60 protein-coding genes, 1 other RNA gene and 1 pseudogene (2 of these 62 cut by a window edge) are annotated in these 54,708 nt (G+C 66.4%); 27 read left to right on the top strand and 35 right to left on the bottom strand.

What is annotated here, in order from left to right; translation table 11 throughout:
- Nucleotides 1-390, top strand: partial view of an N-formylglutamate amidohydrolase gene (locus PD284_RS05165; RefSeq protein ID WP_274627148.1) — the 3' portion only. It extends 420 nt beyond the left edge of the window; the window shows 390 of its 810 coding nt (coding positions 421-810); its start codon lies off the left edge, out of view; the stop codon is at nucleotides 388-390.
- An 11-nt stretch (nucleotides 391-401) separates the two neighbouring features.
- Nucleotides 402-710: a DUF1244 domain-containing protein gene (locus PD284_RS05170; protein WP_274627149.1), complete on the top strand. Its 309-nt coding sequence runs from the start codon at nucleotides 402-404 to the stop codon at nucleotides 708-710.
- A gap of 69 nt (nucleotides 711-779) precedes the next feature.
- Here PD284_RS05170 and PD284_RS05175 read toward each other — a convergent pair whose 3' ends face one another.
- The 9 genes from PD284_RS05175 to PD284_RS05215 all read right to left on the bottom strand — a co-directional run bounded on the left by PD284_RS05175 (nucleotide 780) and on the right by PD284_RS05215 (nucleotide 9,415).
- On the bottom strand, nucleotides 780-2,144 hold the full coding sequence (locus PD284_RS05175) for a dicarboxylate/amino acid:cation symporter (protein ID WP_274627150.1): 1,365 nt from the start codon (nucleotides 2,142-2,144) through the stop codon (nucleotides 780-782).
- 157 nt (nucleotides 2,145-2,301) lie between these two features.
- Nucleotides 2,302-2,841, bottom strand: coding sequence for a GNAT family N-acetyltransferase (locus PD284_RS05180; protein ID WP_274627151.1), 540 nt, complete (start codon nucleotides 2,839-2,841; stop codon nucleotides 2,302-2,304).
- Nucleotides 2,842-2,960: 119 nt separating this feature from the next.
- On the bottom strand, nucleotides 2,961-3,497 hold the full coding sequence (gene rplS, locus PD284_RS05185; RefSeq protein ID WP_274627152.1) for a 50S ribosomal protein L19: 537 nt from the start codon (nucleotides 3,495-3,497) through the stop codon (nucleotides 2,961-2,963).
- 248 nt (nucleotides 3,498-3,745) lie between these two features.
- Nucleotides 3,746-4,360 carry a pyridoxamine 5'-phosphate oxidase family protein gene (locus tag PD284_RS05190; RefSeq protein ID WP_274627153.1) on the bottom strand — a complete coding sequence of 205 codons (615 nt, stop codon included), beginning with the start codon at nucleotides 4,358-4,360 and terminating at the stop codon, nucleotides 3,746-3,748.
- A gap of 22 nt (nucleotides 4,361-4,382) precedes the next feature.
- Entirely contained in the window at nucleotides 4,383-5,030 is a 648-nt protein-coding gene (locus PD284_RS05195; RefSeq protein WP_274627154.1) for a septation protein A, read from the bottom strand.
- 79 nt (nucleotides 5,031-5,109) lie between these two features.
- A complete protein-coding gene (ftsY, locus tag PD284_RS05200) occupies nucleotides 5,110-6,987 on the bottom strand; it encodes a signal recognition particle-docking protein FtsY (RefSeq protein ID WP_274627155.1) in 1,878 nt (625 codons plus the stop codon).
- A gap of 15 nt (nucleotides 6,988-7,002) precedes the next feature.
- Nucleotides 7,003-8,301: a tRNA (N(6)-L-threonylcarbamoyladenosine(37)-C(2))-methylthiotransferase MtaB gene (mtaB, locus tag PD284_RS05205; protein ID WP_274627156.1), complete on the bottom strand. Its 1,299-nt coding sequence runs from the start codon at nucleotides 8,299-8,301 to the stop codon at nucleotides 7,003-7,005.
- Complete coding sequence (gene dapF, locus PD284_RS05210) at nucleotides 8,301-9,182, bottom strand: diaminopimelate epimerase (protein ID WP_274627157.1); 882 nt, start codon at nucleotides 9,180-9,182, stop codon at nucleotides 8,301-8,303. The genes mtaB and dapF overlap by 1 nt, the downstream gene beginning before the upstream one ends.
- A gap of 71 nt (nucleotides 9,183-9,253) precedes the next feature.
- Nucleotides 9,254-9,415: a DUF1328 family protein gene (locus tag PD284_RS05215; protein ID WP_274627158.1), complete on the bottom strand. Its 162-nt coding sequence runs from the start codon at nucleotides 9,413-9,415 to the stop codon at nucleotides 9,254-9,256.
- 261 nt (nucleotides 9,416-9,676) lie between these two features.
- On the opposite strand from PD284_RS05215, the gene PD284_RS05220 reads away from it, so the two are divergent.
- From PD284_RS05220 to PD284_RS05230, 3 genes are all read left to right on the top strand, one after another.
- Nucleotides 9,677-10,192, top strand: coding sequence for an AprI/Inh family metalloprotease inhibitor (locus PD284_RS05220; RefSeq protein ID WP_274627159.1), 516 nt, complete (start codon nucleotides 9,677-9,679; stop codon nucleotides 10,190-10,192).
- A gap of 34 nt (nucleotides 10,193-10,226) precedes the next feature.
- Nucleotides 10,227-11,411: a cell division protein ZapE gene (gene zapE, locus PD284_RS05225; RefSeq protein ID WP_274627160.1), complete on the top strand. Its 1,185-nt coding sequence runs from the start codon at nucleotides 10,227-10,229 to the stop codon at nucleotides 11,409-11,411.
- A 169-nt stretch (nucleotides 11,412-11,580) separates the two neighbouring features.
- Nucleotides 11,581-11,748: a hypothetical protein gene (locus tag PD284_RS05230; protein ID WP_274627161.1), complete on the top strand. Its 168-nt coding sequence runs from the start codon at nucleotides 11,581-11,583 to the stop codon at nucleotides 11,746-11,748.
- Nucleotides 11,749-11,830: 82 nt separating this feature from the next.
- On the opposite strand, the gene PD284_RS05235 is transcribed toward PD284_RS05230, so the two are convergent.
- The 6 genes from PD284_RS05235 to ccmA form a co-directional block, all read right to left on the bottom strand.
- The gene (locus tag PD284_RS05235; RefSeq protein WP_274627162.1) at nucleotides 11,831-12,424 is read right to left on the bottom strand and encodes a DsbE family thiol:disulfide interchange protein; all 594 of its coding nucleotides are present in this window, start codon (nucleotides 12,422-12,424) and stop codon (nucleotides 11,831-11,833) included.
- Nucleotides 12,421-12,585 (bottom strand): heme exporter protein CcmD, encoded by a 165-nt coding sequence (gene ccmD, locus PD284_RS05240; protein ID WP_274627163.1) that lies wholly within the window; start codon nucleotides 12,583-12,585, stop codon nucleotides 12,421-12,423. The genes PD284_RS05235 and ccmD overlap by 4 nt, the downstream gene beginning before the upstream one ends.
- The gene (locus tag PD284_RS05245) at nucleotides 12,582-13,352 is read right to left on the bottom strand and encodes a heme ABC transporter permease (protein WP_274627164.1); all 771 of its coding nucleotides are present in this window, start codon (nucleotides 13,350-13,352) and stop codon (nucleotides 12,582-12,584) included. The genes ccmD and PD284_RS05245 overlap by 4 nt, the downstream gene beginning before the upstream one ends.
- 95 nt (nucleotides 13,353-13,447) lie before the next feature.
- Complete coding sequence (locus tag PD284_RS05250; protein ID WP_274627165.1) at nucleotides 13,448-13,669, bottom strand: toxin-antitoxin system YwqK family antitoxin; 222 nt, start codon at nucleotides 13,667-13,669, stop codon at nucleotides 13,448-13,450.
- A 15-nt stretch (nucleotides 13,670-13,684) separates the two neighbouring features.
- Complete coding sequence (ccmB, locus tag PD284_RS05255) at nucleotides 13,685-14,350, bottom strand: heme exporter protein CcmB (protein WP_274627166.1); 666 nt, start codon at nucleotides 14,348-14,350, stop codon at nucleotides 13,685-13,687.
- A gap of 169 nt (nucleotides 14,351-14,519) precedes the next feature.
- Nucleotides 14,520-15,128 (bottom strand): heme ABC exporter ATP-binding protein CcmA, encoded by a 609-nt coding sequence (gene ccmA, locus PD284_RS05260; protein WP_274627167.1) that lies wholly within the window; start codon nucleotides 15,126-15,128, stop codon nucleotides 14,520-14,522.
- A 266-nt stretch (nucleotides 15,129-15,394) separates the two neighbouring features.
- Between ccmA and acnA the strand changes: the two genes are divergently transcribed.
- Complete coding sequence (acnA, locus tag PD284_RS05265) at nucleotides 15,395-18,097, top strand: aconitate hydratase AcnA (RefSeq protein ID WP_274627168.1); 2,703 nt, start codon at nucleotides 15,395-15,397, stop codon at nucleotides 18,095-18,097.
- Nucleotides 18,098-18,197: 100 nt separating this feature from the next.
- Here acnA and PD284_RS05270 read toward each other — a convergent pair whose 3' ends face one another.
- The 5 genes from PD284_RS05270 to PD284_RS05290 form a co-directional block, all read right to left on the bottom strand.
- Nucleotides 18,198-18,638 (bottom strand): DUF1801 domain-containing protein, encoded by a 441-nt coding sequence (locus PD284_RS05270; protein WP_274627169.1) that lies wholly within the window; start codon nucleotides 18,636-18,638, stop codon nucleotides 18,198-18,200.
- A 52-nt stretch (nucleotides 18,639-18,690) separates the two neighbouring features.
- Nucleotides 18,691-19,176, bottom strand: a complete 486-nt coding sequence (locus PD284_RS05275; protein ID WP_274627170.1) for a DUF1801 domain-containing protein — start codon at nucleotides 19,174-19,176, stop codon at nucleotides 18,691-18,693.
- Nucleotides 19,177-19,186: 10 nt separating this feature from the next.
- Nucleotides 19,187-19,396: a hypothetical protein gene (locus PD284_RS05280; protein WP_274627171.1), complete on the bottom strand. Its 210-nt coding sequence runs from the start codon at nucleotides 19,394-19,396 to the stop codon at nucleotides 19,187-19,189.
- A gap of 75 nt (nucleotides 19,397-19,471) precedes the next feature.
- Complete coding sequence (locus PD284_RS05285; RefSeq protein ID WP_274627172.1) at nucleotides 19,472-19,882, bottom strand: SRPBCC family protein; 411 nt, start codon at nucleotides 19,880-19,882, stop codon at nucleotides 19,472-19,474.
- The gene (locus PD284_RS05290; RefSeq protein WP_274627173.1) at nucleotides 19,879-20,202 is read right to left on the bottom strand and encodes an ArsR/SmtB family transcription factor; all 324 of its coding nucleotides are present in this window, start codon (nucleotides 20,200-20,202) and stop codon (nucleotides 19,879-19,881) included. The genes PD284_RS05285 and PD284_RS05290 overlap by 4 nt, the downstream gene beginning before the upstream one ends.
- Nucleotides 20,203-20,493: 291 nt before the next feature.
- Between PD284_RS05290 and PD284_RS05295 the strand changes: the two genes are divergently transcribed.
- Both PD284_RS05295 and PD284_RS05300 read left to right on the top strand, forming a co-directional pair.
- On the top strand, nucleotides 20,494-21,198 hold the full coding sequence (locus tag PD284_RS05295; RefSeq protein ID WP_274627174.1) for a DUF1223 domain-containing protein: 705 nt from the start codon (nucleotides 20,494-20,496) through the stop codon (nucleotides 21,196-21,198).
- 359 nt (nucleotides 21,199-21,557) lie between these two features.
- Nucleotides 21,558-21,944, top strand: a complete 387-nt coding sequence (locus PD284_RS05300) for a DUF2794 domain-containing protein (RefSeq protein WP_274627175.1) — start codon at nucleotides 21,558-21,560, stop codon at nucleotides 21,942-21,944.
- A 58-nt stretch (nucleotides 21,945-22,002) separates the two neighbouring features.
- Here the strand turns inward: PD284_RS05300 and ssrS are convergent.
- Nucleotides 22,003-22,159: non-coding RNA, 6S RNA (ssrS, locus tag PD284_RS05305), on the bottom strand.
- Between the two features lie 141 nt (nucleotides 22,160-22,300).
- On the opposite strand from ssrS, the gene PD284_RS05310 reads away from it, so the two are divergent.
- Nucleotides 22,301-23,140, top strand: a complete 840-nt coding sequence (locus PD284_RS05310; RefSeq protein WP_274627176.1) for an AAA family ATPase — start codon at nucleotides 22,301-22,303, stop codon at nucleotides 23,138-23,140.
- 183 nt (nucleotides 23,141-23,323) lie between these two features.
- Here PD284_RS05310 and phaR read toward each other — a convergent pair whose 3' ends face one another.
- A complete protein-coding gene (phaR, locus tag PD284_RS05315) occupies nucleotides 23,324-23,929 on the bottom strand; it encodes a polyhydroxyalkanoate synthesis repressor PhaR (protein ID WP_274627177.1) in 606 nt (201 codons plus the stop codon).
- A gap of 297 nt (nucleotides 23,930-24,226) precedes the next feature.
- Between phaR and PD284_RS05320 the strand changes: the two genes are divergently transcribed.
- Nucleotides 24,227-25,414, top strand: a complete 1,188-nt coding sequence (locus PD284_RS05320; protein WP_274627178.1) for an acetyl-CoA C-acetyltransferase — start codon at nucleotides 24,227-24,229, stop codon at nucleotides 25,412-25,414.
- 120 nt (nucleotides 25,415-25,534) lie between these two features.
- Nucleotides 25,535-26,257 carry a beta-ketoacyl-ACP reductase gene (gene phbB, locus PD284_RS05325; protein WP_274627179.1) on the top strand — a complete coding sequence of 241 codons (723 nt, stop codon included), beginning with the start codon at nucleotides 25,535-25,537 and terminating at the stop codon, nucleotides 26,255-26,257.
- A 78-nt stretch (nucleotides 26,258-26,335) separates the two neighbouring features.
- Here phbB and PD284_RS05330 read toward each other — a convergent pair whose 3' ends face one another.
- The 3 genes from PD284_RS05330 to PD284_RS05340 form a co-directional block, all read right to left on the bottom strand.
- Nucleotides 26,336-26,824, bottom strand: coding sequence for a hypothetical protein (locus PD284_RS05330; RefSeq protein WP_274627180.1), 489 nt, complete (start codon nucleotides 26,822-26,824; stop codon nucleotides 26,336-26,338).
- Between the two features lie 170 nt (nucleotides 26,825-26,994).
- Nucleotides 26,995-28,065 (bottom strand): TraB/GumN family protein, encoded by a 1,071-nt coding sequence (locus PD284_RS05335; RefSeq protein WP_274627181.1) that lies wholly within the window; start codon nucleotides 28,063-28,065, stop codon nucleotides 26,995-26,997.
- A gap of 64 nt (nucleotides 28,066-28,129) precedes the next feature.
- The gene (locus PD284_RS05340; RefSeq protein ID WP_274627182.1) at nucleotides 28,130-29,068 is read right to left on the bottom strand and encodes a tyrosine recombinase XerC; all 939 of its coding nucleotides are present in this window, start codon (nucleotides 29,066-29,068) and stop codon (nucleotides 28,130-28,132) included.
- Between the two features lie 119 nt (nucleotides 29,069-29,187).
- On the opposite strand from PD284_RS05340, the gene rimM reads away from it, so the two are divergent.
- On the top strand, nucleotides 29,188-29,811 hold the full coding sequence (rimM, locus tag PD284_RS05345) for a ribosome maturation factor RimM (protein ID WP_274627183.1): 624 nt from the start codon (nucleotides 29,188-29,190) through the stop codon (nucleotides 29,809-29,811).
- Nucleotides 29,812-29,849: 38 nt separating this feature from the next.
- Entirely contained in the window at nucleotides 29,850-30,587 is a 738-nt protein-coding gene (gene trmD / locus PD284_RS05350; protein ID WP_274627184.1) for a tRNA (guanosine(37)-N1)-methyltransferase TrmD, read from the top strand.
- Here the strand turns inward: trmD and PD284_RS05355 are convergent.
- From PD284_RS05355 to PD284_RS05375, 5 genes are all read right to left on the bottom strand, one after another.
- The gene (locus PD284_RS05355) at nucleotides 30,569-31,321 is read right to left on the bottom strand and encodes a sulfite exporter TauE/SafE family protein (protein WP_274627185.1); all 753 of its coding nucleotides are present in this window, start codon (nucleotides 31,319-31,321) and stop codon (nucleotides 30,569-30,571) included. The two genes, trmD and PD284_RS05355, sit on opposite strands and share 19 nt — an antisense overlap.
- Nucleotides 31,322-31,431: 110 nt before the next feature.
- On the bottom strand, nucleotides 31,432-32,004 hold the full coding sequence (locus PD284_RS05360) for a GNAT family N-acetyltransferase (RefSeq protein WP_274627186.1): 573 nt from the start codon (nucleotides 32,002-32,004) through the stop codon (nucleotides 31,432-31,434).
- Nucleotides 32,005-32,114: 110 nt separating this feature from the next.
- The gene (locus PD284_RS05365) at nucleotides 32,115-32,894 is read right to left on the bottom strand and encodes a Bax inhibitor-1/YccA family protein (RefSeq protein WP_274627187.1); all 780 of its coding nucleotides are present in this window, start codon (nucleotides 32,892-32,894) and stop codon (nucleotides 32,115-32,117) included.
- Between the two features lie 260 nt (nucleotides 32,895-33,154).
- Entirely contained in the window at nucleotides 33,155-35,653 is a 2,499-nt protein-coding gene (locus PD284_RS05370) for an ABC transporter permease (RefSeq protein WP_274630546.1), read from the bottom strand.
- Nucleotides 35,654-35,763: 110 nt separating this feature from the next.
- Nucleotides 35,764-36,501, bottom strand: coding sequence for an ABC transporter ATP-binding protein (locus PD284_RS05375; RefSeq protein ID WP_274627188.1), 738 nt, complete (start codon nucleotides 36,499-36,501; stop codon nucleotides 35,764-35,766).
- Nucleotides 36,502-36,567: 66 nt separating this feature from the next.
- Between PD284_RS05375 and PD284_RS05380 the strand changes: the two genes are divergently transcribed.
- Nucleotides 36,568-37,212 (top strand): arylesterase, encoded by a 645-nt coding sequence (locus tag PD284_RS05380; RefSeq protein ID WP_274627189.1) that lies wholly within the window; start codon nucleotides 36,568-36,570, stop codon nucleotides 37,210-37,212.
- A 127-nt stretch (nucleotides 37,213-37,339) separates the two neighbouring features.
- Nucleotides 37,340-37,936 carry an RNA 2',3'-cyclic phosphodiesterase gene (gene thpR, locus PD284_RS05385; protein ID WP_274627190.1) on the top strand — a complete coding sequence of 199 codons (597 nt, stop codon included), beginning with the start codon at nucleotides 37,340-37,342 and terminating at the stop codon, nucleotides 37,934-37,936.
- Nucleotides 37,937-37,983: 47 nt separating this feature from the next.
- On the opposite strand, the gene PD284_RS05390 is transcribed toward thpR, so the two are convergent.
- The 5 genes and pseudogenes from PD284_RS05390 to PD284_RS05410 form a co-directional block, all read right to left on the bottom strand.
- Nucleotides 37,984-38,256 (bottom strand): usg protein, encoded by a 273-nt coding sequence (locus PD284_RS05390; RefSeq protein ID WP_274627191.1) that lies wholly within the window; start codon nucleotides 38,254-38,256, stop codon nucleotides 37,984-37,986.
- Between the two features lie 146 nt (nucleotides 38,257-38,402).
- Nucleotides 38,403-38,537, bottom strand: a pseudogene (locus tag PD284_RS05395) (6-aminohexanoate hydrolase); the annotation flags it as partial.
- A gap of 158 nt (nucleotides 38,538-38,695) precedes the next feature.
- The gene (locus PD284_RS05400) at nucleotides 38,696-39,712 is read right to left on the bottom strand and encodes a serine hydrolase domain-containing protein (RefSeq protein WP_274627192.1); all 1,017 of its coding nucleotides are present in this window, start codon (nucleotides 39,710-39,712) and stop codon (nucleotides 38,696-38,698) included.
- A 95-nt stretch (nucleotides 39,713-39,807) separates the two neighbouring features.
- Nucleotides 39,808-41,037 carry an adenylate/guanylate cyclase domain-containing protein gene (locus PD284_RS05405; protein ID WP_274627193.1) on the bottom strand — a complete coding sequence of 410 codons (1,230 nt, stop codon included), beginning with the start codon at nucleotides 41,035-41,037 and terminating at the stop codon, nucleotides 39,808-39,810.
- 62 nt (nucleotides 41,038-41,099) lie between these two features.
- Complete coding sequence (locus PD284_RS05410; RefSeq protein WP_274627194.1) at nucleotides 41,100-41,930, bottom strand: alpha/beta hydrolase; 831 nt, start codon at nucleotides 41,928-41,930, stop codon at nucleotides 41,100-41,102.
- Nucleotides 41,931-42,084: 154 nt separating this feature from the next.
- Between PD284_RS05410 and PD284_RS05415 the strand changes: the two genes are divergently transcribed.
- From PD284_RS05415 to PD284_RS05470, 12 genes are all read left to right on the top strand, one after another.
- Complete coding sequence (locus tag PD284_RS05415) at nucleotides 42,085-44,373, top strand: bifunctional salicylyl-CoA 5-hydroxylase/oxidoreductase (protein WP_274627195.1); 2,289 nt, start codon at nucleotides 42,085-42,087, stop codon at nucleotides 44,371-44,373.
- A gap of 175 nt (nucleotides 44,374-44,548) precedes the next feature.
- Complete coding sequence (locus tag PD284_RS05420) at nucleotides 44,549-45,298, top strand: SDR family NAD(P)-dependent oxidoreductase (RefSeq protein ID WP_274627196.1); 750 nt, start codon at nucleotides 44,549-44,551, stop codon at nucleotides 45,296-45,298.
- A complete protein-coding gene (locus PD284_RS05425) occupies nucleotides 45,292-45,759 on the top strand; it encodes a MarR family winged helix-turn-helix transcriptional regulator (protein WP_274627197.1) in 468 nt (155 codons plus the stop codon). Before PD284_RS05420 ends, PD284_RS05425 begins: the two co-directional genes overlap by 7 nt.
- A gap of 11 nt (nucleotides 45,760-45,770) precedes the next feature.
- A complete protein-coding gene (locus PD284_RS05430; protein ID WP_274630547.1) occupies nucleotides 45,771-46,574 on the top strand; it encodes an enoyl-CoA hydratase family protein in 804 nt (267 codons plus the stop codon).
- 165 nt (nucleotides 46,575-46,739) lie between these two features.
- Nucleotides 46,740-47,882, top strand: a complete 1,143-nt coding sequence (locus PD284_RS05435; RefSeq protein ID WP_274627198.1) for an acyl-CoA dehydrogenase family protein — start codon at nucleotides 46,740-46,742, stop codon at nucleotides 47,880-47,882.
- A gap of 28 nt (nucleotides 47,883-47,910) precedes the next feature.
- Nucleotides 47,911-48,363 carry a cupin domain-containing protein gene (locus tag PD284_RS05440; protein ID WP_274627199.1) on the top strand — a complete coding sequence of 151 codons (453 nt, stop codon included), beginning with the start codon at nucleotides 47,911-47,913 and terminating at the stop codon, nucleotides 48,361-48,363.
- Between the two features lies 1 nt (nucleotide 48,364).
- Nucleotides 48,365-49,987, top strand: coding sequence for an AMP-binding protein (locus PD284_RS05445; protein ID WP_274627200.1), 1,623 nt, complete (start codon nucleotides 48,365-48,367; stop codon nucleotides 49,985-49,987).
- Nucleotides 49,988-50,222: 235 nt separating this feature from the next.
- Nucleotides 50,223-51,416: a kynureninase gene (kynU, locus tag PD284_RS05450; protein WP_274627201.1), complete on the top strand. Its 1,194-nt coding sequence runs from the start codon at nucleotides 50,223-50,225 to the stop codon at nucleotides 51,414-51,416.
- Nucleotides 51,413-52,249, top strand: a complete 837-nt coding sequence (gene kynA / locus PD284_RS05455; protein WP_274627202.1) for a tryptophan 2,3-dioxygenase — start codon at nucleotides 51,413-51,415, stop codon at nucleotides 52,247-52,249. Before kynU ends, kynA begins: the two co-directional genes overlap by 4 nt.
- A gap of 100 nt (nucleotides 52,250-52,349) precedes the next feature.
- Complete coding sequence (locus PD284_RS05460; RefSeq protein WP_274627203.1) at nucleotides 52,350-53,492, top strand: ABC transporter substrate-binding protein; 1,143 nt, start codon at nucleotides 52,350-52,352, stop codon at nucleotides 53,490-53,492.
- Between the two features lie 165 nt (nucleotides 53,493-53,657).
- Complete coding sequence (locus PD284_RS05465; RefSeq protein WP_274627204.1) at nucleotides 53,658-54,578, top strand: branched-chain amino acid ABC transporter permease; 921 nt, start codon at nucleotides 53,658-53,660, stop codon at nucleotides 54,576-54,578.
- Nucleotides 54,578-54,708: the 5' portion of a branched-chain amino acid ABC transporter permease gene (locus PD284_RS05470; protein ID WP_274630548.1), read on the top strand. The gene runs 850 nt beyond the window's last position; 131 of the gene's 981 nt are visible here — the first part of the coding sequence; it begins with the start codon at nucleotides 54,578-54,580; its stop codon lies beyond the right edge, outside the window. Before PD284_RS05465 ends, PD284_RS05470 begins: the two co-directional genes overlap by 1 nt.

Consider the following 54,708-nt stretch of genomic DNA (forward strand, 5'->3'; position numbering starts at 1 on the left):
CGCTCGCCGTTCATCTTCTCCATCCACTCCTTCACGCCGGTCATGCAGGGGCGCGAACGCCCCTGGCACGTCGGCGTGCTGTGGGACCTGGACGACCGCGCGCCGAAGGCGCTGATCGACGCATTGTCGGAGGACCCGACCCTGGTGGTCGGTGACAACGAGCCCTATGACGGCGCGCTGCGCGGCGACACGATGTACCGACACGCGATCGTCAACGGTTTCGCCCATGCGCTCATCGAAATCCGCCAGGACCTGATCGCGGACGATAGTGGCGCAGACGAATGGGCCGCACGGCTGGCGCCTATCGTTGACGCCGTCAATGCGCGACCCGAGATACATGAGAGACAGAAGTTCGGCTCGCGCACCGGGCCGATCGAACACAAGACCTGACGGAGGGCCGAATGACCGAGCTCAGCAAGGAACAGCAGCGCGACTTCGAGGCAGCCGCGTTCCGCCGGCTGGTGGAGCATCTGCGCGAGCGCAGCGATGTCCAGAACATCGACATGATGAATCTCGCCGGCTTCTGCCGCAACTGCCTTTCCAACTGGTACCGCGACGCGGCCAACGCCGCCGGGCTGGATCTCAGCAAGGAGCAATCGCGCGAAATCGTCTACGGCATGCCCTATGCCGAGTGGCAGGCGAAGTATCAGACGGAGGCTTCCGACGCCAAGAAGGCGGCGTTCGAGGCGAACCGACCGAAGGAGCATTGAGCCGCCCCCTCTACCAGCATGTGGGAGAGGGAGCGGAGGACAATGTGCGGTCGGGTGGCGCTTGGCGGCCTAGGCTGCGTGCGGCTGCGCGGCGCTCACGTCGAGTTCCTCGACGCCGACCGCGTTGTCATAGGCATCCTGATCCAGGATGCCCTGCCGCTTCGACACGATGGTCGGCACCAGCGCCTGGCCGGCCACGTTGACCGCCGTCCGGCCCATGTCGAGGATCGGGTCGATGGCGAGCAGCAGGCCGACGCCGGCGAGCGGCAGGCCGAGCGTGGACAGGGTCAGCGTCAGCATGACTGTCGCGCCGGTGAGGCCGGCAGTGGCGGCCGAGCCGATGACCGACACGAAGACGATCAGGAAATACTCCTGGATGCCCAGCGGAAGCCCGTAGAACTGGGCGACGAAGATCGCCGAGATGGCCGGGTAGATCGCCGCGCATCCGTCCATCTTTGTGGTCGCGCCGAGCGGTACGGCAAAGGCGGCGTATTCACGCGGCACTCCGAGATTGCGCTCCGTAACCGCCTCGGTCACCGGCATGGTGCCGACCGACGAGCGGGAGACGAAGGCGAGCTGGATCGCGGGCCACGCGCTGGCGAAGAAGCGGGCCGGCGACAGGCCGTGGAAAATGAGCAGCGCCGGATAGACCACGAACAGCACGATGGCGAGGCCGATATAGATGGCGGTGGCGTACCAGCCGAGCTGGGTCAGCGTCTGCCAGCCGTACTGCGCGACCGCGTTGCCCAGCAGGCCGACGGTGCCGAGCGGAGTCAACCGGATCACCCACCAGAGCACCTTGCGGACGATGGCGAGCAGCGCGCGGTTGAACTCGAGGAACGGCTCGGCCTTGTCGCCGACGCGCAGCGCCGCGACGCCGATGACGATCGAGACCACCAGGATCTGCAGGACGTTGAAGTTGAGCGAGGTCGAGGCAGAGCCGTCGCCCAGCTTGGTCGAGGCCTGGAGGCCGAGCACGTTGGCCGGCACCAGCCCCTTGAGGAAGTCGAGCCATGAGCCGGTGGTGGACGGCTCCTTGGCGGCCTCCGCGAGCACGCCCGAGTGCAGGCCCGGCTGGATGATCAGGCCGAGCGCGATTCCGATCAGCACGGCGATCAGCGCGGTGATGGCGAACCAGATCAGCGTCTGCCAGACGAGGGCGGCCGCATTGGAGAGCTGGCGCAGGTTGCTGATCGAGGCGACGATGGCCGTGAAGATCAGCGGAGGCACGAGCGCGCGCAGCAGCTGGACGAAGATCGAGCCTATGGTCGAGAGCGTGGTGGCGAGCCAGTTGGGATCGCCGGCGGCGGTCGGACCCATCTCGCGGGCGACAAGGCCCAGCGCGAGGCCGATGACCATGGCCGCCAGCACCTGGAAGCCGAACGAGCTGTAGAACGGCTTCGGTGAGGCCGTTGTGGTTATGGATTGCGACATGTCACTTCTCTTGGAAACGAACGCGGCCGATGGGCTATAACGCCGTGGCCGCACTTAGTTTCCAATTTACGCCGGCTGCGCCTCGGAGAAGAGGAAGCTTGTTCGAGGGAATCCGGCGGGCGAGGAATAGAATTCCCGTAAACGGGCGGAACTCCGGTCAGGTTTCTTCCCGGCGCCGGATGCCTTGGCGAAGGTCGAGGGCGAGCAGTTCATCATCATGATACGCGCCGTCGATGAGGACCGCGTCGCGCTCGAGGCCGTAGGGCACGAAGCCCAGCTCGTGATAGAGGCGGCGGGCCGGCGCATTACCTGCGCGGACCGAGCACCGCAGGATCACGCGCTGCGTCGCGGCATGGTCGATCACCGCCTCGACGAGCCGCCTGCCGAGCTTCGCCTTGCGCCACTCCGGCGCGACATAGACCGCGACCATCGTGGCGTTGTGGCGGGTTTTTGGGCGCTTGTTGGCGATGTAGCCGGCCATGCCGACCAGCTCCTTCCCGGCAAATGCGCCGAACACCACGCCGGGAAGCTCGGGCACGGCGCGTGCGCCCATCTCCGCCTCGCTCAGCGCCTGCTCATCCTCTACGCTTGCCGTGAAGGCGTCGGGGGAGGCGGCGAGCGCCGACAGCCGAAGCGCGCGAAAAGCCGGAACGTCCGCATGAGTCAGGGGGCGGATGGTGACATGTGGGATGGTCATGCGGCGTCTCCCGGCTCCGAAACTAGCCGGTGAGTGTGACGGATACTCGGAATGCCGTCAGCCGGAAACGACAAAGGCGGCCGAAGCCGCCTTTGAAAGTTCTGGAAGTGCGAAGAAGCCTATTCGGCGGCCTTCTCAGCAGCAGCGGCGGCCTCGGCTGCGGCCTTCGCTTCTGCTGCCTCGGCAGCGGCCTTCTCAGCGGCCAGCGCCTGAGCGGCGGCGACCTTCTCGGCCTCGATCCGCGCCTTCTCGGCGTTCAGCGCCTCGCGCTCGGATTCGTTCAGCTTGCGGGCGCGTACGCCGGTGTTTTCGACGATACGGGCCGACTTGCCGCGACGATCGCGCAGGTAATAAAGCTTCGCGCGACGCACCTTGCCGCGGCGCACGATCTCGACGCCCTCGACCAGCGGCGAGTAGACCGGGAACACGCGCTCCACGCCTTCGCCGTAGGAAATCTTGCGGACGGTGAAATTCTCCTGGAAGCCCGAACCCGAACGGGCGATGACGACGCCCTCATAGGCCTGCACGCGGGTACGCGAACCTTCGGTCACGCGAACCTGGACGCGGACGGTGTCGCCGGCCTGGAACTCGGGGAGCTTGCGCTTTGCTTCGATCTTGGCGGCCTGCTCGGCCTCGAGCTGACGGATGATGTCCATCTCGAAAGTCCTCTTCTTGCTTCTCGACAGCCAGAGCGCCATCTCTCGCCGCACAGTTCAATGACCGCTTCGGCTATGCCTTGCGGATCTTCGATCCGGTTCGGCAGGGGCGATTGCACCGTCATTCGTTGACGGGACCGGAGGCTTCTTTCTCCGCCGGTGTGGGCGCGCTCATACACATTTGCCACGCGTTTGTCACGCCCGATCGGCAGAATTCCTTGACGCAGGCGGTCGCAGCCTTCGCCGGATTACCACATGGTCTCGCGGTAGGCATCGGCGAGCCGCCGATCCGTCGCTTCCGCCGTTTCGGCGAAGGCGATCTGGTCCTTCAGGATCTGGCCGAGCGTCGGCATCGCCGCGCGCGGCTGCCAGGTTTCCGGCTGCCAGAGCCGGGAGCGCATGAAGGCCTTGGCGCAGTGCATGTAGACGGCCTTCGCCTTCACCACGATGACGCCGAGCGGACGCTTGCCCTCGACCGCAAAGCGCTGGCGCAGCCCGTCGTCTATCGTGACGCGCGCCTCGCCATTGATGCGCAGCGTCTCGTCCATGCCGGGGATCAGGAAGAGCAGCCCCACCGCCGGGTTGACCAGGATGTTCTCGATCGTATCCAGCCGGTTGTTGCCTGGCCGGTCGGGAATCGCCACCGTGAAATCGTCGAGCACGGCCACGAAGCCGGGCTTGTCGCCCTTGGGCGTGACGTCGGCATTGCCGTTCTCGTCGGAGGAGCCGATCAGGACGAACGGGCAGTTGGCGATGAAGTTGCGGCTGTGGTGGTCGAGGCGGCGCATCTCCTTGCGCAGCGACCCCTCCGATGCCGGCTTGTAGTGCGCCCGCAGCTCTTCCCGCGACGTGATGAACTCCACAATCCCCCCTTGGGCTCCCGCCCTATTTTCCGGTCTTCTCCTCGAGCGAGTGGCGCATGATCATCGGCATCTGGCTCATCGTGAAGATCAGCGTGATCGGCATGATGCCCCAGACCTTGAACGCCACCCAGGTATCGGTCGAAAAATTCCGCCAGACGACTTCGTTGGCGAGGGCCAGGAACAGGAAAAACAGACCCCAGCGAAAGGTGAGCTTGCGCCAGCCCTCGGCGTCCAGCTTGAAGGCGGAATCGAAGACGTAGCCGAGCAGCGCCTTGCCGAAGAAAAGACCGCCGAGCAGCACCGCTCCGAACAGCGTGTTCACGATGGTCGGCTTCATCTTGATGAAGACGTCGTCCTGCAGATAGAGCGTCAGCGCGCCGAACACGAACACCACGACGCCGGACACCAGCGGCATGATCGGCAGAGAGCGCACCAGTATCCAGGATACCGTGAGCGCGATCGCCGTTGCGATCATGAACAGGCCGGTGGCCAGGAAGATCGGCCCGCCGAAGGCCCCGAGCGCCGGGAACTTTTCGATCAACCACTCGCCGCGCGTGTTGGCGAAGAAGAAGACGAGCAGCGGCCCGAGCTCCAGCGCCAGCTTGAGCAGCGGGTTCATCTCTTTCTTCTTCGGGTCGGACGGGTCGCGTTCGAGAATGGGGGGATTCATGATGGTGCCTTGCAAGAGGTGGCACGACGCATCGCCGAACCGGGCTTGGGAATACAAGTGGAGGCTGAACAAACCACTTTCACTGCACCCCCGCGATTGCCTTGGCGAAATCGGTAGCCGAGAACGGTTCGAGGTCGTCCACCTGCTCGCCGACGCCGATGAAATAGACCGGCAGCTTGTACTTGGCGGCGATGCCGACGAGGATGCCGCCGCGTGCGGTGCCGTCGAGCTTGGTCATGACGAGCCCGTTGACGCCTGCCACGTTGCGGAAGATTTCGACCTGGTTGAGGGCGTTCTGGCCCGTGGTCGCGTCAACCGTCTGCAGCACGGTGTGCGGGGCATCGGGATCGAGCTTGCCCAGCACCCGCACGATCTTCTCCAGTTCCGCCATCAGTTCGGTCTTGTTCTGGAGACGGCCGGCGGTGTCGATGATCAGCACGTCGGCGCCGGCCTCTTTCGCCTTCTCGAACGCATCATATGCCAGGCCCGCGGCATCGGCGCCGAGCTTTGACGACACCACCGGCGATTTCGTGCGCTCGCCCCAGATCTTGAGCTGCTCGATGGCCGCCGCGCGGAACGTGTCGCCCGCGGCGAGCATGACCGACAGTCCGCCCTCGGTGAGTTTTGCGGCCAGCTTGCCGATGGTCGTCGTCTTGCCCGTGCCATTGACGCCGACGACCAGCACCACGTGCGGCTTGTGCGACAGGTCGAGCTCCAGCGGCATCGCCACCGGCGTCAGCACCTTGCCGATCTCCTCGGCCATGACGGCGCGCACTTCCTCGTCCGACACGTTCTTGCCGTAGCGTCCGGCGGACAGCGCATCGGTGATGCGCAGCGCCGTCTCCACGCCGAGATCGGCGCGGATCAGCACGTCTTCCAGATCCTGCAGGGTGTCTTCGTCGAGCCGCCGCTTGGTGAAGACGCCGGCGATGTTGCCGGTGAGCTCCTTCGACGAGCGCGACAGGCCCTGCCGCAGGCGCTGGAACCAGGATGGCCGGGGCGCTTCTGGCGCGGCCGCGGGCTGCAGCTCCGCCTTCTGCTCGACCTTTTTCGAGACGGTGACCTTGCCTGCTTGCTGGCGGGACGCGACATCCTCTCCCCCCTTGAGGGGGAGATGCTCCGCCGCAGGCGGAGCAGAGGGGGTTGCCTCGGCAGCGCTCGGCGCAGCTTCCTGCTCGGGCGGCGCAATGGTCTCGGCGCTCGACGATCCGGCAACCCCACCCCGGTCCGCTTCGCCGACCGACCTTCCGCTCAAGGGGGAGGGGTGCGTCGCCGTTGGCGGCACCTCAGCCGGAGCTGGCTCAGGCACGACAGGCGTCGCAGGTTCGTGCGGGATCTCTACGGGACGTGCAGGCTCAGGAGCCGGCACTTCCTGCGGTGCGGGTTCGGGAGGTGCGGGAGCGGGCTCCGGCGCGGGCTCGTGCGGGATCTCGACAGGCCGGGCAGGCTCGGCCGGGGGAACCTCCTGGGGCGCAGGTGCGGGCACAGGCGGCGCCGGTTGGGGCTCGACCTCGGGCGCAGGCGGCGGAGTTTCCGGCGCAGGCGCGGGAACGGCGGGAGCGGGCGCCGGTTCTATCTCGGGGGTTGGCGCCGGCTCCGGGGCGACCGGAACAGGCTCGGGCTGGGCAGGCGCGGAGCCTGCGGCTTCCTGTGCCTCGATGGGCGTGGTCCGCAGCACCGGAGCGGAGGCCTCGGGTGCGATAACCTCATCCCGCTCGGCTTCGCGCACAGCCGCTTCCTCGAGCGGAAGCTGGGCATCAGGGCTTGGCCGCTCGGCGGGCTGAGGAATCTCGGCTGCCGGTACGTCCTTCTCGACAGGCGTCGCCGGTTCGGGCTGCCGCTTGAAAGCCTCCAGCGCCTCGAAATTGATCGGCGCGAGCTTTTCCTCGGCGACCGGCTCCTCGACGACCTCCTTCTTGCCGAACGAGAAGACCTTCTTGATGAAGTTGAAAGCCATTGCGGGTGCGGTGCCTCAGGCGGCCTGCGCGTCAGGCGGACGGGTAATCACGCGCTGGCCGTCGTGGCCGGAAATGACGGCCTCGACGATGTCTCCGGGGGTTCCGAAGTCGGCCGAGGCGAGGGTGAAACCTTCGGTGCGGCCGATGCCCTCGCGCTCGATGAGCAGGGACTGGGCAGTGCCGACGAGTGACGCGAGATGGCGGGCGTAGGCCGCGTCACCGGCGGCGCGCAGGCGCGCGGCGCGTTCCTTGACCACGCCGCGGTCCACCTGGGGCATCTTCGCCGCAGGCGTTCCCTCGCGCGGGCTGAACGGGAAGACGTGGAGATGCGTCAGGCCGCATTCCTCGACGAGCTTCAGCGAATTGGCGAACATCGCCTCCGTCTCCGTCGGGAAACCGGCGATGATGTCGGCGCCGAAGACGATGTCGGGGCGCAGCCTGCGGACGTCCTCGCAGAAGCGGATGGAATCGTCGCGCAGATGCCGCCGCTTCATGCGCTTCAGGATCATGTCGTCGCCGGCCTGCAGCGAGAGGTGCAGGTGCGGCATCAGCCGTTTTTCGGTGGCGATGCAGTCGAGCAGGTCGTCGTCCGCCTCGATGGAATCGATGGAGGAGAGGCGCAGCCGCTTCACGTCGGGAACCTGGCGCAGGATGGTGCGCACCAGCCGCCCGAGCTTCGGCGCGCCGGGCAGGTCGGCGCCGTAGCTGGTCATGTCGACCCCGGTCAGCACCACCTCCGCATAGCCGTTGCCGGCCAGCCGCTTCACCTGCTCCACCACAGCGCCCATCGGCACCGAGCGGGAGTTTCCGCGGCCGTAGGGGATGATGCAGAAGGTGCAGCGGTGGTCGCAGCCGTTCTGCACCTGCACGAAGGCCCGCGCGCGGCCCTCAATGGCGTCGACCATGTGCGACGCGGTCTCGCGCACGGAAAAGATGTCGTTGACGCGCGCCTTCTCGGTGTCGTTGACGCCGAAGTCCGGCAACGCGCGGTAGGAATTGGCCTTGAGCTTTTCCTCGTTGCCGAGCACGAGGTCGACCTCGTCCATCTCGACGAAGGCGGCAGGATCGGTCTGGGCGGCGCAACCGGTCACGATGATGCGCGCCTGGGGGTTTTCGCGGCGCGCCTTGCGGATCGACTGCTTGGCCTGCCGCACCGCCTCTGCCGTGACGGCACAGGTGTTGAAGATGACGGCGCCGTCCTTGAGCGTGGCGAGGCCGGCGGCCTCCGCCTCGCGCCGCATCACCTCCGACTCGTAGGTGTTGAGCCGGCAGCCGAAGGTGACGATGTCGATGCCCTTGCCTTGCGCGGACATCACGCGGCGCTCTCCGTCTCGCGCGCCCAGGTTCCGGTCGCGGGATCGAACGTGCCCGAAAACTCCCATTCGGCCGGGCCGGTCAGGACAACGTGGTCGTCGGCGCGCCATTCGACGGTCAGCTCTCCGCCTGGAGCGGTGGGCCGGACGGTGCGGCTCGTGCGGCCCGTCCGCGCGCCGGCGACTGCGGCAGCGCAGGCGGCGGAGCCGCAGGCCCTGGTGAGGCCGGCCCCACGCTCCCACGTGCGGATGACCATGCTGTCGGGCGACGTCACCTGCGCGATGGTGATGTTGGCGCGTTCGGGGAAGATCGGATGGTTTTCCAGCAGCGGCCCGAACTTGTCGAGATCGTAGGACCAGACGTCCTCGTCGACCCAGAAGATGGCGTGCGGATTGCCCATCGAGACGACCGACGGCGAATGCAGCACGGGCGCGTCGATCGGGCCGATCTGCAGTTCGATGGCGCGCGTGTCGCGGAATTCCTCTGCCAGCGGGATGTCCTGCCAGCCGAAGCGCGGCTTGCCGAGGTCGACGGAGATCGTGCCGTCCGCATGTTCCTCGGCATTGAGGATGCCCGCGACAGTCTCGAAGGTGAACACCTTCTGGCCGGTGTCCGCGGCCAGCGCCTGAACCACGCAGCGCATGCCGTTGCCGCAGGCCTGCGCACTGGAGCCGTCCGAGTTCAGGATCTCGACGAAATAGGCCGTTCCAGGCGTCTTCGGATCGTGGATCGCCATGATCTGGTCGAAATTCGTGGCCGGATCGGCGTTGAGCGCGATCGCCGCCGCGGGCGCGACGCGATCCGCACGGCCCCGCATGTCGGCAACGATGATCTCATTGCCGAGCCCGTTCATCTTGGCGAATTGGGCGCGCGCCACCATTGCCGCGAGGCTCTCCGTTGTATTTTCGGCCTATATGGCGGAAACGACCGCGAATTACCAGTGCGGGGCGGCTAGGCGACGGCGATCAGGCCGAGCACGACCAGCAGGAAAAGAATGAGCACGATCGCAATCAGCAGCTTCGCGCCGGTTGCGGCGACGCCGGCCAGCTGGTGGAAGCCGAGCAGGCTGAGCACGGCGGCTGCAATCAGGAGTATGAGTATCCATTTGATCATCGATACGGGGTTCCAGGCGCTTGTCGTCGCGGTGGAACGCCCTCGGGCTCTGCAGGGTTCCAGCCTCCGCCGGCGAGGGGCTGCCCGTCCGCCGGAAGGCGAAAAGGACGCGCAGGACACCGAAAAATTGCAGCAAATATGCAACAGACGCGCGGGACTAACCGTATTTTAATCATATGGAGTTGCAATTTTGCCAAGTTCAACGCCTTGACTGCGCGTGATGATCCCGCGCGAACCGATACCCTGCCGACGGAGGACTTGATGTTGATTTCGAGAACCGCAGTGATTGCGGTCGCACTCGCTGCGCTGGCCGTGAGCGGCTGCACGAGCTCGCGCTTCGGGTCGGAGAACACGCAGCCGGCTCCTCTGCCTGCGGCTCCCTCCGGACAAGTCACCAGCCAGCAGCTGCCGCCGCCCGCCGCGCCGCAGCCGGGCGGCTTCCCCGCTGCGCCCGAAACGCAGGTGGCCGCGCTTCCGCAGCCCGACGCGAATGCGCCGGACCTGACGGCCGGCAGCGTCGCCGGCGTCTGGAACGCCTCGGTTTCGGGCCAGACCTGCAAGGTGGCGACGCCGCAGACCAAGTTCGGCCAGGGTTTCCGCGCCGGTCCATTGCGCTGTCCGGCACCGATCGACGGGGTGAAGTCGTGGAACGTCGCCGGCAAGCAGCTGACCCTCTTCGACGAGAGCGGCGGCACGCTGGCGCGCCTCTACTCCTCCGGCCCGGAGAAGTTCGACGGCCAGACCTCCAGCGGCGTGCCGATCTCGCTCAGCCGCTAAGCCCTCCGTCCGCCAACCCTTCGGAGCCCCTCCGATGCATATTCGCGACGGGCTTCAGCCGCACGCCACCATCGCACAGCGCTACCAGCATCTCGTCGAGACCGGCGAGATCGGCAGCGACCCGGCGCAGCTCGCCGTCGTCGCTGCGCTCGACCGCCTGATCGACGAGATCATCTCGAAGCGCCTGGCACAGAAGTCCAGCGCGCTCGGCTGGCTGTTCGCCAAGCGGCGTGAGCGGAAGGCGCCGGTGAGGGGACTCTACATCCACGGCGGCGTGGGGCGCGGCAAGACCATGCTGATGGACATGTTCTTCGACATGGTCCCGGCGCGTCGCAAGCGCAGGGCGCATTTCAACGACTTCATGGCCGACGCCCACGATCGCATCCAGAAGCACCGGCAGGCGCGCAAGGAGGGCAAGGTCAAGGAGGACGACCCGATCCCGCCGGTGGCGCGCGAACTCGCGGAGCAGGCCTGGGTGCTCTGCTTCGACGAATTCACGGTCACCGATATCGCCGACGCGATGATCCTGTCGCGGCTGTTCTCCGCGCTGTTTGCCGAAGGCGTGGTGCTCATTGCAACCTCGAACGTCGCCCCGGAAAACCTCTACAGGGACGGACTGAACAGGCAGCTGTTCCTGCCCTTCATCGCCACGCTCGAGCGCAATGTCGACGTCCTGGCGCTCAACTCCGACACCGACTACAGGCTGGAGAAGCTCAGCCATCTGCCGGTCTACCTGACGCCGCTGGACGCGGACGCCGACCGCCGCATGGACGACATTTGGCGGACGGTCACGCACGGCCGAAAGACGGTCTCCGAAGAGGTAACGGTAAAGGGCAGGCATGTCGCCGTCCCTGCCGCCGCGGGCGACGCCGCGCGTTTCGGCTTCGCCGATCTCTGCGCAAAGCCGCTCGGCGCGCGCGACTACCTGGCGATCGCGGGACGCTATCGGACGATCATGATCGATCACGTGCCGGTGCTTGGCGACGGGCATCGAAACGAAGCCAAGCGCTTCATCCTCCTCATCGACGCCCTCTACGACCACGGTACTCGGCTGGTGGTCAGCGCGGCCGCGCCGGCAGACCAGCTCTATGTCGGAAGGACGGGAACCGAGGCGTTCGAATTCGCCCGCACCGCGTCGCGGCTGACCGAGATGCAGAGCACGGACTGGCTCGACGCCTGGGCCGAACGGCAGTCGTCGGCGGCCGCCGCGGCCCATTAGCCGGAGTCGAAATCCGCGTCGCAACACTTCCTTAACCAGCCATGCATGCACGGCAATGCTGCATTGCAGCAAGAATGGTTGCACTGCACCATAGAGATGCCCATCTTACGGAGCGTGGGAGGACCCACCCGGCCGTCCATCGACGGCTCAACAAAGGGGATCGCATCCGATGTTTGCTTCGCTGATAAAAAACGTTCGCGAGCGCTCCGAAAAGCGCCGTCGCTACAATCGCCTCACCGCCGAGATCATGGGCATGTCCGAGCGTGATCTGGCCGACATTCGCGGCAACCGCGTCGACATGCTTCGCGGTGTCTACAAGGAAGTCTACGGCGGCTGATCGCCGTCCGATAGCCGACGCCGATGTGCGGCGGACGCCCTGCGTCCGCCGCTTTTGCGTTCGGGACGGGATGAGCGCGGCCCTATTTCGCCGCCAGCGCCTTCTCGATTTCAGGCATCAGGCGGGATGACGCGGCCTGCGGCGTGATCGGCCCGACATGCCGGTAGAGAATCGTGCCATTGCGGTCGACCACATAGGTCTCCGGCACGCCGTAGACGCCCCAGTCGATTGCCGTACGGCCGCTCTGGTCCACCCCGATCGCGTCATAGGGATTGCCGAGGTCGCCGATGAAGCGGCGCGCGTTTTCCGGCTTGTCCTTGTAGTTCATGCCGGCGACCGCGAAGCGTTTGTCCTGCGAGAGCGCCATCAGCACCGGGTGCTCCTCGCGACAGGGCGCGCACCACGACGCCCACACGTTGACCAGGGTCACCTTGCCCTTGAACGCGTCGGACTCGAGACCGGGCAGGCCGCTGCCCTCGAGAGGCGGCAGTTTCGTCTGGGGAGCCGGTTGGCCGATCAGGGCCGATGGGACCGTCGAGATATCGCGTCCCGAAAGCAGCTGCGCCAGGAACACCGTCGCCAGCGCGCCGAAGATCAGCAGCGGGAGGACGACGAAAAGCGAGCGGCGCGGCTTCGGGCGGCCGTCCTCGGCCGGCTGTCCAGCGTCGGCGCTCATGGCTTTTCGCGGTCCGAACGGCGTCGCACGCCCTGCGCCTCGAGCTCGGTGAACTCGCGCCGTCGCGCCTGCTGGTCCAGCACGATCCAGCCGATGGTCGCGGCGAGCGCCAGCGCCGAGATGCCGTAGGCGGCGGCGACATAGTAGTCGTGCGGGCTCATGCGGATCTGCCCTGGTCTACCTTGCGCGCGGCGACGCGTTGCATGGCCGCGATGCGGCGACGCCAGATCTCGGTGCGCATGGCGGCGAGATGCATCGCGAAGAACAGCAGCGTGAAGCCCGCCGCCATGACCAGCAGCGGCCAAAGCAGGCTTGTATGGATGGTCGGGCCGTCGAGCCGGATCACCGACGCCGGCTGGTGCAGCGTGTTCCACCACTCGACCGAGAATTTTATGATCGGGATATTGATGAAGCCGACCAACGTCAGCACGGCGGCTGCGCGCGCCGATCGCGCCGGGTCGTCGAGCGCGCGCGTCAGCGCAATCAGACCGAGATACATCAGGAACAGGATGAATACGGAGGTGAGGCGGGCGTCCCACACCCACCAAGTCCCCCACATCGGCTTGCCCCAGATCGAGCCGGTCACCAGCGCCAGCGCCGTGAACACGGCGCCGATCGGCGCGGCGGCCTTGAGGGAGACGTCGGCCAGCGGATGCCGCCAGACCAGGGTGCCGAGCGCTGCAAGCGCCATCACGGCGTAACACATCATCGACAGCCAGGCGAACGGCACATGGATATACATGATGCGGACGGTGACGCCCTGCTGGTAGTCTTCCGGCGCGGCGAAGGACATGTAGAGGCCCACCGCCAGAACCAGTGCGCTCAGCGCGCCCAGCAGCGGAATCGCGCGATCCGCCAATCCGACGAATCGCGTCGGGTTGGCCAGGTCGGCCAACCAGTTCCCCGAGGCTGCAGCGGTTTCGCTCATCGCCGGTTAGATAGAGCGCAGCATTGCGGCGCGCAATTGGCGGCAATGCCGCGGACTGCCGCGCCCACCCGGTCGCGAAGGTCTCGTCAAACGCCTCATGCCTTCATCCTGGTGACCTTATAGACTTGGCCCGCCTTGTCGTAGGTCGTCCACTCGCCGGACTGCTTGCCCGCCGAGAAATGACCCGAGCGCAGCTTGGTGCCGTCCTTGCGGAACCATTCCCAATAGCCTTCTGGGACGCCGTTGCTCATCGGCCCCCTAGCCCAGAGGCTGCCGTCCTTGTGGTGCTGGATGTGTTCCTCGACGCCGTGTGACATCTCGCCTCATCCTCCTCAGTCCGACGACCACCGGAGCGCCGCCGCCGCTGCAATCGGCCCCACCACCGCAAGTAGCATAGTCAAGGCGCAGAGAATGAGGAAGGGTTGCAGGAAGGGATCGGGTTCGGCGACGGCGCCGTAGCTTGCCGAGACGCCGAAGATCAGGACCGGGATCACCAGGGGCAGGATCAGCACGGAGATCAGCAGGCCGCCGCGCGGCAGCGCCACGGCGACGGCGGCCCCGACCGCGCCGATGAACGTGACGGCCGGCGTGCCGGCAAGCAGCGTCAGCGTGGTGGCGGCGATCGCCAGCGGCTCCATGTTCATGAACAGGCCGAACAGCGGGGCGGCGATCACCAGCGGCAGCGCGGTCGCCGTCCAGTGCGCCACACATTTGACGAGCACGGTCAGCGGCAGCATGTGGCGGTCGGCGGCGACGAGCATCAGGTCCAAAGCGCCGTCGTCGCGGTCCGCCTGGAAAAGGCGGTCGAGGCCGAGCAGCGCGGCGAGCAGGGCGCCGATCCACAGGATCGCCGGACCGATGCGCGCCAGGAGGTTGAGGTCGGGTCCGATCGCAAATGGGATGGTGGCGATGACGGCGAGGAAGAACAGCACGCCGGTCAGGGCGCCGCCGCCCGCCCCGAACGCCAGCCGCAGGTCGCGAAGGTAGAGGGCTAGCATGGTGGCCCGTTGGGGCGGAGGGCGCCCCCTCCACCACGCTTCGCGTGGTCCCCCTCCCCCGTAAACGGGGGAGGATCCAGGAAGCGCCAGCTATGCCGCCGCAGATCCTCCCCTGCGAAGCGGGGGAGGGGGACCGCCGAAGGCGGTGGAGGGGGCTGGAGATGCGTACTCAAATTTTGCGCCCCATCTGCAGTTCCTGCGCTCCATCCAACCCAAGCGGCAGGTGCGTCGCGGCGATCGCCATGCCGCCATCCTCGCAATGCGCCCGAATCAGAGCCCCGACCTGCGCATCCGATGCCTTGTCGAGCCCCGCTGTGGGCTCGTCCAGCAGCCAGACCGGACGATAGCTCACCAGCAGCTTGGCAATGGACGCCCGGCGCTTCTGCCCGGTCGAAAGGTATCCGAACGGCAGGTGCCGGATGCCGAACAACCCGACCATCTCCAGCGCCTCGCCTACTTCGAGATGCGGTTCTCCGCAGAACGCCTGCCAGAAGCGCAGGTTCTCGGCGACCGGCAGCGCCGATTTCATCGCATTCTGGTGGCCGAGATAATGGGCGGCAGCCGGTGCATCCGGCCATTCTTCGCCCCCACCCTCAAGCCGGATGATGCCCGCGGCGGGGGGAAGGAGGCCGGCGATCACCCTGAGCAGGGTGGACTTGCCCGCCCCATTCGGACCGGTGACCACGAGGACACCGCCTGCCTCGAGCGCGAAGTCGATGCCCTGGAAGACCGCTTCGCCGCCGCGTTCTCCACTGAGGTTCTCGGCGACAAGCCGCATTCCGTCCCCATAGTCGAAAGTCCAATGCGGCCCGCGAGAGCCGCGGCAAAATTGCCTTGCGACTGTCTAGAACTATTCCAGGAAATTCTCTATAGCGTGGGCCACCATGCCAGCGGTCGGCATGGCCACCGAACAGCACCGGACCGGAGGGCGTCTGCCCGAGGGTCCCGCTGCTTGGGAGCGGACAGCGGAAATGGCCGTACCCGCACCTAGCGCGTGATTGCATGCCCCAGGAGTCCGTTCCCGCTTAGGCAGAACAGACCAGAATGGGATCGCACGTGTCTAAATCACTCGATAGTTTCAACTGCCGCAGGACCTTGAAGGTCGGCGACGCAGAATATGTGTACTACAGCCTCATCGAGGCCGAGAAGAACGGGCTGACAGGCGTCGCCCAGCTTCCGTATTCGATGAAGGTCCTGCTTGAGAACCTCCTGCGCAACGAGGACGGCCGCTCCGTCACCAAGGAGGCCATCAAGGCGGTCGCCGACTGGCTGACCGACAAGGGCACGGCCGGCGTCGAGATCGCCTACCGTCCGGCGCGCGTGCTGATGCAGGACTTCACCGGCGTTCCGGCCGTGGTCGACCTTGCCGCCATGCGTGACGGCCTCAAGGCGCTCGGCGGCGACCCCGAGAAGATCAACCCGCTCGTCCCCGTCGACCTGGTCATCGACCACTCGGTCATCGTCGACGAGTTCGGCACGCCGCTCGCCTTCGCCCGCAACGTCGAGCTCGAATACGAGCGCAACGAGGAGCGCTACAAGTTCCTCAAATGGGGCCAGCAGGCGTTCCGCAACTTCCGCGTCGTGCCGCCCGGCACCGGCATCTGCCACCAGGTCAACCTCGAATATCTCGGCCAGGTCGTGTGGACCAACACCGAGGAGGGTGAGACGACGGCCTATCCGGACACCTGCGTCGGCACCGACTCGCACACCACCATGATCAACGGCCTGGGCGTGCTGGGCTGGGGCGTCGGCGGCATCGAGGCCGAGGCGGCCATGCTCGGCCAGCCGGTGTCCATGCTGCTGCCGGAGGTCATCGGCTTCCGTCTCACCGGCAAGCTCAAGGAAGGCGTCACCGCCACCGACCTCGTGCTCACCGTCACCCAGATGCTGCGCAAGAAGGGCGTCGTCGGCAAGTTCGTCGAGTTCTTCGGCCCCGGCCTCTCCAACATGACGCTCGCCGACCGCGCCACCATCGGCAATATGGCGCCGGAATACGGCGCGACCTGCGGCTTTTTCCCGGTCGATTCCGAGACCGTGCGCTACCTGAACATGTCGGGCCGCGCCGACAGCCGCATCGCGCTGGTCGAGGCCTATTCGAAGGCCCAGGGCATGTGGCGCGAGGACGGATCGGCCGATCCGGTCTTCACCGACCTGCTCGAGCTCGACCTCGGTGAGGTCGTCCCGTCGATGGCCGGCCCGAAGCGTCCTGAAGGCCGCATCGCGCTGGAAGGCATCGCCGACGGCTTCGCGCAGGCGCTCGAGACGGAGTACAAGAAGACCGTCGACCAGTCCGCGCGCTACGCCGTCGAGGGCGAGGGCTTCGACCTCGGCCATGGCGACGTTGCCATCGCCGCCATCACCTCGTGCACCAACACGTCGAACCCGAGCGTGCTGATCGGCGCAGGCCTGCTGGCCCGCAACGCCAACCGCCTCGGCCTCAAGCAGAAGCCGTGGGTCAAGACCTCGCTGGCCCCCGGCAGCCAGGTCGTCGCCGAGTACCTGGAGAAGTCCGGCCTGCAGAAGGAGCTCGACCAGATCGGCTTCAACCTCGTCGGCTTCGGCTGCACCACCTGCATCGGCAACTCCGGCCCGCTGCCGGCGCCGATCTCCAAGACGATCAACGACAAGGGCCTGATCGCCGCTGCCGTGCTTTCCGGCAACCGCAACTTCGAGGGCCGCGTCTCGCCGGACGTGCAGGCGAACTACCTCGCCTCGCCGCCGCTGGTCGTCGCCTATGCCCTTGCCGGCACCGTCACCAGGGACCTGACCAAGGAGCCGATCGGCGAGGACCGCAACGGCAAGCCGGTCTACCTGCGCGACATCTGGCCGTCCTCGGCCGAGATCCAGGAGTTCATCGCCAAGAACGTCACTCGCGAGCTGTTCGCCCGCAAGTATGCCGACGTCTTCAAGGGCGACGAGAACTGGCAGAACGTTCAGGCTCCGACCGGCCAGACCTACGCCTGGGACGACAACTCGACCTATGTGCAGAACCCGCCCTACTTCGCGGGCATGCAGAACCGCCCCGGGGCTATCGGCGACATCAAGGGCGCCCGTGTGCTCGGCCTGTTCGGCGACAAGATCACGACCGACCACATTTCTCCGGCCGGTTCGATCAAGGCGGCTTCGCCGGCCGGCAAGTACCTCATCGACCATGGCGTCGGCGTCGCCGACTTCAACCAGTATGGCACGCGCCGCGGCAACCATGAGGTGATGATGCGTGGCACCTTCGCCAACATCCGCATACGCAACCACATGCTGGGCGAGAACGGGCGCGAGGGCGGCTATACGATCCACTATCCGTCCAAGGAGGAGATGTCGATCTACGACGCCGCCATGGAGTACCGGAAGGAAAGCGTGCCGCTGGTCATCTTCGCCGGCGTCGAATACGGCAACGGCTCGTCGCGTGACTGGGCAGCCAAGGGCACCAACCTGCTCGGCGTCCGCGCCGTGATCGCGCAGTCCTTCGAGCGCATCCACCGCTCGAACCTCGTCGGCATGGGGGTCATCCCCTTCGTGTTCGAGGAGGGCGAGTCCTGGCGTTCGCTCGGCCTGAAGGGTGACGAGATCGTCGAGATCGACGGCCTCGAGACCATCAAGCCGCGGCAGAAGATGGTGGCCAAGGTCACGATGGGCGATGGGACGGTGAAGAACATCCCGATCCTGTGCCGCATCGATACGCTGGATGAGCTCGACTACTTCAAGAACGGCGGCATCCTGCAGTACGTGCTGCGCGACCTCGCCGCCTGATAGGCGCAAATGTTGCGGCCGCCGGACCTGTCAGGGTCCGGCGGCCGTTCCTTTTTCGCGATACGCGAATCCCGCTGGCCCGCCCACCTTTGCGACGTCGTCAGCCGTTCTTGCCCTTCCGGGCGCTGCCCTTGGTACGCGCCGACAGGTTCAGCGCCACCGCGGCGCGGACGAGCGCCTTCAGCGCGCCCTCGTCGACCTTGTCGCCCTCGCGCAGGTCGATGGCGCGCCGGGTGTTTCCCTCGAGGCTCGAGTTGAAGAGCTGTTTCGGATCGTCCAGCGAGGCGCCCTTGGCGAAGGTCAGCTTCACGACGCTCTTGTAGGTCTCGCCGGTGCAGATGATGCCGGCATGCTCCCACACCGGAACGCCCCGCCACTTCCACGTTTCGACCACCTCGGGGTCCGCTTCGTGGATGAGCCCACGCATCCGGGCCAGCGTCTCGCCGCGCCAGTCGCCCAGTTCCTCGATCCGCGCGTCGATGAGATGGGAGGGGGAGGTCTCCCCCGAGGTATCCTGCATGCTGCCTTTGCTGTCGCTCATGACTGTTGCCGCCTTCTCCGTTTTGCTCAGGACTGGGATCGGTGCCCGCCGCTCACATCTTCTCGCCGGGCAGTTCGCTGGCCTGCCTCACCCAGTCTGCGAACTGTTTCTCGTCGAGCGGGTCGTCCTCATGGATGTCGAGGTAGCGCACGTGCTCCTGCTTGGACGGGCCGGGTGGCGGCGGTTCGAGCGAGGCGCCGCGGAAAAACGCCACCTTCACGTATTTGGTCATGCAGTGGAAGCTGAGGAACCAGCCCCGGCCCTCGATGCCGTAGAAGGGCGAGTTCCATTTGACGGCCTTGCTGACGTTGGGGACGGCGCGCACGACGAGCGCGTCGAGCCGGCGGCCGAGCTCGCTTTTCCACCCCGGCATGGCGGCGATGTAGGCCTGCACGGGGCCGTCGCCATATCCCTTCGGGATCTGCGGGTTGCCGCCCGACAGGAGCACGACTTCGCCGGGCTTCGCCTTGGGCAACGGTTTTCGCGCCTTGGTCGCCTTGCCGGCGTTCTTCGCGGTTTTCGCAGGTTCCTTCGTCATCGTCCCGCTCCTATCCGCCGCGCCGGCCGGCCGCATATGGCAGCACGAACATGTAGAGGCCGCTGAGCATGAGCAGGCCGAGCGGGAAGAGCGGCAGGAAGTACACCCATTGGGCGGGCTCCGTCCCCGTGCCTAGGGCGATGAAGATGCCGACGACGATCGCCGTGAAGATGATCGAGAGCCAGCGGTGAAGCTGCCTGATCCACATGCTCCAGTTCAAGGTGCCTCCTCCTTCGTGCTGTTTGCACTGTTCTCACGTACGTACGCGGCGCAGTGACGGCCTTCTGCCGGCCGGTCACTCCATGCGCGCCAAAACCTCTTCCAGCTTCGCCAGGAATTGCGGCCATCCCACGGTGGCGCCGCGGTAGTACGGCTGCTGGTCGGGCCGGAAGCCGGACTGTTCCATGCGCAGGCGGGTGCCGGCGTCCGTCGGGGTCAGCGTCCAGGTGACGACGCTCCTGAGATTCTTGGTGTCCCAGCTGTAGGTGAGCGTCCTGTGCTGCTCGACCGCCTGCACCTGGCAGTCGACCCCGCCCCAGTCCGCGCTCATGTTGAAGCGATGGCCCACGTCCGGCTTGAAATCGTTGTTCATCAGCCACTCCCTGATCAGGTGCGACTGCGTCAGCGCCCGCCAGATCTTCTCCGGCGGATGCGGCAGCTCGCGTTCGACCGTGACGGAACGCGTTTCGGCCGGCCTTTGGTTCACTGATCCATCCTTTTCAGCAGGTCCTCGAGGTCGTCGAACCGGTTTTGCCAGAAGCCCGACATCTCGCTGGTCCAATCTGCCAGCGGCGCCAACGCGCCGGGCTGCGCGCTGTAGTGGGTCTGGCGGCCGGCGTGGCGGTCCCGCACCAGTCCGGCCCGCCGGAGCACGCCGAGATGCTTTGAGACCGCCGGTTGCGAGACACCGGCGCGGGCGGTCAGCGCCGCCACCGTCTGCTCTCCTTCGCGGCAGAGGCGCTCGAAGATCGCCCGGCGCGTCGGGTCCGCAAGCGTCCTGAAGAGCGTGTCTTGCGCGTCTGTCACTCGATCCATAACTCGCTGGCTATTGATCGACCAATAACCGTCGGGATATGTGTCCGTCAAGCCAGGACGCGGTGGCGCGCTGGCTGGTGGCGAAAATTTCACCCTAACGTGACTTTCCATTGCGTCATGCGTCTGCCAATTGTTCGGCACGCAAAAAGACCGGATTCGGGACCTGGAGAACTGACGCAAGACATGGCTACACGCGACCTCGCCGGGCGCGCAATTCGAGCTTTGACACCTTCCGGACGTGCCGCGACTGTCCTCGCCGCCGTGGCCTTTGCAGTTCCGTTCATGGGAACGGCAACTGCCGAGCCGTTGAACACGCCGCTCGGTGTGGTCGAGCTCTTCACCAGTCAGGGCTGCAATTCATGCCCTGCGGCCGACTCCGTCTTCTCCGAACTGGTGTCGAGGGGCGATGTCGTCGCGCTCGCCTATCATGTCGACTACTGGGACTATCTCGGCTGGCGCGACACCTTGGGCAGTCCCCAGAACACGGCGCGCCAGTACGAGTACATGAAATCCTTCGGCGCCCAGTCGGTGTACACCCCGCAGGCCGTCATCAACGGCCGCACGCACGTCAACGGGGCCAGCAAGCAGGAGATCGACCAGGCGATCAACGAGCTGAAGGGTGGGGGCGCCGGGCTGGACGTCAAGGTAAGAACGATCCGGCAGGGGGCGAGCCTGAGGATCGAAGCGGATGCCGCCACCGGTGACGCGAATGAGGCCGAGGTCCTGCTCGTCTATTTCGATCCGCCCACGCCGGTCGACATCGATCAGGGGGAGAACACGGGCAAGACGGTCACCTACTGGAACGCAGTCACCAGCGTCCAGGTCGCGGGCATGTGGCACGGCAAACCCGCCAGCTTCGAGCTGCCGATGCGCGAGGTGGCGAAAAACGGAGCAGGGGGCTACGCCGTTCTGCTGCAGGCGGTGAACGGAGATGGTTCGCCTGGACCGATCCTGGGCGCGACGCTCATCCGGGAGCCCGGCGGCTGACCGGATCGAAAAAGCCGGCGCCAGCTGTGCTGACACCGGCTGCAAGGACTTTGGGATCGTCGCTCTCGGCTTTCAGGCCGAGGTTGGTTCGATCCGACGCAGGCCCGTGGGCGGGGGGCTTGGGGTTTACGAGCCGGTGCCGGACCGAACCGTCTCAGGCAACGAGGCTAAGTTCGTCGGACATTGGGGCGCGAGGTGGGATAAAAAGCGGCGGGAATGTGGCGGCCGTTCACCAATTCCTACGAAATGTGTCAAAATGTTACTGGACGTGATCGCGACTCAGTTCGCTCGCCCGGGCTTGCATTTGGCGCCGGTTGGCTCCACCTTCGTCACATGATTGTCAAGGGGACATCCGGCCGATGATCGACCGTAGCGGGGGTGCGGAGGATAGGGATGAATCCGGAATATTGATCCCGTTCCACGATGCCCGCCGCCAGCGGTTGGATATTCCGGTTTCCTTCGACAGGCGGGAACTGGATCAGATCCTCAAGGTCTATAGCCGGATGGTCGCGTCCAACGAGTGGCGGGACTACGCCATCGATCACTTGCGCGACAGAGCCGTGTTCTCGGTGTTCCGCCGAGCGAGCGAGACGCCGCTGTTCCAGATCGTCAAGAACCCGTCGCTGGCGCGCAAGCAGGGCGCCTACTCGGTGGTCGCCGCCACCGGGCTTATCATGAAGCGCGGCCATGAGCTCACGCGTGTGCTCACCGTGTTCGACAAGGCGCTGAGATTGGTCCGGGCCTGACCGGCCGAAGGCTGCGGTTCGGACACAGCCAATCCGGTCGCCGGCGATGGCGGGAAGGTGACGATCCAGGCAACCGGTGGAGAGTTCGATCCCGGGAACCTACAAAGTAGGTGGGCGCCGTGTGCTCCGATCCACGGACCGAAGCAGGGACAGCTCCCTTAGAGATCGATAAGGCCCCGGGGATATGTTACGCCTGCCGAGAGGCCCAGACCGTCGATCCCAATATACGCATCGCGCCGCGGTTTCGCCAGCGGGCAAATCGACCCGCGCGCATCTTCGGAACCTGCCAGGCATCGTTCGGCTTGCCTTCGCCGCCGCCGCTCCGGTACAGCACCCAAGCTAACAGGAAGAACGTCATGCGCTTTGAAGGCACGGCCGACTATGTGGCCGACAAGGATCTGATGGTGGCCGTCAATGCGGCGATCGCGCTTGAGCGGCCACTGCTGGTCAAGGGCGAGCCCGGCACCGGCAAGACGGAGCTTGCGCGCCAGGTGGCCGCCGCGCTCGGGCTCGACCTCATCGAATGGAACGTGAAGTCCACGACCAAGGCGCAACAGGGCCTTTACGAATACGACGCCGTTTCCCGTCTGCGTGATTCGCAGCTCGGCGACGACCGCTTCAACGACATCAAGAACTATATCAGGCGCGGCAAGCTGTGGGAGGCGTTCGCGGCCGACCGCAAGGTCGTGCTCTTGATCGACGAGATCGACAAGGCCGACATCGAGTTCCCGAACGACCTCCTGCAGGAGCTCGATCGGATGGAATTCTATGTCTACGAGACCGGCGAGACGATCCGCGCGGAACAGCGGCCGATCGTCATCATCACGTCCAACAACGAGAAGGAACTGCCGGACGCCTTTCTGCGCCGCTGCTTCTTCCACTACATCCGCTTCCCCGACATCGACACCCTGCACCGGATTGTCGACGTCCACTATCCCGGCATCAAGCAGAACCTCGTGCGCGCCGCACTCACGCAGTTCTACGAGATCCGCGAGGTGTCGGGCCTCAAGAAGAAGCCGTCGACCTCGGAAGCGCTGGACTGGATCAGGCTGCTCGTCGCCGACGACGTTGCCCCGGAAGACCTGCGCGCCGATCCGAAGAACGCGCTCCCGAAACTGCACGGCGCGCTCTTGAAGAACGAGCAGGACGTGCACCTCTTCGAGCGACTGGCCTTCTTGGCGCGGCGGCAGGGGTGAAGAACGGCCAGCGAAGCTGATAGACTAATCTGCAGGCCAGCGATAACGCCGGCCGATCTGCTGGACGTTCGCGTACGGACCTGCACTACCTCGTAGCCGCCCTTGCCCTCCGCGATGGCTCCGGGCGTTCGCCCCCTTTGAAAGGTCCACTGGACCTTTCAATTCGCTGCGCGAACCGGGGGCTCACCCCATGCTGTCCATCTTGCGCTGCATGGCGGCGATCTGGTCCTTGAGTTGTTGCAGTTCCTCGGACTTCTCGCCGCCCTCGCGCTTTGCAGGCTCGGCCGAAGCTGGCGGCGGCGAAACGCCGCCGTTCGGCGGGAAAGGCGTGAACATGCGCATGGCGTTCTGGAACATCTCCATGTTGCGCCGGGTCTGCTCCTCGAACGCCTTCATGGGCGCCGTCATCTTCATGACGTCCATCGGCGTCTTGCCCATGGCCTGCTTCATCTGCTCGCGAAAACGCTCCTGCTCCTTCGAGAAGGCGATCATCGACTGCTCGAGGAAGCTCGGCACGATCATCTGCATCTGGTCGCCATAGAATGCGATGAGCTGCCTGAGGAACGGGATCGGCAGCATGTTCTGCCCGTCCTTGTTCTCCAGCTCGAAAATGATCTGCGTGAGCACAGGATGCGTGATGTCTTCGCCGGTCTTGGCGTCCTGCACGTTGAAATCCTCGCCCTTCTTGACCATCTCGGCGAGGTCCTCGAGCGTCACGTAGGTGCTGGTTCCGGTGTTGTAGAGCCGGCGGTTCGCATATTTCTTGATTACCACCGGTTCGTCTTTCACAGCCCGCCTCCCTGGTGGCCTGACCGTATGTGTCCGGCCAGGATCGCACTGCGGCAAGATAGGCTCAAAACAGATGCGATTCCAAGCGGTTTGTGCACTGCGGAATTGCAGCTCTGCTCGCCGGAGGGGCAAACTGCGCGCGGCGAGGCGGTGGCGTTACCGACCCGATGATTTTCCGGTTTGACTCGGCCCGTCGAAATGTCCGAAAAATCGGGAAGTCCCAAGATATCCATTCGGATGGAAGGCTTCGCAAGAGCACGAAATCCGATCCCGTCGCACTGAACTCTGGAGATGATCATGTCCGCTTCCAACGCGATCGTGGTGGCAAGCGCCGCCCGCACCCCGGTCGGTTCGTTCAACGGCTCGTTTGCCGCCACGCCTGCGCACGAACTCGGCGCAATCGTGATACGGGAAGCGCTGGCCCGCGCCGGCGTCGATCCCAAGGAAGTCGACGAGGTGATCCTCGGCCAGGTGCTGACCGCCGCACAGGGCCAGAACCCCGCGCGGCAGGCGTCGATGGCGGCCGGCGTGCCGAAGGAGGCCTCCGCCTGGAGCCTCAACCAGGTGTGCGGCTCCGGCCTGCGTTCGATCGCGATCGGCATGCAGCAGATCGCCAGCGGCGATGCCGGCATCGTCGTCACCGGCGGCCAGGAATCCATGTCGCTGTCCCCACACGCCCAGCACCTGCGCGCCGGGGTCAAGATGGGCGACTACAAGATGATCGACACCATGATCAAGGACGGCCTGTGGGACGCCTTCAACGGCTACCACATGGGCAACACGGCCGAGAACGTCGCCAAGCAGTTCCAGATTACCCGCGAGACGCAGGACGCCTTCGCGCTGGCCTCGCAGAATAAGGCGGAGGCAGCGCAGAAGGCCGGACGGTTCAAGGACGAGATCGTGCCGGTCACCATCAAGGGCAGGAAGGGCGACACCGTGGTCGACGCCGACGAGTACATCCGCATCGGCGCCACGATGGATGCGATGACCAAGCTGCGCCCCGCCTTCGACAAGGACGGCACAGTGACCGCCGGCAACGCGTCGGGCATCAATGACGGCGCGGCTGCGATCGTGCTGATGACCGAGGCCGAGGCTGCAAGGCGCGGCCTCACGCCTCTGGTGCGCATCGCGTCCTGGGCGACGGCCGGCGTCGATCCCTCGATCATGGGCACCGGCCCGATCCCCGCCTCGCAGAAAGCGCTGGAGAAGGCGGGCTGGAAGGTGGACGACCTCGACCTCGTCGAGGCCAACGAGGCTTTCGCCGCGCAGGCGTGCGCCGTCAACAAGGGCATGGGCTGGAACCCCGACATCGTCAACGTGAACGGCGGCGCTATCGCCATCGGGCACCCGATCGGCGCATCCGGCGCCCGCATCTTCAACACGCTGGTCTTCGAGATGAAGCGCCGTGGCGCAAGGAAGGGTCTGGCGACGCTCTGCATCGGCGGCGGCATGGGCGTGGCCATGTGCGTCGAGGCGATGAGCTAGAGAGAATAGCGAGCAGCGAAGGGGAGAGCGGATAGGGCGCAGGCAAGGGCCGTCGATTTGACAACTGCCGGCCATTCGCTACTCCCTACCGCTTCTCTCGATCAACAAGAGGAGACTTGCATGGCAAGGGTGGCACTCGTCACTGGAGGAACGCGCGGCATCGGAGCCGCCATCGCAATCGCTCTGAAGAACGCCGGCTACAAGGTCGCGGCGAACTACGCCGGCAACGACGAAGCCGCCGGCAAGTTCAAGGACGAGACCGGCATCCCAGTCTACAAATGGTCGGTGGCGGACTATGACGCCTGCGCGGCGGGCATAGCCCAGGTCGAGGCCGACCTCGGCCCGGTCGACGTGCTGGTCAACAACGCCGGCATCACGCGTGACGCGATGTTCCACAAGATGACCCGCGATCAGTGGCACGACGTCATGGGCACCAACCTCAACGGCGTCTTCAACATGACCCATCCGCTGTGGACCGGAATGCGCGACCGCAAGTTCGGCCGCGTGATTACCATCTCGTCGATCAACGGCCAGAAGGGCCAGATGGGGCAGGCGAACTATTCGGCCGCCAAGGCGGGCGACATCGGCTTCACCAAGGCGCTTGCACAGGAAGGCGCCCGCGCCGGCATCACGGTCAACGTCATCTGCCCCGGATACATCGCCACCGACATGGTGATGGCCGTTCCCGAGAAGGTGCGGGAATCGATCATCGCCCAGATTCCCGTCGGGCGTCTCGGCGAACCGGAAGACATCGCGCGCTGCGTCGTCTTCCTCGCCTCGGACGAGGCGAGCTTCATCACCGGCGCCACGCTGACAGCCAATGGCGGACAGTATCTCACCTAGCCTCTCGGGATCTTAAAGCTCTGTCGAACGCGAGACGGCCCGCCGAAGCGGGCCGTCTCTGTTTCTGGATGCCCGTAATTACTGGGCGGGCGCCGGAGCCGGCTCCGTCGGAGCGGGCGTCGTGGGCGCGGGAGCGGACGACTCGGGCGCCGGTGCAGCCGGCGTTTCCGGCGAGGCCGGAGCTGTCGCATCCGGAGCCGGGGCCGCCGGCGTGGCAGGAGCCGCCGGAGCGGTTGCGTCAGGCGCCGGAGCCATCGTGTCGGGGGCTGGCGTGGCGGGTTCGCTGGTCGTCGCAGGCTGATCCACCGGTACGCTGGTCTCAGGCGCGCCCGGAGCGAACAGGAAATAGGCAATCACCGCGAGCACGATGACCAGGGCAGCAATCAACACCCCGCTGCCGGGGCTGCGTGACTGGACCACGGTGCTGTTGTCGACCCGAGGATCGTTCGCCGCGCGGTAGCGGGGATCGGTTGCGGGGTCGGTAGCGGGCGGCGCAGGATTGAGCGGATCGACTGCGGACGGTGCGCCTTCCGTCGCCTCGTCGAATCTACGGGCTGGATGTGCCATGGCAAGATCTCCGTCAGTTGCAATGACGGATCAACGCACAACCGGGTCATCGGTTTCATTCCGCTGCAGTCGCCAGCCGCCAGAAGGCGTAATGAAGCGCCGCATTGGCACCTTGCGACTGGTCGTGGCTGTTGGAAAGAGCTCGTGCCTGGCGGGCAGGGACGGGCCGGTCAGCTGCCGGCCGGTGTGACGGTGTATCCCGCCCTCCGGAATTGTTCCACGAGCCCCTCGGTTCCCGGCAGATGCAGCGCGCCGACGGCGATGAAAGCGCCTCCCTCGGCAAGGATGGGCCCCGCGTTCTTCGCCATGGTCACATTGCGCGCATTCACCATCGTCTGCTCGAATTCGGCGTAGCCGGCGATGTCGGCGCCCGTCTCGCGGGTTACGGCCTCGACCATCGGCATGATCGCCGCGACGTCTCCGCGCTCGTAGAGGACGATCATCGTCTCCATGACGTCGTCCATGCGGTCGCCCAGCTTCAGCGTGTCGAGCAATCCCTGCATATGGAATTCCATCGGCAACGAAGCCATCGCGCCGAGCTGGTCGGCGGCGCTCTCGAGGCCGGTGAGGGTCTTGCCGGCAGCCTTCGCGTCGTTGGCGATCCTGGCGTCGAGCACCTGAGCGCCGCTGGTCTTGCGGGCCAGTTCGCAGGCCGGGAGGGCGACCATGGCGATCAGCATCCACGGTTTCATCTTGGTGACTGCCGCGAGCGGAATGCCGCGTTCCGACAGGCCCTTCTCCAAGACGGCAGCGTCCTCCGGCGACAGCAGCGAAGGCAACGTCGTTGCGTCGGTGAACATCATGAGTTCCGGACGCTTCGCGAGCGTCTCCATCATCTTCGTCTGGTCGAGTATGTCGGTCGTCTCGATGACCACGGTTTTGGCCGCGTCGAACGCTGCCTGCGCGGCCGGCGTCAACTCGGTCACGCGCGGATCCGTCATGTGCATCGTGCCAAACAGAAAGGACGGCGTCTTGCCGTCCTTCTCGAGCTTCCAGAGAAGACCCTGGCCGTTGAGGGTCTTTCCGGCTTCCGCCTCTATCCTCTCGTACTCAGCGGGCATCTCCTTACGCATCTCGACGGTCAGGTCTCTGCCGGTGCAGGCGACTGTTTCGGCGCGCGCCTCGGCGGTGGCGAGGAACAGCATCGCCAGGAATGAGAGGAGGAACAGGATGTTGATCGCGACGAGCAGCTTGAGCGCTGCGTCCGAGAGACGGTCGGCAATGGCGATGGCGCGTTTCATGGCGGAAATTGTAGTGGGCAAGTGCGGCCAAACTGTTAATCGCACAGCTCAAATCCGGCGAAGCCTACGCCCTCGGATGCGCAGCCTGGTAGACCTCGAGCAGCCGCGCGGTATCGACGCCGGTATAGACCTGGGTGGTCGACAGGCTGGCGTGGCCGAGCAACTCCTGGATGGTGCGGAGGTCGCCTCCGCGGCCGAGCAGGTGGGTGGCGAAGGAATGTCGCAGGGCGTGCGGCGTCGCCGTGTCGGGCAGGTTGAGCGCCGAGCGCATCTTGCGCATCGCCCGCTGCACGATGGCGGGATCGAGGGCGCCGCCGCGCGCTCCGCGGAACAGCGGGCCGGCGGGGTCGAGATGATAGGGGCAGGCCTTGCGATAGGCAGCGACGGCTTCGAACGCGGCCGGGAGCACAGGCACCATCCGCGTCTTGCCGCCCTTCCCGGTGACGCGCAGCGCGGTCTCGCCCGGCGAGGCGAGATCGCCACCGGTCAGCGCCAGCGCCTCGGAGATGCGCAGTCCGCAAGCGTAGAGCAGCGTCAGCACAGCGGCGTCGCGTGCAGCGATCCACGGTTCCTCAGCCAGTTGCTCGCCGGCGGAGACGACGCGTTTCGCATCCGGCGCTGTCAGCGGCTTCGGCAGCGATTTCGGTTGTCTTGGTGCACGCAGCGCGGCGGCCCCGGCTGCATTCGCGAGGCCGCGCCGCTCCAGGTAGCGCAGCAGCGAGCGCAGGCCGGCCAGCCCGCGGCCGAGCGTGCGCGCGCCTGCGCCATCAGAACGCCGCTGCGCCAGGAAAGCGCGCAGGTCCGCAGGTCTCAGTTCGGCGATGTCGGCGATGCCCGGAGGGCCGCCGCAATGACCCGTCAGGAACTGCAGGAACTGCCGCGTGTCGCGCTCATAGGCATCGACCGTCAGCGCCGACAGCCGCCGCTCGTTCGCCAGCGCCTCGAGCCAGGCGACGCGCGCGGCCTGCAGGTCGGCTTTGGCTGAAATAAGGAATTCTTGCACGCATACGCCCTTGGGTTTGCGTGTGAGTTTGGCGGTTGCCGGTTAGCGGAGCGTGAAGGGTCGCGATTGAATTGCGAAGCCATCGCGTCGCGTCTAGAAGGACGCCAAGGAGCAATAGAATGACTGCGCTCAAAAATCCCGTTCAAATGGCCGTCATCGGCGCCGCGCATGGCATCAAGGGCGAATTGCGCGTCAAAAGTTTTACCGGCGATCCGCTGGCTCTGGCGGAATATGGCCCGCTCTTTGCGAAAGACGGCCGCAAGTTCAGCATCATCGACATAAGGCCTGCCAACAATGTCGTGGTCGTGCGGTTCAAGGGCGTCCAGGACCGCAATGCCGCGGAAACGCTCATCGGAACCGAGCTATTCGTCGAGAGGTCGACGTTGCCCGACGACGGCGACCAGGACGAGTTTTATCACGCCGATCTCGTGGGGCTGAAGGTGCGCGACGACACCGGCACGGAGATCGGACGGGTCACGGCGGTACAGAATTTCGGCGGCGGCGACCTGCTTGAGATCGCCCTCAGCGGGCGGCATGAGGTGCTGGTGCCTTTTTCGGCCGCCGCCGTCCCCGAGGTCTCAGTTGCGGCCGGCTATGTCCGGATAGATCCTGTCGCGGCCGGGCTGGTCGATACCGACGACAGCGACATCGAGGGAGCCCCGGTGCGGCCGGGCCAGAAGGGTCGCGGTTTCGACGCGAAACAGCGCCCGCGCGGACCAGCAGACGCGGGCGGGAATCGCTGATCCAGCACCTTGAAGGCGCCTTCTGAGCAATCCTGGACATGATGACGTCACAAGAGACCAGAGCTGACACCTCACCTTTCCGCGCCAGCGTGCTGACACTCTATCCGGAAATGTTTCCGGGCGCCCTCGGCGTGTCGCTCGCCGGCCGTGCGCTGGGCGAGGGCGCATGGTCGCTGGAGACCCTGCAGATCCGCGACTTCGCGCATGACAAGCATCGCTCCGTCGACGACACACCGGCGGGCGGTGGGGCAGGCATGGTGATGCGCGCCGACGTGCTGGCGCGTGCCATCGACCATGCGTCGCCGGAAGGCGATGACCGGCCGCGCCTGCTGATGAGCCCGCGCGGCAAGCCGCTCACCCAGGCTCGCGTCAGGGAACTCGCAGCGGGCCCCGGCGTCACCATCCTGTGCGGCCGTTTCGAAGGCGTCGACCAGCGCCTTATCGAGGCGCGCGGGCTCGAGGAGGTGTCGATCGGCGACTACATCCTGTCAGGGGGCGAGCCGGCGGCGCTGGTGCTGCTCGATGCGGTCGTCCGGCTGCTTCCGGGCGTCATGGGCAACCAGGCGTCGGGCGACGAGGAGAGTTTTGAGGGCGGGCTGCTCGAGCACCCGCACTACACGCGGCCGCAGGAGTTCGAGGGCAGGGCGATCCCGGAGGTGTTGACTTCGGGCAACCACGCGAAGATCGCCACGTGGCGCAGAGCCGAGGCAGAGCGCCTGACCGCGGAGAGGCGGCCGGATCTCCTGCCTGCGGCTGGTCAGCCGGTCACGAAGTAGTAGACCGCCAGCAGGACGCCGGTCGCGATGACGAAGGCCCGCACGACGTTTTGCGGGACGCGCTTGGCCGTCCAGACGCCGCAATATCCGCCCAGCGCCACCGCGGGGATCATCACCATGGCCGGCAGCCAGGCGATGACGCCGCCCGAGACGAAGACCACGATGGCGACGAAGGCGATGACGATCGACAGCAGGTTCTTCAGCGCGTTGAGACGGTGATAGTCGCCGGTCTGGGTCAACCCGAGCGTGGCGAGCATCATCACGCCCATGCCCGCGCCGAAGAAGCCGCCGTAGACGGCGGTTACGAACTGGACGATCGAGCCCCAGAACGAGCCGACGGTGGCCGGCTGGCCCGCCTTGGGCTTGGGTTTCAGCCAGGGCCCGGCGGCGAACAGCGCCGTGGCGCCGATCAGCAACCACGGAACCATGACGCGGAACGACGGATTGTCGAGCGACAGCAGGGTCAGCGACCCGGCGAGCGCGCCGGCGATCGAAATGGCCGCCAACATCAGCGCGCCGCGCCAGAAGGTCCGGATGTCGCTCCAGTACGCGAGGGTCGAGGTGATATAGCCGGGAATTTGGGTGATCGAGGAGGTCGCGTTGGCTGCGATCGGCGGAATGCCGGTCAAACTCATGGCGCCGAAGGTGAGGAAGGTGCCGCCGCCCGCCACCGCGTTGACCGCGCCGGATGCAAATCCCGCAATGAACAGGAGAACGATTTCTGCGATGGGCATGGCATCATCCGGTTGGCAACCAGAGCGCCTGTAAGGGGCCGGATGCGTCCAGGCAAGCGTCCGTCATGGAGCCAGCAGCAGATGGCTTGGGGGTCAAGCCGCCTTTGCGGTTACAGGCGCCCCGCCCGAAACCGGCGTTCCGGCATCGAGGCGGGGTCCGGCGCTGTGTCGCCGCCGCCGTTCATCGGCAATTGCATGAGAACCGTGTCCAGCCAGCGCCCGTGCTTGTAGCCGGTCGCCTCCAGCCGGCCGGCATGACGAAAGCCGAGCCGCTCGTGCAGCCTGACGGAGGCGCTATGCTCGGAGCCGTCCCCGATGACGGCAAGGATCTGGCGGAAGCCGAGCCGCTTGCATTCTTCGATCAGCGCGACCATCAGCGCCTTGCCGACGCCTGTCCCCTTGGCCTGAGGCGCGACATAGACGGAATTCTCCGCAACGAAGCGATAGGCAGGCCGGGTCCGAAAGGCGCTCGCATAGGCGTAGCCGAGCACCGCCTCGCCGTCGGTCGCGACCAGGTAGGGGTACTCGCCGGAGAGTATGGCGTCGAAGCGCGCCGTCATTTCAGCCAGTGTCGGCGGTTCCAGTTCGTAGCTGGCGGTGCCGTTGCTGACGGCATCGGCATAGATCGCGGCCACCTGGGGGAGGTCGCCATGCTTGGCGGGGCGGATATGGTATCTGCTCATTTTCCAGGCACTTTGGTTGATGCCCACAATTAGAGCAGTCATCGGCCCACATGAAAAGGGCGACCATTTGGCCGCCCTTCGCAAGAGTCTTGGTCCAGCGTTCGCTGCGATTATTCGCGGTTGCCCAGGAACTGCAGCAGGAACGTGAACAGGTTGATGAAGTCGAGGTAGAGCGTCAGCGCGCCCATGATCGCCTTGCGGCCTGCGACCAGGACGTCGTCGCCCTCCCAGTACATCTCCTTGATCTTCTGCGTGTCGTAGGCGGTGAGGCCCGAGAAGATCAGCACGCCGATCGCCGAAATGGCGAACTGCAGGGCCGACGACTGCAGGAAGATGTTGACCACCATCGCGATGATGAGGCCGAACACGCCCATGATCAGGAACGAGCCCATGGCCGTCAGGTCACGCTTGGTCGTGTAGCCGTAGAGCGACAGCGCGCCGAACGCGGCGGCGGTCACGAAGAACGTCTGCACGATGGAGGCGCTGGTGTAGACCAGGAAGATCGACGACAGCGAGATGCCCATCAGGCCGGCGAAGACCCAGAACGAGGTCTGCGCGGCCGAAACGCTCATCTTGTGGACGCGGGCGCTCAGGAAGAACACCATGCCCAAGGGCGCGAGCATGACCAGCCAGCGCAGCGGCGACGAGTAGACGGCGTAGCCGACATTGGTCAGCATCTTGCCGTTGCCGAGCGTGGCCACGGCCTGAGACGGGTCGTTGGTGGTTGCCAGCATCGCCATGCCAAGCGCGGCGACACCTGTGATCGCCATGCCCATGGCCATGAGATTGTAGACCTTGAGCATGTAGGCGCGCAGACCCTGGTCGATCGCGGCATCGGTGCGCGCACCGGCCGCGACACGCGCCTGGTAGTTGCGGAGGGGTTCAGCCATGGATTTCCTCTGTTGCTTCTGTCCCGTCGGGTGTCGGTCGCAGCCCAAGCACGCGCCCAGGCGCCGCTGGCGGAACTCCAGCATGCCTAGCGCAGAATATGATGCCTCTTTGCATCAAGAACAAGACCCGTATCGCTTCCCGGGCCTTCACAATCACGCAATTTTCATACGAAACCCAACGCGCAACCGCTTGCCGCCCAACGATCCGCTGCTGCGAAAGGCTGGAGGCGACGCCCGAGGGTGGTGCTCGAAGGACCGACCTACAGGTTCCGCAGCACCGGCGCCGCCTTGTGGCCGAGCACGCGCCAGGTGCCGATCAGGCCGATCCCGATGGTGAGCACCAGCGCGAACAGCAGCGTGCCGACCGCCACCTCAGGCAGGAAGGCGGAGGGCAGGTTCATGATGCGGCTGACGACGTACCAGGCAGCAACCCCGCCGGCGGCCAGTGCGAACACGGCGGTGGCGAGGCCGATCAAAAAGTATTCCAGCGAGAAGGCGGCGATCAGCGTGCGCCGCGTCGCGCCGAGCGTCTTCAGCACCACGGCGTCGTGGATGCGGGCGCGATTGCCCGCGGCGAGCGCGCCGGCGAGCACCAGGATCGAGGCGACGAGCGCCACGCCGGCGGCGGCGCGGATGGCGACGCCCAGCTGTGCGACGAGGCCGTTCACGACGTCGAGTGCATCCTTTACCCGCACCGTCGTCACCGTCGGGAAGGTACGCGTGACCGCGTTCAGCACGCGCGATTCGTCGGCAGCGCTCGCGGCCGGGTCGGTCAGCGTCGCCAGCCAGCTGTGCGGCGCGCCGGCGAACGTGTTGGGCGAGAAGACCATGACGAAGTTGATCGCCAGCGACTCCCATTCCACCCGTCGCAGGTTGGCGATCTTGGCCGTGATGTTGCGGCCGAGCACGTTCACCGTCACCGCGTCGCCGAGTTTCAGGCCGAGCTGGCCGGCTTCCTCGGCCGAGAACGACACCAGGGGCTCGCCCTGATAGTCCTGCGGCCACCATTCGCCGGCGGACAGCGTCGCGTTCTCCGGCACGGTGTCCGAATAGGTGATGCCGCGATCGCCGCGCAGCACCCAGGCGCCCTCCGGCGGCACCGTGATCTGGCGGACGTCCTGCCCGTTGATCTCCATGATGCGGCCGCGCAGCATCGGCACGCGCATCAGCGTGCCCGTAGGCGCCTGCGACTTCACCAATCCGGCGAACTGCTCGACCTCGGCGCCCTGGATGTCGACGAAGAAGAAGTTCGGCGCCTGTTCGGGCAGGCTGCCGGCGATCTGGCGGCGCAGGTTGCCGTCGATCAGCGCCAGCGTCACCAGCAGCGTCAGGCCGAGACCGAGCGAGAGCACGGCCGACGGCGTCAGCGCGCCGGGCCGGTGGATGTTGCCGATGGCGAGCCTGAGCGCAGTGGAGCGGACGCGCGGGCTCTTCCTGGCAATCCACTGCACCGCCACCCCGACGCCCCTAAGCACGATGAAGGAAACCACGGCCGCGACCACGAAGATCCAGGCGACGCGGCGGTCCGCAGCCATCCAGACGGAGATGGCGGCGAGCGCGGCCGCGATCAGCAGAGCCGCAACGACGTAGCCGGCGCGCGGAAAACCGCGGCTTTCGAACCCCATCTCGCGGAACAACGCCGTCGCCGGCACGTCGCGCGCGCGGCCGAGCGGAATGAGCGCGAAGACCAGCGTGACCATGACGCCGAACAGCGCCGCAAGGCCAAGCGCGCCGGGATAGAGGCGCGCCTCGGCCGGGACGGGGATGACGGACCGCAGGAACGTGCCCGCGGCGAACGGCATCAGCGCCCCCAGCACCAGGCCGATGACGATGGCGACGCCGGCGATCATCAGGATCTGCGTGAGGTAGATCTGGAAGACGAAGCTGCCGGAGGCTCCGAGGCTCTTGAAGGTTGCGATGACGGGGCGCTTGCCGTCGAGATAGGCGCGCACCGCATTGGCGACGCCGACCCCGCCCACCACCAGGGCAGTGAGACCCACCAGGGTGAGGAACTGCGAGAAGCGGTCGATGTTGGAGGCGAGCGCGGGCGCAGCCGATTTTCGCGTGCGGGTCGACCAGCCGGCCTCGGGGAATGCCGCGTTGGCGCGCTCAAGCGTTGCCGTGAGCGCGGCATCGCTCGTCCCCGCTGGCAGTCGTACCTTGTAGATATGCTCGACCAGGCTCCCTGGCTGGACCAGTCCGGCCGCCCTCAGCGCGTCCAGCGACACGAGCAGGCGCGGCGCGAAGCCGAAGCCTTCCGAGACGGCATCCGGCTCGGTCGTGAGCTTTGCCCTGAGTTCGATGGTCGCGGTGCCGAGTTTTATGCGGCCGTTGAGCGGCAGGCCGAGGCGCTCGAACAGGAGATCGGGCGCAGCCGCGCCGTAGACGCCATCGCGCTCGGCGAAAAGGTCAGACTGCGGCAGCGACGGCTCGGTCGCGAGCGCGCCGAACAGCGGATACGCCCCGTCCACCGCCTTCACCTCGACCAGCGCCTGGTCGGACCCATCTGGCAGCCGCGCCATCGAGCGCATGTCGGCGCTGCGCGCAACGTCGCCGAGCCCCTGCAGGTGGGAAAGCTCCTCGGCGGTCGCCTCGCGCTGGTTGAGCTCGAAGCGCAGGTCGCCGCCGAGCAGCACCTGGCCCTGATCGGCAACGCCGTCGGAAATCGCGCGCGCCACGGAATTGACGCCACCGATGGCGGTCACGCCGAGCGCGATGCAGGTTATGAAGATGAGGAAGCCGGATAGGCCGCCGCGCATCTCGCGGAGTGCGAAGCGAAGGGCGAGGGAAAAGGTGCTGGTTGGTCCGGCGCTCACCCTCCCATCGATGGGGAGGGGGCTCCGTGTCGGGTGGGGCGAATGGCCGTCCACTACACCCCCTCCGCCTCGCTGTCGCTCGGCGCCTCCCCCATCGAGGGCGAGGAAGGAGCCGGTGGACGCGCCTCGATCCGCCCCGAGCGCATAGCCACCTGGCGGCTGCAGCGTGCCGCGAGCGCGGGATCGTGCGTGACGAGAACGAGGGTCATGCCGCGCTCGGCCGCCTCGGCGAAAAGAAGGTCGGCGATCTGGCGGCCGGTCGCCTGGTCGAGATTGCCGGTCGGCTCGTCGGCGATGAGGATGCGCGGCTCGGGCGCCAGCGCACGGGCAATCGCCACGCGCTGCTGCTCGCCGCCCGAAAGCTCGCCCGGATAGTGCGTCAGTCGCTCCGACAGGCCGACGGCTGCGAGTTCGCGCGCCGCCGCCTCGAAGGCGTCGCGGCGCCCGGCCAGCTCCAGCGGAACGGCGACGTTCTCCAGCGCCGTCATGTTGGGGATCAGGTGGAACGACTGGAAGACGATGCCGACATTGCGGCCGCGGAAGGCGGCGATCTGGTCCTCGCTCTTGCCGTTCAGCAGCTCGCCGGCGATCTTCACCGTGCCGGCGTCGACCCTCTCCAGGCCGGCCAGCACCATCAGCAGGGTCGACTTGCCGGAGCCCGACGGCCCGACGATGCCGGTCGCCTCGCCGACCGCGACGTCGAGCGAGATGCCCTTCAGGACGTGCACCGAAGAGGCGCCCTCGCCGAGCGTCAGCGAAACGTCCCGCAATTCGATGACGGCTTCTGTCACGGGGATTCAATCCTATATTGCGGGGACGGCCGCTTCGGGTGTCCGGCCTGATATGGGTTCTCGCCAGTGTCTTTCAAACGACTATTCGTTGCCTTTTCCGTAATCGCAATCGCCCTGATCGGCCTTGCCGCCCGGGCGGAGGCGGACCCCTACCGTATCGTCGGTTTCGGCGACAGCCTGATGGCCGGCTACCAGCTGGGCCCCGGCGAAGGGTTTCCGGACAGGCTGCAGGCGGCGCTGAGGGCGAAGGGGCACGACGTGGAGGTCGCGGGCGCAGGCGTCTCCGGCGACACTACCAGCGGCGGGCTCTCCAGGCTCGACTGGTCTGTGCCGGATGGAACGGACCTTGTCATCCTCGAACTCGGCGCCAACGACATGCTGCGCGGAATCACACCGGAACTGACCGAAACGAACCTCGAATCCATGCTTTCGCGCCTGAAGGAGCGGAACATTCCCGTGCTGCTCGCCGGCATGATGGCCGCCCCCAATCTCGGCCCGGACTACGCCTCGGCGTTCAATGGGATCTATCCGCGGCTGGCCGAGAAGTTTGGCGTCCCCCTCTACCCGTTCTTCCTCGACGGCGTGGCGGCGCAGCGCGATCTCCTGCTCGCCGACGGCATGCATCCCTCGGCTGCCGGCGTCGACGTCATGGTCCAGCGCATACTTCCGGTTGTCGAAAAAGTGATCGCGGCGTCATCGAAGGGAGGGTGAAACCCGCGCAATCGCTTCCGTTGCGGAAGCATCAATACGGTTGAGGACGCGAACAAACAGCTTGCCCGCGCGTTCGTTCGATGATTCGCTGATGGTGCGAGTTCGATTCGAGGAAAGGAGCCTGGCCATGCCACGACTTTTCACCGCCCTCGAAATTCCGCGTGATGCCGCCCTTTCCCTCTCGCTGCTGCGTGGAGGCCTGCCGGGAGCCCGGTGGGTCGATGTGGAGAACTACCACCTGACGTTGCGCTTCATCGGCGACGTCGAGGGCCACGTCGCCGACGAGATCGCCAATGCGCTGGACCGTGTACGGCGACCCTCCTTCCAGCTCACGCTTTCGGGCGTCGGGGCATTCGGCTCCAAGAAGCCGCACTCCATCTGGGCGGGGGCGCTTGCCTCGCCGGACCTCAATGCGCTCCAGGCGGAGATCGAGCGCATCTGCCAGCGGCTCGGGCTGCCGGCCGATCCGCGCAAGTTCACCCCGCACGTGACGCTCGCGCGGCTCAAGAATTCCAGTCTCTCCGACGTCGCGCACTATCTCTCCTCGCGCGGCAATTTTGCCGCCATGCCGTTCCGCGTCGGCCGCTTCGTGCTGATGTCGTCGCGCGAATCGGTCGGCGGCGGCCCCTACATCGTCGAGGAGACATGGCCGCTGGCGGGCTCGGATGCGCGGGGCGCCGGTGCGGCTGCCGGCGCGGTCGACGCCTTCCGCTTCATGCGCTGACGCCGGGGGCGGGCCATCGCTGCCCGCCGGCCCTCTCCGGTTGCTCCTCAGTGCAGCCGGAACTCCCCGGTCACGTTGCGCCATTCGTTCGGCGCGATGAGCTTGCGGTGCGAATAGGCGATCGAGTGCAGCGGCCCCTCGAGCTTCTCCTTCCAGAAGTCGATGAAGCGGAAAAGGACCGGGAACTTCGGCGCCAGATCGTAGTCCTGCCAGATGTAGGTCTGCAGCAGATGCGGATGATCCGGCATGTGGTAGAGAATCTCGGCCGTCGTCAGGCCGTACCCCCGGAGCATCAGCTCCATTTCCGAATGTGTGTTCATTGCGGTGCCCCTGATGAACCCAGGCCGCAATGACGCCGCGGCCATCCGGATAACCTCCCGATGCCAATGTAGCTCCAATCTGCGAAGCGGTCCTTAACAAATTGACGTAACGGAAGACCGGCGCAGGCGAGCCGCCGGCCGCGGCGCTATCCCAGCGTCCCGGCAGCGACGATGATGCCGGCGGCCAGCGCGTGGAGTTCGTCCCGGTAGCCGGTGCGCGCCGACGGGTTGTCTTCGGCGGAGGTCATCACGATCGTCAGCCGCAGCGAGGGCGCGATGTAATGTGTGTTCACTGCGGTGCCCCTGATGAACCCAGGCCGCAATGACGCCGCGGCCATCCGGATAACCTCCCGATGCCAATGTAGCTCCAATCTGCGAAGCGGTCCTTAACAAATTGACGTAACGGAAGAACGGCGCAGGCGAGCCGCCGGCCGCGGCGCTATCCCAGCGTCCCGGCAGCGACGATGATGCCGGCGGCCAGCGCGTGGAGTTCATCCCGGTAGCCCGTGCGCGCCGACGGGTTGTCCTCGGCGGAGGTCATCACGATCGTCAGCCGCAGCGAGGGCGCGATGTAGAGCATCTGCCCGCCATAGCCCCAGGCATAGACGACGGGACGTCCGCCGAGTTCGCGCAGGAACCAGCCGTAGCCGTAGCCATCGCCGTTGAAGCGCGAGTTGGTTCGCTGCCGCCAGGACGCCGCGACCCAGGCCGCCGGCACGACCTGTTGCCCTGCCGGCGTACGCCCCTCGTTGCGGTAGAGCTCGCCGAAGGCCGCCAGCGAGCGCGGGCTCATCGCCATCTGGTTGCCGCCGAGATAGATGCCCTGCGGATCGCGGTCCCATGCGGCGATGCGGAAACCTTCGACGGGCGCGAACCAGTCGCGCGCCAGCGCCAGCGTCGGCTTGCCGCCGACGCGCGTCAGGATCGCCGACAGGAGATGGGAGGAACCGGTGGAATAAAGCATGGCGCCGCCCGGCTCGTCCTCGAAAGGCATCGCCAGCGCCGCGCGCACCCAGTCGCGGCTCGACACCCAGCGCCCGTAGTTCGGCCCGGACGTGCGCGCCAGTCCCGCCTGCATGGACAGGAGATGGCCGATGGTCACCTCGTTCATGCGCGGGTCGGGGTCGGCCGGCAGCTCGCGGCGCAGGAGCGGCGCGATCTTCTGGTCAGGTCCCTCCAGCAGCCCCTTGTCGATGGCGATCCCGACCATGGCCGAGAGGATCGACTTGGACGCCGACTTGATGTTGGTCGGCCGGTCCGGCGCGTTGCCCCGATAGCCGCGCTCCGACACCGTTTCGCCATCCTGGAGGACGAGCGCGGTCCGCAGCGGCTCCAGGCGCGCGGCGTCATCGAGCAGGGAGGGAATCGTGGTCGGAGCGGCGGGCTGAGCGCCAAGCAGCGTCGGCTTCAGGAACGGCGCCGTTGCAGCCAGGGCGAGGATGGAGCGTCTGTTCATGCGGGCCCGATACACCGTTCGCCGGGCCGAAGCTTGTTCGACTGGACATCCTCGCGCGATCTCACGCACAAGTGACAAGCTGCGGGCCGTCCTCATCAGGAGCCAGGCGGCGCGACCAGCTCCGGATCGAGCGTCAGGAGATCCGTCGCATGGCCGACGCCGCGCAGCGCGAAGCGGCCGACCGAAACCAGTTTTTCGCGTTCCTCGGCCGGCAGGAGGTCTGCGAAAGCGGACGAGCACAGCATGTGGCGATCGACCGAGCGGCACATGGAGGCGATGCGGTTCGCCTCGTTGACCGCCGGCCCGACCACGGTGAAGTCGAGCCGGTCGGGACTGCCGATATTGCCGTAGAAGACGTCTCCCACGTGAAGGCCGAGATACAGGTCGGCGACAGGCAGGCCCTTCGACCGGCGCGACGCCTGGAGATCGGCAATCCGCCGGCGCAGGTCCGCCTCGGCCCGCATGGCAGCGACGCAGGCGTCACTCAACTCGGCTTCGGGGAAGATCGCCAGGACGCCGTCGCCGATCAGCTTGAGGACGTCGCCGCCGGCCCCGTGGATCGCGGCGATCGCCACCTCGGCATAGTCGTTGAGCAGCGGGATGAGCTGGTCGGACTCGATCTTTTCCGACAGCGTCGTGTAGCCGGTCATGTCCGAGAACCAAAGCACGGTGTTGATGCGCTCCACCTCGCCGCGGATGATCCTTCCCGACAGGATGCGTCGGCCCGGATCGCGGCCGAGATAGGCCTCGACCAGCGTCCGCGCCAGGCGCGCCTGCGCCGCGGCGCGGATCGCCAGCCCGAGCAGCACGGACAGCCGCTCCAGCGCGATGATCTCGTCGTCCGAGAACCCACCCTGCCGGCGCGTCGTCCAGCGGGCATAGAAGGCATAGACCTCGTCCAGCACCTCGGAGTCGCGGAAGCGGTGGACGATGGCGAAGTAGTCGGTCTGGCCCTGCTCGCGAAGCTCCTCGAGCGCCGAGTAATCGTGCGTCTCGCCTGCTTCGAGGCGACAGCGGAGCGTCGTCCTGCGGTCGCGCAGCATGTGCAGGAACGGGCTGCGCAACCATTGCTCCCGGCCGGACCCTTCCCGGCTGAACGGCAGTTCCTCCTCACGGAAGGCGTTCTCCGGGTCCTCGTCCCAGAAGAAGGCGCGCGCCTCGTGCAGGGGATGGAGCGTGTCGATCATCACGAAGCCGCGGCCGAGAGGAAGCCCGGCCGCCATGCACCGGCCGCAGAACTCGCGCGCCAGAGCGCCTTCGTTCGCTTCGCCAAGGCCCGACACCGCGAGCCAGGCCGCTATCCGATCGACGTCTTCCTGTTTCAAGCGCTACCCCGGCAGGCGTGTCGTCGCCGGGATCGTAGCCGGAAGCGCCGCGGACGACTACGTCATTCCGACAAGAGCGCCCGGGTCAGCGGATGGTCCTTGTCGGCCAGTCCGTCGACGATCGTGAAATGGTGGCGGTCGGGCTCGACGACCTCGGCGGTCGCGGCGCCGAGCCCCGTCCAGATATTGGCAAGCAGCGCGCTCTGGCGGACGAACTCCGCACGCTCCGCCCCGCCGACCCAGCAGGTGAGGCGCGTCCCCTCCGCCGGCACGAGCAGCGCCGGGCTCTCGGCCAGCGCCTCCGCCTCGTCGATGCCGAGGTCGCTGTACATGGGAATGCGCATCGTCGCCCTGAGGTCGTGCAGTCCGGCAATGGAGACGACGTGGCGCACCCTGCCGACCACCGAAGCCGGTAGCGGCGAGGTGGTCGTCACCATGCGCGTGGCAAGATGCCCGCCGGCAGAATGGCCGGTGAGCATGATCGGCCCCTCGATCATGGCGGCCGCCGCTTCCACGGCCTTCGCCACCTCGCGCGTGATGTCGGCGATCCGGGCTTCGGGGCAGAGCGTGTAGGAGGGCATGGCGACCGCATAGCCGCTGTCTACCGAACCCGCGGCGAGGTGCGACCAGACGCTCTTGTCGAACGCCTTCCACCATCCGCCGTGGATGTAGACGACGAGGCCCTTCGGCGCTCCCTCCGGCAGGAAGAGGTCGAACCGGTTGCGGGGGACCTCGCCATAGGCGAGGTCGAGCTTTGCGCGACCGGCAGCGGACATCGACTCGCGGTATGCTGCAGCGGGTCCGATCCAGGCCGCCGGCCAGCGGTCGCCGCCGGGAATGTTGACCCCGTTGGCATAGGCGTCGTCCCAGTCGACGATACGGCGATGGATCATTGCGCTCTCCCTTTGCGGGGCAAGCCAGCCGAAATGGCGCGGCCTGTCAACGGGCGCGTAGCTCCAGCCGCAATAATTTCAACCTTGAAATTTTATGCTTGAAACATCGCCGGGACGGTGACATCCTCCAACCGCAATTGAGGAGGCCCACGCGATGAAGGTTGCGGTACTCGGCGGTGGTCCGGCGGGCCTCTATTTCGCGATCTGCATGAAACTACGCGACGCCGCGCACGATGTCACCGTGTACGAGCGCAACCGTCCGGACGACACCTTCGGTTGGGGCGTGGTGCTGTCGGCGGAGACGCTGGACAACCTCACGCGCAACGACCCGGTCAGCGCGCAGTGGATCCGCCGGAATTTCGCCTACTGGGACGACGTGGCCGTCATCAAGGACGGCGTGAAGACCGTCTCCACCGGCCACGGCTTCTGCGGCATCGGGCGCAAGCGCCTGCTCCAGCTCCTGCAGCAGCGGGCGCGCGAGCTCGGCGTGAAGCTGAACTTCGAGACCGAGATCGACGGACCGCAGGCCTTCATGGACACCCATGACATCGTGCTTGCGGCCGACGGGCTGAACTCCAAGTCGCGCGCGGCCTTCGCCGACGTCTTCAAGCCCGACATCGACGTGCGCAAGTGCAAGTTCGTCTGGCTGGGCACCCACCAGAAGTTCGACGACGCCTTCACCTTCATCTTCGAGAAGACGGAGCACGGCTGGGTGTGGGCCCACGCCTACCAGTTCGACCGCGACACGGCGACCTTTATCGTCGAGTGCAGTCAGGACACCTGGGACAAGTTCGGCTTCGGCGACATGTCAAAGGAAGAGTCCATCGAGACCTGCGAGCGGATCTTCGAGAAATATCTCGGCGGCTACAGCCTGATGTCGAACGCCGCCCACGTCCGCGGCTCGGCCTGGATCAACTTCCCGCGGGTGCTCTGCGAGCGCTGGTCGTACAAGAACCTCGCGCTGATGGGCGACGCGGCTGCGAGCGCGCACTTCTCCATCGGCTCCGGCAGCAAGCTGGCGCTGGAGAGCGCGGTGGCGCTGGCCGACAACCTGCACTCCGAGCCCACCCTCGAGGGTGCGTTCCAGAAATACGAGGAAGCGCGGCGCACCGAGGTGCTTAAGCTGCAGTCGGCGGCGCGCAATTCGCTCGAATGGTTCGAGGATGTCGAGCGCTACCTCGGCCTCGACCCGGTGCAGTTCAACTATTCGCTGCTCACCCGCTCGCAGCGCATCAGCCACGAGAACCTCAGGCTGCGCGATCCCTCGTGGCTGGGCGGCGCCGAAGCCTGGTTCCAGGATCGCGCCGGCGCAACCAACATGCAGCGCGCGCCGATGTTCGCGCCGTTCCGGCTGCGCGAGATGCACCTGGAGAACCGCATCGTCGTGTCGCCGATGGCCCAGTACAAGGCCGTCGACGGCTGCCCGACCGACTGGCACTTCGCCCATTACGCCGAGCGCGCCAAGGGCGGCGCCGGCCTCCTCTACATCGAGATGACCTGCGTCTCGCCGGAAGGCCGCATCACGCCCGGCTGCCCGGGTTTCTACGCGCCGGAGCACGAGGTCGCGTGGAAGCGGCTGGTCGACTTCGTCCATGCCGAGACCGAGGCCAAGATCTGCGCGCAGATCGGCCATTCCGGCCCGAAGGGCTCGACCAAGGTGGGCTGGGAAGGCACCGACGTTCCGCTGGACGACGGCAACTGGCCGGTGATGGCGGCCTCCGACGTCGCCTGGTCGCCCGACAACCAGACGCCGAAGCCGATGACGCGGGCCGACATGGACATGGTACGCGACCAGTTCGTCGCCGCGGCCGAGATGGCGGGCCGCTGCGGCTTCGACATGCTGGAGCTGCACGCCGCCCATGGCTACCTGCTCTCCTCCTTCATCACGCCGATCACCAACCGCCGCACCGACGAATATGGCGGATCGCTCGAGAACCGGATGCGCTACCCGCTGGAGGTGTTCCAGGCGGTGCGCGCCGTGTGGCCGCAGGAGAAGCCTATCTCGATGCGCATCTCGGCCAACGACTGGGTGCCCGGCGAGGGCGTCGACCCGGCCGAGGCCGTCGAGATCGCAAGGCTCCTGAAGGCGGCGGGCGTCGACATCTGCGACGTCTCCGCCGGGCAGACTTCCGCCCGCGCCAAGCCGGTGTACGGCCGCATGTTCCAGACGCCGTTCTCCGATCGCATCCGCAACGAGACCGGCATGGCGACCATGGCGGTCGGGAACATCTTCGAGCCGGACCACGTCAACTCGATCCTGATGGCGGGCCGCGCCGACCTCGTCTGCCTCGCCCGCCCGCACCTCGCCGATCCCTACTGGACCCTGCACCAGGCGGTGAAGCTCAACGACCGCCACGTGAAATGGCCCGACCCATACCTGCCCGGCCGCGACCAGGCCTACCGTCTGGCCGAGCGGCAGGACCAGATGACGGGGAAGGTGTGATGGATTCGATGTCGCCCCCTCCACCATGCTTCGCATGGTCCCCCTCCCCCGCTTCGCAGGGGAGGATCCGCGGCGGCACCAACGGCACGACCTGGATCCTCCCCCGTTCACGAGGGAGGGGGACCGCCGAAGGCGGTGGAGGGGGCGTCTCAAATTTCAACCCCGAGGCCCGCCCATGACCCACGCCCTCGTCACCGGTGGCGGCACTGGCGTCGGCAAGGCCATCGCGCTGGCGCTCGCGGAAGCCGGCATGGAGGTCACCATCTGCGGGCGGCGGCGCGAGCCGCTGGAGGCGGTCGCTTCCGGGCATGAGCGCATCGCCGCCATGACCGCCGACGTCACCGACGAGGCCTCAATGGCCGAGCTTCATGCGGCAGCGGAGCACGCCCGCGGCCCGTTCGGCCTCGTCGTCGCCAATGCCGGCGCAGCGGCCAGCGGGCCTGCCTCGAAGGTCACACTCGAAGACTGGAACCAGGCTCTCGCCGTCAATCTCACCGGCGCATTCCTCACCGTGAAGCCGGCGCTGCCGGGCATGATCGCCCGCAAGTCGGGCCGCATCGTCTTCATCGCCTCCACGGCGGGCCTGAAGGGCTATCCCTATGTCGCGCCCTACGTGGCCGCCAAGCACGGGGTCGTCGGGCTGATGCGCGCGCTTGCCACCGAAACCGCCAGGACGGCGGTGACCGTCAACGCGGTGTGCCCCGGCTTCACCGAAACCGACCTGCTCGCCGATTCGGTCAGGCGCATCGTCGAGAAGACCGGCCGCACCGAGGCGGAGGCGCGCGCCAGCCTCTCCGCCAGCAATCCGCAGGGCCGCTTCATCCAACCAGAAGAAATCGCCGGCGCGGTGCTCTGGCTGGCCAGCGATGCTGCGGCCTCCGTCACCGGGCAGGCAATCTCCATCTCAGGAGGGGAAACATGGTAGCGGCCGCCATCGCCGAGCGACCGAAGGAGCACCAGCGCCTAAAACTCTGGATCCGCATCCTGCGCGTCTCGCGCCTGATCGAGGGCCAACTGCGCGAGCGGCTGAAGACCGAATTCGACACGACGCTTCCCCGCTTCGACGTGATGGCGGCGCTCTACCGGCAGCCGGAAGGCATGCTGATGAGCGACCTGTCGCGCTACCTGCTCGTCTCCAACGGCAACGTCACCGGCATTGTCGACCGGCTGGTCACCGACGGCCACGTCGCCCGCTCGCAGCGCGAGGGCGACCGCCGCACCTCGATCGTTACCCTCACGCCCTTGGGAACCGCATTTTTCGAGAAGGTGGCGGCGGCCCACGAGGTCTGGATCGACGCCTTCCTGGCCGACATCGACGAACAGGACGCAGGTCGTCTTGCCGGCATCCTGAAATCCTTCCGCAGCAATTGGGAGCACGGCGCATGAAGCCGACGAGCATGGCCGGGCTGAAGCCCACGCATTTCCACTGGCAGGCCGAAGGCGGCGTCGCGCAGATCAGGCTGGCCCGCCCGGAGCGCAAGAACCCGCTGACATTCGAGTCCTACGCCGAGCTGCGCGACACCTTCCGCGACCTCGTCTATGCCGATGACATCCATGCCGTGGTGTTCCTGCCCAACGGCGGCAACTTCTGCTCGGGCGGCGACGTCCATGAGATCATCGGGCCGCTGGTCGGCATGGACATGAAGGAGCTGCTCGCCTTCACGCGCATGACAGGCGACTTCGTCAAGGCGATGATCAATTGCGGCAAGCCCATCATCTCGGCGATCGACGGCGTGGCCGTCGGCGCGGGCGCCATCATCGCCATGGCGTCGGACCTGCGCATCGCCACCCCGGAGGCGAAGACCGCCTTCCTCTTCACCCGCGTCGGCTTGGCCGGCTGCGACATGGGCGCCTGCGCCATGCTGCCGAGGATCATCGGCCAGGGTCGCGCTGCGGAACTGCTCTACACCGGCCGCACGATGAGCGCCGAGGAAGGCGAGCGCTGGGGCTTCTTCAACCGGCTGGTTTCGGCGGCCGATCTGGAGAAGGAGGCGCTGGAACTGGCCGGTCGCATCGTCGCCGGCCCGACCTTCGCCCACGGCATCACCAAGACGCAGTTGAACCAGGAATGGTCGATGGGCCTCGACCAGGCCATCGAGGCCGAAGCCCAGGCGCAGGCGATCTGCATGCAGACGCGCGACTTCGAGCGGGCGTACAAGGCGTTCGTGGCGAAGGAAAAGCCGGTGTTTCAGGGGGATTGAGGATGGCAATGCGGTCCACTCCCCCTCCACCATGCTTCGCATGGTCCCCCTCCCCGGCTTCGCAGGGGAGGAGCCGCGGTGGTTCCGCTGGCACGACCTGGATCCTCCCCCGTTTACGGGGGAGGGGGACCGCCATAGGCGGTGGAGGGGGCGTGGAGACGACCCATGCCTGACCGCTCCTTCCTCTCCTGGCCGTTCTTCGAGCCCCGTCACCGCGAATACGCGGAGCGTCTGGACGACTGGTGCGCAAAGAACCTTCCCGTCGACCACCACGACGTCGATGCCGCATGCCGCAACCTTGTTCGGATGCTGGGCGACGCCGGGTGGCTCAAGCCCACGGCTGTTGACGCCGCCGATCCCGCACCGCTCGACGTGCGCACGCTTTGCCTCACCCGCGAGACACTGGCGCGCCATGACGGGCTGGCCGATTTCGCCTTCGCCATGCAAGGCCTGGGCACGGGCGCGATCAGCCTGTTCGGCGAGGCGCACCACAAGGAGTGGCTTGCCAAGACGCGCACCGGCGACGCGATCTCGGCCTTCGCGCTGTCGGAGCCGCGCTCGGGTTCCGACGTCGCCAACATGGACATGACAGCCCGCCGCGACGGCGGCGGCTTCGTGCTCGACGGCGAGAAGACCTGGATCTCCAATGGCGGCATCGCGGATCTCTACGTCGTCTTTGCCCGCACCGGCGAGGCGCCCGGCGCGAAGGGCATCTCCTGCTTCCTCGTTCCGGCCGACACGCCGGGCCTGGCCGTCGCGGAGCGTCTCGAGGTGATCGCTCCCCACCCGCTGGCCCGGCTTTCCTTCGAAAACTGCCGCGTGCCGGCCTCGGCCATGATCGGCAAGCCGGGAGAAGGGTTCAAGATCGCCATGTCGGTGCTCGACGTGTTCCGCTCCACTGTGGGCGCCGCAGCGCTCGGCTTCGCACGGCGCGCGCTCGACGAGAGCGTTTCGCGGGTGTCGTCGCGCAACCTGTTCGGCGCGCCGTTGTTCGACCTGCAGATGGTGCAGGGCCACATCGCCGACATGGCGTTGGACGTCGACGCCGCGGCACTGCTGATCTACCGTGCGGCCTGGACCAAGGACATGGGCGCGCCGCGCGTGACGCGGGAGGCCGCCATGGCAAAGCTGTACGCCACCGACCGCGCCCAGAGCGTCATCGACAAGGCTGTCCAGCTGCACGGCGGCGACGGCATCCGCAAGGGACACATCGTCGAGAGCCTCTACAGAGAGATTCGTGCGCTGCGCATCTACGAGGGGGCATCCGACGTACAGAAAGTGGTGATCGCACGACAAATGCTTGCATGACGGCCGCCATGAACGGGAGGAGACCAGCATGGCCAAGGTACTCGACAAGGGCATAACGGAAAACGGCAAGGGCTACGCAGGGGTGACGTGGAACATCCTCGGGCAGATCTATTACCCGAAGGCTGTCTGCGACTCGTCGTTCGCGTTCGAGACCAACTCCGCGCCCGGGCAGTTCGTCCCGGTCCACATCCATCCGACGCAGGACGAGTTCATCCTCGTGCAGGAGGGCGAACTGGACCTGAAACTGGACGGCGTCTGGTCGAAGGCACGCGCCGGCGACCTGGTGCGGATGCCGAGGGGCATCCCGCACGGCTACTTCAACAAGTCGGACAAGCCGGCCCGCGCCCTGTTCTGGGTCTCGCCGGCCGGCAGGCTCGAGGATCTCTTCCACGCACTGCACGACCTGCAGGACATCCCGCGCGTGATCGAGCTGTCCGCCCAGCACGACGTCGACTTTCTGCCGCCCGAGGCGAACGAGTAAGATGCTTTCAGCCAGCGCCCACACCGACACTTTCGCTCGCGACAACCTGCCGCCTCAGAGCGAGTGGCCGGTCTTCCTGCTCGACGGGTTCGACTATCCGGAAACCCTCAATGTCGGCGTCGAACTGACCGACCGGCTGGTCGAGCAGGGTTTTGGCGACAACACTGCGCTGATCGGCAACGGGCGGCGGCGGACCTACAAGGAGCTGTCCGACTGGACCAACCGCCTCGCCCACGCGCTGGTGGAGGACTATGGCGTCAAGCCGGGCAACCGTGTGCTGATCCGCTCCGCCAACAATCCGGCCATGGTGGCCTGCTGGCTGGCCGCGACAAAGGCAGGCGCTGTCGTCGTCAACACCATGCCGATGCTGCGCGCCGGCGAACTGACCAAGATCGTCGACAAGGCGGAGATCAGCCTGGCGCTCTGCGACACGCGCATCAAGGACGAACTGGTCGCCTGCGCCAAGGACAGCAGGTTCCTGAAGGCGGTGGTCGGCTTCGACGGCACCGCCAACCACGACGCCGAGCTCGACCGCATCGCCCTCAACAAGCCGGTGAAGTTCGACGCGGTGAAGACCAGTCGCGACGACGTCGCCCTGCTCGGCTTCACCTCCGGCACCACCGGCGTGCCGAAGGCGACCATGCATTTCCACCGCGACCTGCTGATCATCGCGGACGCCTACGCCAAGGAAGTGCTGAAGGTCACGCCGGATGACGTTTTCGTCGGCTCGCCGCCGCTCGCCTTCACCTTCGGGCTCGGCGGCCTGGCGATCTTCCCGCTGCGCTTCGGCGCGGCGGCGACGCTGCTCGAACAGGCGACGCCACCGAACATGGTCGAGATCATCGAGACCTATCACGCGACTGTCAGCTTCACCGCACCGACCGCCTACCGCGCCATGCTGGCGGCGATGGACCAGGGCGCCGACCTCTCGTCGCTGCGCGTCGCCGTGTCGGCTGGCGAGACGCTGCCGGCGCCCGTTTACGAGGACTGGACGAGGAAGACCGGCAAGCCGATCCTCGACGGCATCGGCGCCACCGAGATGCTGCACATCTTCATCTCCAACCGCTTTGACGACCGCGCACCGGCGTCGACCGGCAGGCCGGTGACGGGATACGAGGCGGTCATCGTCGACGAGGACATGAGCGAGCTGCCGCGCGGCGAGATCGGCAGGCTTGCTGTACGTGGCCCCACCGGCTGCCGCTATCTCGCCGACGACCGCCAGCGCGCCTATGTCCGCAACGGCTGGAACCTCACCGGCGACAGTTTTGTCCAGGACGCCGACGGCCGCTTCCACTTTGCCGCGCGCTCGGACGACATGATCGTCTCCGCCGGCTACAACATCGCCGGCCCCGAGGTGGAGGCCGCCCTGCTGTCCCATCCGCAGGTCAAGGAATGCGCCGTGATCGGGGTGACGGACGGCGAGCGCGGCCAGATCGTCGAGGCACATGTCGTGCTGGTCGAGGGCGCAGAGCCGGGCGACCTGACGAAGAAGCTTCTGCAGGACCACGTCAAGGCGACAATCGCCCCCTACAAGTATCCGCGCTCGGTCATTTTCACCGCCGCCCTGCCGAAGACGCAGACGGGGAAGATCCAGCGGTTCAGGCTGAAGGAGGGGGCGAAGTGAAGTGCCCCGTTGATCTGAGCTCGCCGGCTCGCCTCACCTGGAACGGCCCCCTCTCCGTCTCGCCCTTCGGGCTCGACACCTCTCCCCCCGTTCCGGAGGGAGAGGATGGGAGCCAAGCTGGACGCCCATCCTCTCCCCTCACGAAGTGGGGGAGAGGTGTCGCGCGAAGCGCGACGGAGAGGGGGTATTTGCCCGCTCAGCCATTTCCGCGGACAGGCGCCAGGGTATGCGGACGATGACCGACTTTTCCCGCACCCGCACCCTTTTCCACATTCCCGAGGGCGTCATCTACCTCGACGGCAACTCGCTGGGCCCACTGCCGATCGCGGCCAAGCAGCGTGTCGCCAATATGCTGACCGCCGAATGGGGCGAGCAGCTGATAAAAGGATGGAACAGCGCCGGCTGGTTCATGCAGCCGCGCGTGACAGGGGACCGAATCGGCAGGCTGATCGGCGCGCCGGCGGGCACCGTCGTCATGGGCGACACTCTGTCGATCAAGGTGCACCAGGCACTGGCCTCGGCGCTGGAGCTCAATCCGGGCCGCAAGGTGGTGCTGTCCGACAGCGGCAATTTCCCGTCCGACCTCTACATCGCGCAGGGACTGCTGAAATCGCTCGACAAGGGGCATGAGCTGAAGATCGTCGAGCCGGAGGAGGTCGAGGCGGCGATTGACGACGGCGTCGCCGTGCTGATGCTGACCGAGGTCGACTACCGCACCGGACGCCTGCACGACATGAAGGCGCTGACCGCCAAGGCCCATGCTGCGGGCGCGCTGACGGTCTGGGACCTCGCCCATTCGGCCGGGGCGCTGCCGGTCGATCTTGCGGGCGCCGAGGCCGATTTCGCCGTCGGATGCACCTACAAGTACCTGAACGGCGGGCCCGGCGGGCCAGCCTTCATCTATGTCGCGCCAAAACATCTGGAGACGGCGCGGCCCGTGCTGTCCGGCTGGCTCGGCCACGAAGCGCCCTTCGCCTTCGACCTCGACTACCGGCCGGGCGGCGGCATCGACCGCATGCGCTGCGGCACACCGCCGGTGATCGGGCTGGCGGCGCTCGATGCGGCGCTCGACGCCTGGGACGGCGTCGACATGGCCGATGTGCGCAGGCAGTCGATCGCGCTCTGCGACCTGTTTATCCGCGAGGTCGAGGCGCGTTGCCCGGACCTCGTGCTGAACACGCCGCGCGACGGTAGCAGGCGCGGCAGCCAGGTGTCGTTCCGGCATCCCGAGGGCTACGCCATCATGCAGGCGCTGATCGCCTGCGGCGTCATCGGCGATTTTCGCGCGCCCGACGCCATCCGCTTCGGCTTCACGCCCCTCTACATCAGCGAGAAGGAGGTCCTGGGGGCCGTCGACATCCTCGCCGACATCATGGCCAACCGGCTGTGGGACCGGGCCGAGTTCAAGCGCAAGGCAGCGGTGACATGAACACACCCTACAATCCCGCCTCCGAAGGCGCGCAGATGTCGTTCGAGGGCCGCATGTCCTATGCGGACTATCTGCATCTCGAGAAGATCCTGAATGCGCAGGAGCCGCTGTCCACCGCGCATGACGAGCTCCTGTTCATCATTCAGCACCAGACGTCCGAGCTCTGGATGAAGCTCGCCATCCACGAGATCCGCTCCGCGAAAAAGGCGATTGGCGAGGACCGGCTGCAGCCGGCCTTCAAGATGCTGACCCGCGTCGCCCGCATCTTCGAGCAGCTGAACAACGCCTGGGACGTGCTGCGCACCATGACGCCCAGCGAATACACCGAGTTCCGCGGCGCGCTCGGCCAGTCTTCCGGATTCCAGTCCGGACAGTACCGCGCCATCGAGTTCATGGCCGGCAACCGCAACCTCGCCATGCTGAAGCCGCACGAGCACGTGCCGGAGGTGATCGAGAAGCTGGAGGCGATCCTCGCCGAGCCCAGCCTCTACGACGAGGCGCTGATGCTGCTGGCGCGCAACGGCTTCGACATCGGGGCGGACGCCGGCCGCACCGAATGGCGCGGGACGCGCGCCGAAAACGATGCCGTGCGAGGCGCGTGGCGCGAGATCTATCGCGATCCCGTCCATCACTGGGAACTCTACGAGCTGGCCGAGAAGCTGGTCGACTTCGAGGACTATTTTAGGCGCTGGCGCTTCAACCACGTGACCACCGTGGAACGCATCATCGGCCTGAAGCGGGGTACCGGCGGCACCGCCGGCGTCTCCTACCTGCGCAAGATGCTGGAGGTGGTGCTGTTCCCGGAGCTTTGGAACCTGAGGACGGAGTTGTAGGGGAGCCGTTTTCTGAGCCAGAGGTTGCAATCAACCCTTTTAAAACAAACCGCGATCTGCATGTTTGCGGGTTCACGGAAATCACAATGGGAGAAACGACATGAGAAGACTTCTTGCCGCGACTGTCGCGGGTCTGGCGATTGCGCTTGCCGCACCGGCCTTCGCCGAGCCCGTCAAGATCGGCATGATCACGACGCTGTCCGGCGGCGGCGCGGGACTTGGCGTCGACGCGCGTGACGGCTTCGACCTGGCGATCAAGCTCGCCGGCAACAAGGACATCACCGTCGTCACCGAGGACGACGCGATGAAGCCGGAACTCGCCGTGCAGATCGCCGACAAGATGATCCAGTCCGACCAGGTCGACATCCTGACCGGCATCATCTGGTCGAACCTCGCCATGGCTGTCGTGCCGAATGCCGTCGCGCAGGGGAAATTCTACCTGTCGGTGAACGCCGGACCCTCGCCTCTGGCGGGCGCGAAGTGCAACGAGAACTACTTCAACGTCGCCTACCAGAACGACAACTTCCATGAGGCGATGGGGCAGTACGCCACCAGCCAGGGCCTGAAGAAGATGTTCATCCTGGCGCCGAACTATCCGGCCGGCACGGATTCGCTCAACGGCTTCAAGCGCTTCTACAAGGGTGAGCTGGCCGGCGAGGTCTACACCAAGCTCGGCCAGACCGACTATGCCGCCGAGATCGCTCAGATCCGCGATTCCGGAGCGGAGTCCGTGTTCTTCTTCCTGCCCGGCGGCATGGGCATCGCCTTCGTGAAGCAGTACGCGCAGTCGGGCGTCGGCATTCCGCTGATGGGCCCCGGCTTCTCCTTCAGCCAGGACGTTCTCGGCGCCATCGGCGACGCAGCGCTCGGGGCCAAGAACTCGGCCTCATGGTCGAAGGACTTGGACAATGCGGCGAACAAGAAGTTCGTCGAGGAGTTCCAGAAGGCCTACAACCGCCTGCCGTCGATCTATGCCGCGCAAGCCTACGACACTGCGAACCTGATCGTCTCCGCTGCATCCAAGGCGAGCGTCAAGGATGCAGCCGCCTTCCGTGCTGCGCTCAAGGAAGCCCAGTTCGAGTCGGTTCGCGGAAAGTTCAAGTTCAACACCAACAACCACCCGATCCAGGACATCTACGTGCGCGAGGTGATCAAGGAGGGCGACGTGCTGACCAACAAGATCGTCGGCACGGCGTTCACCGACCATACCGACGCCTACGCCAAGGATTGTCCGCTGAAGTAGCGTCCTTCTCCCGCTTGCGGGGAGAAGGCGCCGGCAGGCGGATGAGGGGCTGCGCCGGCACCGGCGGGTCCGCTTCCAATGGTTCCCTAGCCCCTCACCCTTACCCTCTCCCCGTGAACGGGGAGAGGGGTCGTCACTGCAGCGCTCACTGTCACAAGGTTCCGTTTGTCCACAGCCCTCCTCATAGAACAGCTCCTCAACGGACTTCAGTTCGGCGTCATGCTGTTCCTGATGGCGGCGGGGCTCACCCTGATCTTCGGCGTCATGGGCCTGATCAACCTCGCCCACGGCTCGCTTTATATGGTCGGCGCGTTCGCCTGCGCGGCTGTCGCCGCCTGGACCGGATCGTTCTGGCTTGGCCTGGCCGCCAGTCTCGTGGCGGCCGCGGCTGCGGGCGCGATCGTCGAGATGCTGGTCATCCGCCGGCTCTACGCGCGCGACCATCTCGATCAGGTGCTGGCCACCTTCGCGCTCATCCTGATCTTTTCGGAGGGCACGCGCTGGCTGTTCGGCTCGTTCCCGCTCTATCTCGACATTCCGCCGCTGCTTGCGGGCGCGGTGCCGCTGCCGGGCGGGGCCAACTATCCGCTCTATCGCCTCGCCATCATCGCCGCCGGCATCCTCGTCGCACTCGGTCTCTACGTCCTCATCTCGAAGACGCGCCTCGGCATGCGCATCCGCGCCGGCCAGTCCGACCGCGAGATGATCGGCGCGCTGGGCGTCGACATCGCCAGCCTCTACACGCTTGTCTTCGCGCTCGGCGCAGCGCTCGCGGGGCTCGCCGGCGCCATGGTGGGCGCGCTCCAGTCGGTGCAGGTCGGCATGGGCGAGCCAGTGCTGATCCTCGCCTTCGTGGTCATCGTCATCGGCGGCATCGGCTCGATCAAGGGCGCGCTGTTCGGCGCGGTGCTGGTCGGGCTCACCGATACGCTCGGACGCTTCCTGCTGCCAAAACTCTTCGCGCTGGTGATGGGGCCTGCCGCCGGCATGACGGTGGGCGCGGCCATCGCCTCCATGCTGATCTACATCGTCATGGCTTTCATCCTGGCCTTCCGCCCGCGCGGGCTCTTTGCGGCGAACACATGATGACGCGCGCTGCACTCCTCAACATCGTCCTTGCGGTTCTTCCGCTGGCCATCGCGCTCGGCGCGCTGGCGCTGGAGCAGCCTTTCTACGTCACGCTGGCGACGCGCATGGCGATCCTGGCACTGGCGGC

The sequence above is a fragment of the Mesorhizobium shangrilense genome (assembly GCF_028826155.1).
GTDB lineage: Bacteria > Pseudomonadota > Alphaproteobacteria > Rhizobiales > Rhizobiaceae > Arvimicrobium > Arvimicrobium flavum.

Bases quoted from the DNA above. Each gene is read 5' to 3' on its own strand.
- PD284_RS05170 (WP_274627149.1), top strand. From the start codon at position 402: ATGACCGAGCTCAGCAAGGAACAGCAGCGCGACTTCGAGGCAGCCGCG.
- PD284_RS05175 (WP_274627150.1), bottom strand. From the start codon at position 2,144: ATGTCGCAATCCATAACCACAACGGCCTCACCGAAGCCGTTCTACAGC.
- PD284_RS05180 (WP_274627151.1), bottom strand. From the start codon at position 2,841: ATGACCATCCCACATGTCACCATCCGCCCCCTGACTCATGCGGACGTT.
- rplS (WP_274627152.1), bottom strand. From the start codon at position 3,497: ATGGACATCATCCGTCAGCTCGAGGCCGAGCAGGCCGCCAAGATCGAA.
- PD284_RS05195 (WP_274627154.1), bottom strand. From the start codon at position 5,030: ATGAATCCCCCCATTCTCGAACGCGACCCGTCCGACCCGAAGAAGAAA.
- ftsY (WP_274627155.1), bottom strand. From the start codon at position 6,987: ATGGCTTTCAACTTCATCAAGAAGGTCTTCTCGTTCGGCAAGAAGGAG.
- mtaB (WP_274627156.1), bottom strand. From the start codon at position 8,301: ATGTCCGCGCAAGGCAAGGGCATCGACATCGTCACCTTCGGCTGCCGG.
- dapF (WP_274627157.1), bottom strand. From the start codon at position 9,182: ATGGTGGCGCGCGCCCAATTCGCCAAGATGAACGGGCTCGGCAATGAG.
- PD284_RS05215 (WP_274627158.1), bottom strand. From the start codon at position 9,415: ATGATCAAATGGATACTCATACTCCTGATTGCAGCCGCCGTGCTCAGC.
- PD284_RS05220 (WP_274627159.1), top strand. From the start codon at position 9,677: ATGTTGATTTCGAGAACCGCAGTGATTGCGGTCGCACTCGCTGCGCTG.
- zapE (WP_274627160.1), top strand. From the start codon at position 10,227: ATGCATATTCGCGACGGGCTTCAGCCGCACGCCACCATCGCACAGCGC.
- PD284_RS05230 (WP_274627161.1), top strand. From the start codon at position 11,581: ATGTTTGCTTCGCTGATAAAAAACGTTCGCGAGCGCTCCGAAAAGCGC.
- PD284_RS05235 (WP_274627162.1), bottom strand. From the start codon at position 12,424: ATGAGCGCCGACGCTGGACAGCCGGCCGAGGACGGCCGCCCGAAGCCG.
- ccmD (WP_274627163.1), bottom strand. From the start codon at position 12,585: ATGAGCCCGCACGACTACTATGTCGCCGCCGCCTACGGCATCTCGGCG.
- PD284_RS05245 (WP_274627164.1), bottom strand. From the start codon at position 13,352: ATGAGCGAAACCGCTGCAGCCTCGGGGAACTGGTTGGCCGACCTGGCC.
- PD284_RS05250 (WP_274627165.1), bottom strand. From the start codon at position 13,669: ATGTCACACGGCGTCGAGGAACACATCCAGCACCACAAGGACGGCAGC.
- ccmB (WP_274627166.1), bottom strand. From the start codon at position 14,350: ATGCTAGCCCTCTACCTTCGCGACCTGCGGCTGGCGTTCGGGGCGGGC.
- ccmA (WP_274627167.1), bottom strand. From the start codon at position 15,128: ATGCGGCTTGTCGCCGAGAACCTCAGTGGAGAACGCGGCGGCGAAGCG.
- acnA (WP_274627168.1), top strand. From the start codon at position 15,395: ATGGGATCGCACGTGTCTAAATCACTCGATAGTTTCAACTGCCGCAGG.
- PD284_RS05270 (WP_274627169.1), bottom strand. From the start codon at position 18,638: ATGAGCGACAGCAAAGGCAGCATGCAGGATACCTCGGGGGAGACCTCC.
- PD284_RS05275 (WP_274627170.1), bottom strand. From the start codon at position 19,176: ATGACGAAGGAACCTGCGAAAACCGCGAAGAACGCCGGCAAGGCGACC.
- PD284_RS05295 (WP_274627174.1), top strand. From the start codon at position 20,494: ATGGGAACGGCAACTGCCGAGCCGTTGAACACGCCGCTCGGTGTGGTC.
- PD284_RS05300 (WP_274627175.1), top strand. From the start codon at position 21,558: ATGATCGACCGTAGCGGGGGTGCGGAGGATAGGGATGAATCCGGAATA.
- PD284_RS05310 (WP_274627176.1), top strand. From the start codon at position 22,301: ATGCGCTTTGAAGGCACGGCCGACTATGTGGCCGACAAGGATCTGATG.
- PD284_RS05320 (WP_274627178.1), top strand. From the start codon at position 24,227: ATGTCCGCTTCCAACGCGATCGTGGTGGCAAGCGCCGCCCGCACCCCG.
- phbB (WP_274627179.1), top strand. From the start codon at position 25,535: ATGGCAAGGGTGGCACTCGTCACTGGAGGAACGCGCGGCATCGGAGCC.
- PD284_RS05330 (WP_274627180.1), bottom strand. From the start codon at position 26,824: ATGGCACATCCAGCCCGTAGATTCGACGAGGCGACGGAAGGCGCACCG.
- PD284_RS05335 (WP_274627181.1), bottom strand. From the start codon at position 28,065: ATGAAACGCGCCATCGCCATTGCCGACCGTCTCTCGGACGCAGCGCTC.
- rimM (WP_274627183.1), top strand. From the start codon at position 29,188: ATGACTGCGCTCAAAAATCCCGTTCAAATGGCCGTCATCGGCGCCGCG.
- trmD (WP_274627184.1), top strand. From the start codon at position 29,850: ATGATGACGTCACAAGAGACCAGAGCTGACACCTCACCTTTCCGCGCC.
- PD284_RS05355 (WP_274627185.1), bottom strand. From the start codon at position 31,321: ATGCCCATCGCAGAAATCGTTCTCCTGTTCATTGCGGGATTTGCATCC.
- PD284_RS05360 (WP_274627186.1), bottom strand. From the start codon at position 32,004: ATGAGCAGATACCATATCCGCCCCGCCAAGCATGGCGACCTCCCCCAG.
- PD284_RS05365 (WP_274627187.1), bottom strand. From the start codon at position 32,894: ATGGCTGAACCCCTCCGCAACTACCAGGCGCGTGTCGCGGCCGGTGCG.
- PD284_RS05370 (WP_274630546.1), bottom strand. From the start codon at position 35,653: ATGCGCGGCGGCCTATCCGGCTTCCTCATCTTCATAACCTGCATCGCG.
- thpR (WP_274627190.1), top strand. From the start codon at position 37,340: ATGCCACGACTTTTCACCGCCCTCGAAATTCCGCGTGATGCCGCCCTT.
- PD284_RS05390 (WP_274627191.1), bottom strand. From the start codon at position 38,256: ATGAACACACATTCGGAAATGGAGCTGATGCTCCGGGGGTACGGCCTG.
- PD284_RS05400 (WP_274627192.1), bottom strand. From the start codon at position 39,712: ATGAACAGACGCTCCATCCTCGCCCTGGCTGCAACGGCGCCGTTCCTG.
- PD284_RS05410 (WP_274627194.1), bottom strand. From the start codon at position 41,930: ATGATCCATCGCCGTATCGTCGACTGGGACGACGCCTATGCCAACGGG.
- PD284_RS05415 (WP_274627195.1), top strand. From the start codon at position 42,085: ATGAAGGTTGCGGTACTCGGCGGTGGTCCGGCGGGCCTCTATTTCGCG.
- PD284_RS05420 (WP_274627196.1), top strand. From the start codon at position 44,549: ATGACCCACGCCCTCGTCACCGGTGGCGGCACTGGCGTCGGCAAGGCC.
- PD284_RS05425 (WP_274627197.1), top strand. From the start codon at position 45,292: ATGGTAGCGGCCGCCATCGCCGAGCGACCGAAGGAGCACCAGCGCCTA.
- PD284_RS05430 (WP_274630547.1), top strand. From the start codon at position 45,771: ATGGCCGGGCTGAAGCCCACGCATTTCCACTGGCAGGCCGAAGGCGGC.
- PD284_RS05435 (WP_274627198.1), top strand. From the start codon at position 46,740: ATGCCTGACCGCTCCTTCCTCTCCTGGCCGTTCTTCGAGCCCCGTCAC.
- PD284_RS05440 (WP_274627199.1), top strand. From the start codon at position 47,911: ATGGCCAAGGTACTCGACAAGGGCATAACGGAAAACGGCAAGGGCTAC.
- PD284_RS05445 (WP_274627200.1), top strand. From the start codon at position 48,365: ATGCTTTCAGCCAGCGCCCACACCGACACTTTCGCTCGCGACAACCTG.
- kynU (WP_274627201.1), top strand. From the start codon at position 50,223: ATGACCGACTTTTCCCGCACCCGCACCCTTTTCCACATTCCCGAGGGC.
- kynA (WP_274627202.1), top strand. From the start codon at position 51,413: ATGAACACACCCTACAATCCCGCCTCCGAAGGCGCGCAGATGTCGTTC.
- PD284_RS05460 (WP_274627203.1), top strand. From the start codon at position 52,350: ATGAGAAGACTTCTTGCCGCGACTGTCGCGGGTCTGGCGATTGCGCTT.